This is a genomic window from Streptomyces sp. 2A115 (assembly GCF_052245575.1).
Lineage (GTDB): Bacteria > Actinomycetota > Actinomycetes > Streptomycetales > Streptomycetaceae > Streptomyces.
Map to the genome: position 1 here is coordinate 55,768 of NZ_JBQQCG010000012.1, position 57,671 is coordinate 113,438.

Annotated in this window: 43 protein-coding genes and 1 pseudogene (2 of these 44 only partly in view); 21 read left to right on the plus strand and 23 right to left on the minus strand. The window is 69.8% G+C overall.

Features of this window, described 5'->3' with window-relative positions:
- From ACTWQR_RS13365 to serA, 5 genes are all read left to right on the plus strand, one after another.
- Nucleotides 1–2,987, plus strand: the 3' portion of a protein-coding gene (locus tag ACTWQR_RS13365) for a putative bifunctional diguanylate cyclase/phosphodiesterase (RefSeq protein WP_443227238.1). It extends 145 nt beyond the left edge of the window; the window shows 2,987 of its 3,132 coding nt (coding positions 146–3,132); the start codon falls outside the window, past its left edge; its stop codon occupies nucleotides 2,985–2,987.
- Between the two features lie 228 nt (nucleotides 2,988–3,215).
- Nucleotides 3,216–5,072, plus strand: a complete 1,857-nt coding sequence (locus ACTWQR_RS13370; RefSeq protein WP_443227239.1) for an acetolactate synthase large subunit — start codon at nucleotides 3,216–3,218, stop codon at nucleotides 5,070–5,072.
- 26 nt (nucleotides 5,073–5,098) lie between these two features.
- On the plus strand, nucleotides 5,099–5,626 hold the full coding sequence (ilvN, locus tag ACTWQR_RS13375) for an acetolactate synthase small subunit (protein WP_443227240.1): 528 nt from the start codon (nucleotides 5,099–5,101) through the stop codon (nucleotides 5,624–5,626).
- A 150-nt stretch (nucleotides 5,627–5,776) separates the two neighbouring features.
- Nucleotides 5,777–6,778, plus strand: coding sequence for a ketol-acid reductoisomerase (gene ilvC / locus ACTWQR_RS13380; protein WP_443227241.1), 1,002 nt, complete (start codon nucleotides 5,777–5,779; stop codon nucleotides 6,776–6,778).
- 254 nt (nucleotides 6,779–7,032) lie between these two features.
- The gene (gene serA / locus ACTWQR_RS13385) at nucleotides 7,033–8,622 is read left to right on the plus strand and encodes a phosphoglycerate dehydrogenase (protein ID WP_443227242.1); all 1,590 of its coding nucleotides are present in this window, start codon (nucleotides 7,033–7,035) and stop codon (nucleotides 8,620–8,622) included.
- A gap of 136 nt (nucleotides 8,623–8,758) precedes the next feature.
- On the opposite strand, the gene ACTWQR_RS13390 is transcribed toward serA, so the two are convergent.
- The gene (locus ACTWQR_RS13390; RefSeq protein ID WP_443227243.1) at nucleotides 8,759–10,318 is read right to left on the minus strand and encodes an MFS transporter; all 1,560 of its coding nucleotides are present in this window, start codon (nucleotides 10,316–10,318) and stop codon (nucleotides 8,759–8,761) included.
- A gap of 97 nt (nucleotides 10,319–10,415) precedes the next feature.
- On the opposite strand from ACTWQR_RS13390, the gene ACTWQR_RS13395 reads away from it, so the two are divergent.
- Entirely contained in the window at nucleotides 10,416–11,009 is a 594-nt protein-coding gene (locus ACTWQR_RS13395; RefSeq protein ID WP_443227244.1) for a TetR/AcrR family transcriptional regulator, read from the plus strand.
- Here the strand turns inward: ACTWQR_RS13395 and ACTWQR_RS13400 are convergent.
- The 6 genes from ACTWQR_RS13400 to ACTWQR_RS13425 all read right to left on the minus strand — a co-directional run bounded on the left by ACTWQR_RS13400 (nucleotide 10,975) and on the right by ACTWQR_RS13425 (nucleotide 18,314).
- Nucleotides 10,975–11,772, minus strand: coding sequence for an ABC transporter ATP-binding protein (locus tag ACTWQR_RS13400; protein ID WP_443227245.1), 798 nt, complete (start codon nucleotides 11,770–11,772; stop codon nucleotides 10,975–10,977). The genes ACTWQR_RS13395 and ACTWQR_RS13400 overlap by 35 nt on opposite strands.
- Nucleotides 11,769–12,863, minus strand: a complete 1,095-nt coding sequence (locus ACTWQR_RS13405; RefSeq protein ID WP_443227246.1) for an ABC transporter ATP-binding protein — start codon at nucleotides 12,861–12,863, stop codon at nucleotides 11,769–11,771. Before ACTWQR_RS13405 ends, ACTWQR_RS13400 begins: the two co-directional genes overlap by 4 nt.
- Complete coding sequence (locus ACTWQR_RS13410) at nucleotides 12,860–14,656, minus strand: ABC transporter permease subunit (RefSeq protein ID WP_443227247.1); 1,797 nt, start codon at nucleotides 14,654–14,656, stop codon at nucleotides 12,860–12,862. Before ACTWQR_RS13410 ends, ACTWQR_RS13405 begins: the two co-directional genes overlap by 4 nt.
- Nucleotides 14,653–16,155, minus strand: a complete 1,503-nt coding sequence (locus ACTWQR_RS13415) for an ABC transporter substrate-binding protein (protein ID WP_443227248.1) — start codon at nucleotides 16,153–16,155, stop codon at nucleotides 14,653–14,655. Before ACTWQR_RS13415 ends, ACTWQR_RS13410 begins: the two co-directional genes overlap by 4 nt.
- 347 nt (nucleotides 16,156–16,502) lie before the next feature.
- Nucleotides 16,503–16,892: a hypothetical protein gene (locus ACTWQR_RS13420; protein WP_443227249.1), complete on the minus strand. Its 390-nt coding sequence runs from the start codon at nucleotides 16,890–16,892 to the stop codon at nucleotides 16,503–16,505.
- A gap of 111 nt (nucleotides 16,893–17,003) precedes the next feature.
- Nucleotides 17,004–18,314, minus strand: a complete 1,311-nt coding sequence (locus ACTWQR_RS13425) for a PucR family transcriptional regulator (RefSeq protein ID WP_443227329.1) — start codon at nucleotides 18,312–18,314, stop codon at nucleotides 17,004–17,006.
- A gap of 183 nt (nucleotides 18,315–18,497) precedes the next feature.
- Here ACTWQR_RS13425 and ACTWQR_RS13430 point away from each other — a divergent pair, with 183 nt between their 5' ends.
- On the plus strand, nucleotides 18,498–19,481 hold the full coding sequence (locus tag ACTWQR_RS13430; RefSeq protein ID WP_443227250.1) for a proline dehydrogenase family protein: 984 nt from the start codon (nucleotides 18,498–18,500) through the stop codon (nucleotides 19,479–19,481).
- A gap of 52 nt (nucleotides 19,482–19,533) precedes the next feature.
- Nucleotides 19,534–21,165, plus strand: coding sequence for an L-glutamate gamma-semialdehyde dehydrogenase (gene pruA / locus ACTWQR_RS13435; RefSeq protein WP_443227251.1), 1,632 nt, complete (start codon nucleotides 19,534–19,536; stop codon nucleotides 21,163–21,165).
- Nucleotides 21,166–21,263: 98 nt separating this feature from the next.
- Here pruA and ACTWQR_RS13440 read toward each other — a convergent pair whose 3' ends face one another.
- Both ACTWQR_RS13440 and ACTWQR_RS13445 read right to left on the minus strand, forming a co-directional pair.
- Nucleotides 21,264–23,177, minus strand: a complete 1,914-nt coding sequence (locus tag ACTWQR_RS13440) for a glycoside hydrolase family 97 catalytic domain-containing protein (RefSeq protein WP_443227252.1) — start codon at nucleotides 23,175–23,177, stop codon at nucleotides 21,264–21,266.
- A gap of 157 nt (nucleotides 23,178–23,334) precedes the next feature.
- Entirely contained in the window at nucleotides 23,335–24,282 is a 948-nt protein-coding gene (locus tag ACTWQR_RS13445; RefSeq protein ID WP_443227253.1) for an NADP-dependent oxidoreductase, read from the minus strand.
- A 435-nt stretch (nucleotides 24,283–24,717) separates the two neighbouring features.
- Here ACTWQR_RS13445 and ACTWQR_RS13450 point away from each other — a divergent pair, with 435 nt between their 5' ends.
- A complete protein-coding gene (locus ACTWQR_RS13450) occupies nucleotides 24,718–24,846 on the plus strand; it encodes a hypothetical protein (RefSeq protein ID WP_121406138.1) in 129 nt (42 codons plus the stop codon).
- A gap of 82 nt (nucleotides 24,847–24,928) precedes the next feature.
- On the opposite strand, the gene ACTWQR_RS13455 is transcribed toward ACTWQR_RS13450, so the two are convergent.
- Complete coding sequence (locus tag ACTWQR_RS13455) at nucleotides 24,929–26,512, minus strand: purple acid phosphatase family protein (protein WP_443227254.1); 1,584 nt, start codon at nucleotides 26,510–26,512, stop codon at nucleotides 24,929–24,931.
- 129 nt (nucleotides 26,513–26,641) lie between these two features.
- On the opposite strand from ACTWQR_RS13455, the gene ACTWQR_RS13460 reads away from it, so the two are divergent.
- From ACTWQR_RS13460 to ACTWQR_RS13490, 7 genes are all read left to right on the plus strand, one after another.
- On the plus strand, nucleotides 26,642–27,682 hold the full coding sequence (locus ACTWQR_RS13460) for a 3-isopropylmalate dehydrogenase (protein ID WP_443227255.1): 1,041 nt from the start codon (nucleotides 26,642–26,644) through the stop codon (nucleotides 27,680–27,682).
- Between the two features lie 242 nt (nucleotides 27,683–27,924).
- Nucleotides 27,925–29,013 (plus strand): branched-chain amino acid aminotransferase, encoded by a 1,089-nt coding sequence (locus ACTWQR_RS13465; protein ID WP_443227256.1) that lies wholly within the window; start codon nucleotides 27,925–27,927, stop codon nucleotides 29,011–29,013.
- Between the two features lie 151 nt (nucleotides 29,014–29,164).
- Entirely contained in the window at nucleotides 29,165–29,665 is a 501-nt protein-coding gene (locus ACTWQR_RS13470; protein ID WP_443227257.1) for a hypothetical protein, read from the plus strand.
- 124 nt (nucleotides 29,666–29,789) lie between these two features.
- A complete protein-coding gene (locus ACTWQR_RS13475; RefSeq protein ID WP_443227258.1) occupies nucleotides 29,790–31,049 on the plus strand; it encodes a TolB family protein in 1,260 nt (419 codons plus the stop codon).
- 301 nt (nucleotides 31,050–31,350) lie between these two features.
- Nucleotides 31,351–32,991 carry a citramalate synthase gene (gene cimA / locus ACTWQR_RS13480; RefSeq protein ID WP_443227259.1) on the plus strand — a complete coding sequence of 547 codons (1,641 nt, stop codon included), beginning with the start codon at nucleotides 31,351–31,353 and terminating at the stop codon, nucleotides 32,989–32,991.
- Nucleotides 32,992–33,413: 422 nt separating this feature from the next.
- Complete coding sequence (locus tag ACTWQR_RS13485; RefSeq protein WP_443227260.1) at nucleotides 33,414–35,948, plus strand: glycoside hydrolase family 3 N-terminal domain-containing protein; 2,535 nt, start codon at nucleotides 33,414–33,416, stop codon at nucleotides 35,946–35,948.
- A 140-nt stretch (nucleotides 35,949–36,088) separates the two neighbouring features.
- On the plus strand, nucleotides 36,089–37,429 hold the full coding sequence (locus ACTWQR_RS13490) for a hypothetical protein (protein WP_443227261.1): 1,341 nt from the start codon (nucleotides 36,089–36,091) through the stop codon (nucleotides 37,427–37,429).
- A 100-nt stretch (nucleotides 37,430–37,529) separates the two neighbouring features.
- Here ACTWQR_RS13490 and ACTWQR_RS13495 read toward each other — a convergent pair whose 3' ends face one another.
- From ACTWQR_RS13495 to ACTWQR_RS13505, 3 genes and pseudogenes are all read right to left on the minus strand, one after another.
- Nucleotides 37,530–38,312: a serine protease gene (locus ACTWQR_RS13495; protein WP_443227262.1), complete on the minus strand. Its 783-nt coding sequence runs from the start codon at nucleotides 38,310–38,312 to the stop codon at nucleotides 37,530–37,532.
- Between the two features lie 186 nt (nucleotides 38,313–38,498).
- A pseudogene (locus ACTWQR_RS13500) lies at nucleotides 38,499–38,678 on the minus strand (N-acetyltransferase); the annotation flags it as partial.
- Between the two features lie 416 nt (nucleotides 38,679–39,094).
- Complete coding sequence (locus ACTWQR_RS13505) at nucleotides 39,095–40,252, minus strand: Cmx/CmrA family chloramphenicol efflux MFS transporter (protein WP_443227263.1); 1,158 nt, start codon at nucleotides 40,250–40,252, stop codon at nucleotides 39,095–39,097.
- Between the two features lie 383 nt (nucleotides 40,253–40,635).
- Between ACTWQR_RS13505 and ACTWQR_RS13510 the strand changes: the two genes are divergently transcribed.
- Nucleotides 40,636–42,120, plus strand: coding sequence for an AAA family ATPase (locus ACTWQR_RS13510; protein ID WP_443227264.1), 1,485 nt, complete (start codon nucleotides 40,636–40,638; stop codon nucleotides 42,118–42,120).
- 15 nt (nucleotides 42,121–42,135) lie between these two features.
- On the opposite strand, the gene ACTWQR_RS13515 is transcribed toward ACTWQR_RS13510, so the two are convergent.
- The gene (locus ACTWQR_RS13515) at nucleotides 42,136–42,675 is read right to left on the minus strand and encodes a hypothetical protein (RefSeq protein ID WP_443227265.1); all 540 of its coding nucleotides are present in this window, start codon (nucleotides 42,673–42,675) and stop codon (nucleotides 42,136–42,138) included.
- 91 nt (nucleotides 42,676–42,766) lie between these two features.
- Here ACTWQR_RS13515 and ACTWQR_RS13520 point away from each other — a divergent pair, with 91 nt between their 5' ends.
- On the plus strand, nucleotides 42,767–43,348 hold the full coding sequence (locus ACTWQR_RS13520; RefSeq protein ID WP_443227266.1) for a YdeI/OmpD-associated family protein: 582 nt from the start codon (nucleotides 42,767–42,769) through the stop codon (nucleotides 43,346–43,348).
- 189 nt (nucleotides 43,349–43,537) lie between these two features.
- Here ACTWQR_RS13520 and ACTWQR_RS13525 read toward each other — a convergent pair whose 3' ends face one another.
- Nucleotides 43,538–44,155 (minus strand): YceI family protein, encoded by a 618-nt coding sequence (locus ACTWQR_RS13525; protein ID WP_443227267.1) that lies wholly within the window; start codon nucleotides 44,153–44,155, stop codon nucleotides 43,538–43,540.
- Between the two features lie 226 nt (nucleotides 44,156–44,381).
- On the opposite strand from ACTWQR_RS13525, the gene ACTWQR_RS13530 reads away from it, so the two are divergent.
- The 3 genes from ACTWQR_RS13530 (at nucleotide 44,382) to ACTWQR_RS13540 (ending at nucleotide 48,739) form a co-directional block, all read left to right on the plus strand.
- A complete protein-coding gene (locus tag ACTWQR_RS13530) occupies nucleotides 44,382–46,712 on the plus strand; it encodes a polysaccharide lyase 8 family protein (RefSeq protein WP_443227268.1) in 2,331 nt (776 codons plus the stop codon).
- Between the two features lie 154 nt (nucleotides 46,713–46,866).
- The gene (locus tag ACTWQR_RS13535; protein ID WP_443227269.1) at nucleotides 46,867–48,474 is read left to right on the plus strand and encodes an acyl-CoA carboxylase subunit beta; all 1,608 of its coding nucleotides are present in this window, start codon (nucleotides 46,867–46,869) and stop codon (nucleotides 48,472–48,474) included.
- A gap of 70 nt (nucleotides 48,475–48,544) precedes the next feature.
- Nucleotides 48,545–48,739, plus strand: coding sequence for an acyl-CoA carboxylase subunit epsilon (locus ACTWQR_RS13540; protein ID WP_443227270.1), 195 nt, complete (start codon nucleotides 48,545–48,547; stop codon nucleotides 48,737–48,739).
- A gap of 321 nt (nucleotides 48,740–49,060) precedes the next feature.
- On the opposite strand, the gene ACTWQR_RS13545 is transcribed toward ACTWQR_RS13540, so the two are convergent.
- From ACTWQR_RS13545 to ACTWQR_RS13580, 8 genes are all read right to left on the minus strand, one after another.
- Nucleotides 49,061–49,642, minus strand: a complete 582-nt coding sequence (locus ACTWQR_RS13545) for a GTP-binding protein (protein ID WP_026248371.1) — start codon at nucleotides 49,640–49,642, stop codon at nucleotides 49,061–49,063.
- Nucleotides 49,623–50,213 carry a DUF742 domain-containing protein gene (locus ACTWQR_RS13550; RefSeq protein ID WP_443227271.1) on the minus strand — a complete coding sequence of 197 codons (591 nt, stop codon included), beginning with the start codon at nucleotides 50,211–50,213 and terminating at the stop codon, nucleotides 49,623–49,625. Before ACTWQR_RS13550 ends, ACTWQR_RS13545 begins: the two co-directional genes overlap by 20 nt.
- A 92-nt stretch (nucleotides 50,214–50,305) precedes the next feature.
- A complete protein-coding gene (locus tag ACTWQR_RS13555; RefSeq protein ID WP_033321188.1) occupies nucleotides 50,306–50,719 on the minus strand; it encodes a roadblock/LC7 domain-containing protein in 414 nt (137 codons plus the stop codon).
- 10 nt (nucleotides 50,720–50,729) lie between these two features.
- Nucleotides 50,730–53,957: a nitrate- and nitrite sensing domain-containing protein gene (locus tag ACTWQR_RS13560; RefSeq protein WP_443227272.1), complete on the minus strand. Its 3,228-nt coding sequence runs from the start codon at nucleotides 53,955–53,957 to the stop codon at nucleotides 50,730–50,732.
- 373 nt (nucleotides 53,958–54,330) lie between these two features.
- Nucleotides 54,331–54,906, minus strand: coding sequence for a GTP-binding protein (locus ACTWQR_RS13565; RefSeq protein WP_055614002.1), 576 nt, complete (start codon nucleotides 54,904–54,906; stop codon nucleotides 54,331–54,333).
- A complete protein-coding gene (locus ACTWQR_RS13570; protein ID WP_266495367.1) occupies nucleotides 54,887–55,285 on the minus strand; it encodes a DUF742 domain-containing protein in 399 nt (132 codons plus the stop codon). The genes ACTWQR_RS13565 and ACTWQR_RS13570 overlap by 20 nt, the downstream gene beginning before the upstream one ends.
- 102 nt (nucleotides 55,286–55,387) lie before the next feature.
- The gene (locus ACTWQR_RS13575) at nucleotides 55,388–55,801 is read right to left on the minus strand and encodes a roadblock/LC7 domain-containing protein (protein WP_044471908.1); all 414 of its coding nucleotides are present in this window, start codon (nucleotides 55,799–55,801) and stop codon (nucleotides 55,388–55,390) included.
- A 9-nt stretch (nucleotides 55,802–55,810) separates the two neighbouring features.
- A protein-coding gene (locus tag ACTWQR_RS13580) for a nitrate- and nitrite sensing domain-containing protein (protein WP_443227273.1) crosses the window boundary here: on the minus strand, nucleotides 55,811–57,671 show its 3' portion. It continues 1,946 nt past the right edge of the window; the window shows 1,861 of its 3,807 coding nt (coding positions 1,947–3,807); its start codon lies beyond the right edge, outside the window — the gene reads right to left on this strand; it ends in the stop codon at nucleotides 55,811–55,813.

Sequence of the window (57,671 nt, forward strand, 5' to 3'; positions counted from 1 at the left end):
TCGGGGGCGGCACGGACCGGAGAGACACAGTGAGCTCCCCGGGGGTGTTGCTGGCCCGTCATCCGGTCTCCGGCGGCGGGGTGAGCGTGGTTCCGCAGCTCGTGCTGGCTCTGGTGTGCGCGGGATACGCCGTCGGTTCCGCGCTCGGCTGGGGCTCGTCGAGACTCGCGCTGATCATGGGCGACTTCGGGCTGAGCGCGGCGGCGGCCACCGCGGCCGTCTCCTGCTTCTGCTGCGCCCGCACCCGCCGCAGCCGCTTTCGACCCGCATGGCTGCTGTTCTCGCTGTCGTCCGCGATGGCGGCGGTGGGCAACTTCATCTGGGGTTGGTACGAGGTCGTCCTTGACGCCTCGGTGCCCAGCCCGAGCTATGCCGACCTGTTCTTCCTGTGCTTCGCGCCGCCGGCCATCGTGGGACTGCTCGTCCTCGCCAAACGGCCGGTGAGCAAGGCCGGTTGGGTCTGTCTGGCGCTGGACGCCTGGCTGATCGGCGGCTCGCTGCTCACGCTCTCCTGGAGCCTCGCGCTCGCCCAGGCGGCGAAGGCGGAGGGCCCGACCGTCGCGCACACCGCGCTGTCGCTCGCATACCCGCTGCTGGACATCGCCCTGGTGAGCATGGTGCTCGCCCTGCACTTCAGGCGCTCGGCGGTGAACCGCTCCGCGGTGAACACCGCGATCGCCGCGCTGGCCCTGACGGTGATGTGTGACGCCCTGTTCACCTCGCCACTGCTGCACAACGACTACCGCTCCGGACAGTTGCTCGACGCCGGCTGGTTCGCCGGCTCGCTGCTGCTCGCCTACGCCCCCTGGGTGGGGTCACGACACGGACACACGGAAGAAGAGGGGCACACGCGCGTGGTGTACGGCTACGTGCCTGGGCCCCGAGAGGGACAACCGGCACACGTGCCCCTCCAGGACGGAGGTCACAGTCGGTATCCGGCCGGCCGGCCCATCACCAGTTCGCTGGCGGCACTCACTCCCTACCTGGCCGCCGCCGTCTGCACGCTGGGGATCCTCTACAACGTGCTCAACGGCCGCAGCGTCGACCGCGTGGTGCTCATGACCGGCGGCACGGTCGTGCTCGCCCTCGTCGTCCGCCAGGGCATCATGCTGATCGACAACATCACCCTCACCCAGGAACTGGCCCAGACGGAGAACCACTTCCGCTCCCTGGTGCAGGGCTCCAGCGACGTCATCATGATCGCCGCACCGAACGGCATCCTCCAATACGTCAGCCCGGCCGCGTCCGGCGTCTACGGACGGCCCGCCGAGGAGCTCAAGGGTTCCGAACTCGCCTCGCTGATCCACCCGGAGGACCTGGGCTGCGTGGTGCACGAGGTGCGCCGCTTCCTCGCCGCCAACCCGGCCGAGGAACCCACCACCCGCATAGAGTGCCGCTTCAAGTCCGGCGACGGCGGCTGGCTCAACGTCGAGTCGACCGTGAACCGTCACCACGGCGGACTCATCTTCAACAGCCGCGACGTGACCGAACGGGTCCGCCTCCAGGCGCAGTTGCAGCACAACGCCGAGCACGACCCGCTCACCGACCTGCCCAACCGGGCCCTCTTCACCAAGCGCGTCGGACAGGCGCTGTCCGGCCGCCGCTCCTCCGACCGCGGCACCGCCGTCCTCTTCATCGACCTCGACGGCTTCAAGGCCGTCAACGACACCATCGGGCACCAGGCCGGCGACGAGCTGCTCGTCCAGGCCGCCCGCAGACTCCAGGACGCGGTCCGGCAGGGAGACACCGCCTCCCGGCTCGGCGGCGACGAGTTCGCGGCCCTGATCGTCGGCGACGGCACCCGCGACCGCACCGCGCGCGAACGCCACATCTTCGAACTCGCCGACCGGCTCCGCGTCACCCTCTCGCAGCCGTACACCATCGACGGCAACGATGTCCGGGTCGCCGCGTCCATCGGCGTCGCCTTCTCCGAACCGGGCCTGGGCGCGGGCGAGTTGCTGCGCAACGCCGACCTGGCGATGTACCGCGCCAAGGCCGCGGGCAAGGGCCGCGTCGAGCTGTACGCGCCACAGATGCAGCAGGACGTAGTACGGAAGGCCGAGCTGGCCACCCGGCTGCGGGCAGCTCTGCACGACGGCGAGTTCGCACTGCTGCACCAGCCCGTGGTCTGCCTCGACACCGGCCGGATCACGGCGGTCGAAGCCCAGGCACGCTGGCGCTCGGCCCAGGGCGTGCTGTTCACGCCTGCCGAGTTCCTGCGCGTCGCCGAGGACAGCGACCGCACAGCGGAGCTGAGCCGGTGGATGCTGGAGGAGGCAGTCGAGCAGGCCGCCGAGCGCGGCGCCACCGGGCATGCCGTGCCCGTCGCCGTCCGGATGAGCGCCCGTCGGCTCCTCGACCGGTCCATGCCCCTCAGCTCCGTCGAAGCCCTGCTGACCCGCCATGGCCTGCCCTCCGGCGCACTGGTCGTCGGACTGGCCGAAACCGATCCCAAAATCTCCCTGGACGAGCTGGAGCGCCGCTTGAACGCGCTCAGGCGCCTCGGCGTCAGGATCGCCCTGGACGGCTTCGGCAGCGGCGGCGCGACGATCACCGCACTGCGCCGCCTCCCCATCGACGTACTGAAACTGGACCGCGGTCTCGTCGAGGGCGTGGTCGAGTCGGCCCGTCTCCACAAGATCACCAGAGGGCTGCTGCGTATCGCGGGCGATCTGGGCCTGCAGACCGTGGCCGAGGGGGTGGATCTGCCCGAGCAGGTCATCGCCCTGCGCTCGATGGGCTGCACGCACGGACAGGGCATGGCATTCTCCGCGCCCCTGGACGAGTACCGACTGCGCCGCGCCCTGGCCTCCGGGCACTGCCCCGTGCCCCACGGCCCCGTCGAGCCGATCTTCGTGGGAGGCGGAGGAAGTGGTGTTTACGCAGGCGGGAGTGGCAGCGCGTACGCGGCTGGGGCATCCTCGGGGGCGTACGGCACCGGTACCGCGCTCCGCTCACATGATGAGACTCCCGTCCCACCCACTTGACACGCACTGTGTGCCGGGGGGAGGGTCTGTGCCATGCGCACCCGAATTCTCGTACTTGGAAAGCGCGTCGGCTGAGCTGGGACGCACCGGATCGATGACCCGGAACTCCCAGCGACCGCACCCGACGCGCTCCCCTCGCTTGCCTCACGGCACGAGGGGTTTTTTGTTGCACAGGCACCAGTCGTACATCGCACAAACTTCGCAAAAACCCTCAGCATCGAGAAGAGAATGCCGATGACCGAGCAGGCCACCGGGGCCCACCATCCGCAGCCGCGGCCCCGTTCCGGAGGACAGCAGTCCGCCCCCGAGCAGGTGACGGGAGCGCAGTCCCTCATCCGTTCTCTCGAGGAGGTCGGGGCCGAGACGGTATTCGGCATCCCGGGTGGCGCGATCCTCCCGGCCTACGACCCGCTGATGGACTCCCAGCGGGTGCGGCACGTGCTCGTCCGGCACGAGCAGGGTGCCGGCCACGCGGCCACCGGCTACGCGCAGGCCACCGGCAAGGTCGGCGTCTGCATGGCGACGTCGGGCCCCGGCGCCACCAACCTGGTCACGCCGATCGCCGACGCGCACATGGACTCCGTGCCGCTCGTCGCGATCACCGGCCAGGTCGCGTCCAAGGCGATCGGCACGGATGCCTTCCAGGAGGCGGACATCGTCGGCATCAGCATGCCGATCACCAAGCACAACTTCCTCGTCACCAACGCCGACGACATCCCGCGGACCATCGCGGAGGCCTTCCACATCGCCTCCACGGGGCGCCCGGGCCCGGTCCTGGTCGACATCGCCAAGGACGCCCTGCAGAACCGGACGACCTTCAGCTGGCCGCCGGCCCACGACCTGCCCGGCTACCGCCCGGTGACCAAGCCGCACGCCAAGCAGATCCGCGAGGCCGCCCGGCTGATCACCCAGGCCAAGAAGCCCGTCCTCTATGTCGGCGGCGGCGTCCTCAAGGCCAACGCCACCGCCGAGCTGAAGGTCCTCGCCGAACTCACCGGAGCGCCCGTCACCACCACCCTGATGGCGCTCGGCGCATTCCCCGACAGCCACCCGCTGCACGTGGGAATGCCGGGCATGCACGGTGCGGTCACCGCCGTCACCGCGCTGCAGAAGGCCGACCTGATCGTCGCCCTCGGAGCCCGCTTCGACGACCGTGTCACCGGCAAGCTGGAGAGCTTCGCCCCGCACGCGAAGATCGTCCACGCCGATATCGACCCGGCCGAGATCGGCAAGAACCGTGCCGCCGACGTGCCGATCGTCGGTGACGCCCGCGAGGTCCTCGCCGACCTGGTCCAAGCCGTGCAGAAGGAGCACAGCGAGGGCAATGCCGGCGACTACACCGCCTGGTGGAAGGACCTCAACCGCTGGCGCGAGACCTACCCGCTCGGCTACGACCAGCCCGACAACGGCTCGCTCTCCCCGCAGCAGGTCATCGAGCGCATCGGACAGCTCGCGCCGGAGGGCACGATCTTCGCGGCGGGCGTCGGCCAGCACCAGATGTGGGCCGCGCACTACATCCAGTACGAGAAGCCCGCGACGTGGCTCAACTCCGGCGGCGCCGGGACGATGGGCTACGCGGTCCCGGCCGCGATGGGCGCCAAGGCCGGCCGGCCGGAGCGTACGGTCTGGGCGATCGACGGCGACGGCTGCTTCCAGATGACCAATCAGGAGCTCACCACCTGCTCCCTGAACAACATCCCGATCAAGGTCGCCATCATCAACAACGGCGCCCTCGGGATGGTCCGCCAGTGGCAGACCCTCTTCTACAACCAGCGCTACTCCAACACCGTGCTGCACTCCGGCCCCGAGGCCGACGGTAAGCAGCCGAGCGCCGGCACCCGCGTCCCCGACTTCGTGAAGCTGTCGGAGGCCATGGGCTGCTACGCGATCCGCTGTGACTCGCCGGACGACCTCGACAAGGTCATCGAAGAGGCGAACTCGATCAACGACCGCCCCGTCGTGATCGACTTCATCGTCCACGAGGACGCGATGGTGTGGCCGATGGTCGCCGCCGGCACGTCCAACGACACGATCATGGCCGCGCGGGACGTCCGCCCCGACTTCGGCGACAACGAAGACGACTGAGAGCCGTAGGTAAAGGAAACAGACCCATGTCCAAGCACACGCTCTCCGTCCTGGTCGAGAACAAGCCGGGTGTCCTCGCCCGGATCACCGCACTGTTCTCGCGCCGCGGCTTCAACATCGACTCGCTGGCCGTCGGCGTGACCGAGCATCCCGAGATCTCCCGTATCACCATCGTGGTGAACGTGATCGAGGATCTGCCGCTCGAACAGGTCACCAAGCAGCTCAACAAGCTCGTCAACGTCCTGAAGATCGTCGAGCTTGAGCCCGGTTCCGCCGTTCAGCGGGAACTCGTTCTGGTGAAGGTGCGCGCCGACAACGAGACGCGCTCCCAGATCGTCGAGATCGTCCAGTTGTTCCGCGCCAAGACCGTGGACGTCTCCCCGGAGGCCGTCACCATCGAGGCCACCGGCGGCAGCGACAAGCTGGAGGCCATGCTCAAGATGCTGGAGCCGTTCGGCATCAAGGAGCTCGTCCAGTCAGGCACGATCGCCGTGGGCCGCGGCGCGCGTTCGATCACGGACCGCTCGCTGCGCGCGCTCGACCGGTCGGCATAGGGCTCGCAAGGCTCGTAGAAGATTCACGTACGACCGGATACGGGCGGTGGGAGAGCCGCCGGCCGCCCGTATTCCGAGACCCCGGAACGCCCCTTCACCCTCCCGCCGTACGGTGGGACGTAACACCCAGCACACATAGGAGAGAACCCAGTGGCCGAGCTGTTCTACGACGACGACGCCGACCTGTCCATCATCCAGGGCCGCAAGGTCGCGGTCATCGGATACGGCAGCCAGGGCCACGCCCACGCGCTGTCGCTCCGTGACTCGGGTGTCGACGTCCGGGTCGGTCTGCACGAGGGCTCCAAGTCCAAGGCGAAGGCCGAGGAGCAGGGCCTGCGCGTGGTGACCCCGGCGGCGGCCGCCGCCGAGGCCGACGTCATCATGATCCTCGTCCCGGACCCGATCCAGGCCCAGGTGTACGAGGAGTCCATCAAGGACAACCTGAAGGACGGCGACGCGCTGTTCTTCGGCCATGGCCTGAACATCCGCTTCGGCTTCATCAAGCCCCCGGCCGGCATCGACGTCTGCATGGTCGCGCCGAAGGGTCCGGGCCACCTGGTCCGTCGTCAGTACGAGGAGGGCCGCGGCGTTCCGTGTATCGCGGCCGTCGAGCAGGACGCGACCGGCAACGGCTTCGCGCTGGCGCTGTCGTACGCCAAGGGCATCGGCGGTACCCGCGCCGGCGTCATCAAGACGACCTTCACCGAGGAGACCGAGACCGACCTGTTCGGTGAGCAGGCCGTTCTCTGCGGTGGTACGGCCGCGCTGGTCAAGGCGGGTTTCGAGACGCTGACCGAGGCCGGCTACCAGCCGGAGATCGCGTACTTCGAGTGCCTGCACGAGCTGAAGCTCATCGTCGACCTGATGTACGAGGGCGGCCTGGAGAAGATGCGCTGGTCGATTTCCGAGACCGCCGAGTGGGGCGACTACGTCACCGGCCCGCGGATCATCACGGACGCCACCAAGGCCGAGATGAAGAAGGTCCTCGCCGAGATCCAGGACGGCACCTTCGCCCAGGCCTGGATGGACGAGTACCACGGCGGTCTGAAGAAGTACAACGAGTACAAGACCCAGGACGAGAACTCGCTCCTGGAGACCACCGGCAAGGAGCTCCGCAAGCTCATGTCGTGGGTCAATGACGACGAGGCGTAAGCCGTAGGGGCGGGGCCGCGGCGATGTGCCGCGGCCCCGTTGCCGAACCCCGGGTAACCGCTTGTCCGTGGCGGCCTGCCACGGACGGGTGATCCTTCCGTGGAGGCGCAAGATGACCTCCGCAGCGGCACTAGACTGCTGCACTACACATACGCGTCAGGCCCACAGCGTCGTGCGTCTTCCACGCGGCTAGCAACCCTCCACCGCATGCGGCCGTCGGGACGGCCGTCCGCATTGGACATGTGAGGACTCACGTGAGCTCGAAACCTGTCGTACTCATCGCTGAAGAGCTGTCGCCCGCCACCGTCGACGCCCTGGGCCCGGACTTCGAGATCCGGCACGTCAATGGCGCGGACCGGGCCGAGCTGCTGCCCGCCATCGCCGACGTCGACGCGATCCTGATCCGTTCCGCCACCAAGGTCGACGCGGAGGCCATCGCCGCCGCCGGCAAACTGAAGGTCGTCGCACGAGCCGGCGTCGGCCTGGACAACGTCGACGTGTCCTCGGCCACCAAGGCCGGGGTGATGGTCGTCAACGCCCCCACCTCGAACATCGTGACCGCGGCCGAGCTGGCCTGCGGTCTGCTCCTGGCCACCGCGCGCCACATTCCGCAGGCCAACACGGCGCTCAAGAACGGCGAGTGGAAGCGGAGCAAGTACACGGGTGTCGAGCTCGCCGAGAAGACCCTCGGCGTGGTCGGGCTCGGCCGCATCGGCGCGCTTGTCGCCCAGCGCATGTCGGCGTTCGGCATGAAGGTCGTCGCCTACGACCCGTACGTGCAGCCCGCGCGGGCCGCTCAGATGGGTGTCAAGGTCCTGTCGCTGGACGAGCTGCTCGAGGTCTCCGACTTCATCACCGTCCACCTGCCCAAGACGCCCGAGACGGTCGGTCTCATCGGCGACGACGCGCTGCACAAGGTCAAGCCGTCGGTGCGGGTCGTCAACGCCGCGCGCGGCGGGATCGTCGACGAGGTCGCGCTGTACTCCGCCCTCAAGGAGGGCCGGGTCGCCGGCGCCGGCCTCGACGTGTACGCGAAGGAGCCCTGCACGGACTCCCCGCTCTTCGAGCTCGACCAGGTCGTCTGCACCCCGCACCTCGGCGCCTCCACGGACGAGGCGCAGGAGAAGGCGGGCATCGCGGTCGCCAGGTCCGTCCGTCTCGCCCTCGCCGGTGAGCTGGTCCCGGACGCGGTGAACGTCCAGGGCGGCGTCATCGCCGAGGACGTCAAGCCGGGCCTGCCGCTCGCCGAGAAGCTCGGCCGGATCTTCACCGCGCTCGCGGGCGAGGTCGCGGTCCGGCTCGACGTCGAGGTGTACGGCGAGATCACCCAGCACGACGTCAAGGTGCTCGAACTCAGCGCCCTGAAGGGCGTGTTCGAGGACGTCGTCGACGAGACGGTGTCGTACGTCAACGCCCCGCTGTTCGCCCAGGAGCGCGGCGTGGAGGTGCGGCTGACCACGAGCTCGGAGTCCCCGGACCACCGCAACGTCGTCACCGTGCGCGGCACCCTCAGCGACGGCCAGGAGGTCTCGGTCTCCGGCACGCTCGCCGGGCCCAAGCACCACCAGAAGATCGTCGCCGTCGGCGAGTACGACGTGGATCTGGCGCTCGCCGACCACATGGTCGTCCTCAACTACGCCGACCGTCCCGGTGTCGTCGGCACGCTGGGTCGCATCCTCGGCGAGGCCGGCATCAACATCGCCGGTATGCAGGTGTCCCGCACCGACCTGGGTGGCGAGGCGCTGGCGGTGCTGACGGTGGACGACACGGTTCCGCCGAACGTGCTCACCGAGCTGGCCGAGGAGATCGGGGCGACGTCCGCTCGGTCGGTCAACCTCGTGTGAGGTGCCCGCCACTGGGGGCTGCCGCCCCAAGGCCCCCGCTTGTGACCGAAACGGCCTCGTCCTAAAACGCCAGACGGTTTGTGAGGGGCCGGGCGGGCCGGAATCTCCGGCCCGCCCGGCACTTTTGTCTGGGCCGTCAGACGCCGACCTTTTCCGGTTCCTCGGTCTTCACCTCGCGTACCCGCACCTCGCGCAGGGTCGCCGCCGCCAGGACCGCCGCGGCCAGCAGGAGTACCGCTCCGGCGACCCCGGCCGCCTGCATCCCGCTGGTGAAGGCCTCACGGGCCGCGGTCACGAGGGCGTCGCCCGAGCGGCCCGGTAGTCGCTCGGCCACGGCGAGGGCGCCGCCGAGGGTCTCATGAGCGGCGGCCGGGGCGGCACCGGGGATCTCGTCGCGGTACACCGCGGCGCCGATGGAGCCGAGGAGCGCCATGCCCAGCGCGCCGCCGAACTCCGCGCCGGTCTCCAGTACCGAGGAAGCCGCGCCCGCCTTCTCGACCGGTACGGTGCCCAGCGCCAGGTCCATCATCTGGGACATCACGATGACGAGCCCGGAGGCGATGACCGCGGCACCGCCGAGCACCAGCCACATCGAGTCCGTACCGGCGACGGTCAGCAGCCCGTAACCGCAGGCGGCGATCACGAAGCCCGCGGAGACCACGTACGCCCGGTTCACCCCCCGCTGCACCAGCGCCGCGGCGGTCGGCGCGGCGACCCCGACCAGCGCGCTGGGCAGCAGGCCCCACAGCGCGGCCTCCATGGAGCTCTTGCCGAGCACCGACTGGAGGTACTGAGTGGTGAAGTAGGCCGAGCCCATCACCGCGAACATGGAGAGCAGGTTCAGTGACACGGCGGGGGCGAAGCCGCGGCCGCGGAAGAGCTCGGGCGAGATCATCGGGGAGGCGATGGTGCGCTGGCGGTGCACGAGCAGCGTGGCGAAGAGCAGGCCGACGGTCACCGAGATGACGTAGCGGACGTTCCAGCCCTCCGAGGGGATCTCTTTGAGGCCGTAGATCACCGGCAGTACGGCTGCCATGGACAGCGGGACGCTCAGCAGGTCGAAGCGGCCCGGCTTCGGGTTCCTGGACTCGGGGAGCAGGATCGGGCCGAGGACCAGCAGGAGCGCCATCGCGGGCAGGTTCACCAGGAAGACCGAGCCCCACCAGAAGTGCTCGACGAGGAAGCCGCTCATCACCGAGCCGAGGGCGATGCCCGCCGTCATCACACCCGACCACATCGCGATCGCCTTCGTGCGCTGGGCCGGGTCCGTGAACATCGTGCGGATGATCGCCATCGTCGACGGCATCAGCGTCGCGCCGCCGATGCCGAGCACCGCGCGGGCCGCGATCAGCGTCTCGGCGCTGTTCGCGTACGCCGCCACCAGCGAGGCCGCGCCGAAGGCGGCGGCGCCGATCAGCAGCAGCCTGCGGCGGCCGACGTGGTCGCCCAGCGAGCCCATCGTCATCAGCAGTCCGGCGAGGACGAAGGCGTACATGTCGAAGATCCACAGCTGCTGGGTGCCGGACGGTCGCAGGTCCGCGCTGATTTGAGGAACCGCGAAATAGAGGACCGAGACATCCATCGAGACCAGGAGCAGCGGGAGCATCAGGACGCCCAGCGCGGTCCACTCGCGGCGGCCGGCACGGGGTGCGGGGTCGTTGGTAGTGCTTGGGCTGTCGCTCGTCGGATTCGTCATGGCGAGGACTGTACGAACGTATAAAACACTTGTCTAGTACGAGCGTATAAAACGATCGTCTGGGACGGTTGTATGTCACGGGGGTACGCTGGCCGGCATGGGACACCGTGAGGATCTGCTCGAAGGCGCCAAGCGCTGCCTGCTGGAGAAGGGCTTCGTGCGTACGACAGCGCGCGACATCGTCAGGGCGTCGGGGACGAACCTGGCGTCGATCGGCTACCACTACGGGTCGAAGGACGCGTTGCTCGCGGAGGCGTACGTCGCCATCGTCGAAGGGCTCTCCGACGACTTCTACGCGGGCGAGCGGGCCATCGACGACACCGAACCGGGCTCCCTGGAGCGGTTCCATGTGGTCTGGTCGAACATCATCGGCACCATGGGGAAGCCCGGCTCGCCGTGGCACCTCAGCATGGAGATCACGGTCATGGGCGACAAGCTGCCCGGGGTACGCGATCACCTGGCCAAGGCGCAGCGCGAAGCGGCGCGCGGCATCATCCCGATGCTCATGGGCGGCCGGGAGGAGGAAGTCCAGGAGGAGGACGTCGACACGCTGGGCAAGCTCTATCTGACCCTGATGAACGGGCTCATCGCTCAGTGGACCTTCGACCCGGAGACCGCGACCAGCGCCGACGAACTCACCGAGGGCCTGCGGCGGGTCATCGCGGCGGGGACGTCACCGAAGGCCCCGTAGGAACAGAAGAACCCCTGGGAACGGAAGAACCCCTGGGAACGGAAGAACCCCTGGGAACGGAAGAACCCCTGGAAAGCGTGGCCGTGCCGACGATCCGGCCGTCGCGCATCTCCACGACGCGGTCGCAGAAATGGCGCACGAGCGCCATGTCGTGGCAGATGAACAGGCAGCCCAGGCCGAGGCGTTCCTGGAGCTCGGCCAGCAGGTTGAGTATCCCGGCGCGCAGGGACGGGTCGAGCGCGGAGACCGGCTCGTCGAGGATCAGGAGCTTCGGCTCGCAGGCCAACGCGCGGGCGATACCGGCGCGTTGACACTGACCGCCCGAGAGTTCGTGCGGGCGGCGGTCGCCGTGGGACGGGTCGAGGCCGACTCGTTCCAGCAGTTCGGCCACGCGCTCGGGTCCGGTCGTACGGTCCCAATTCCCCTGCACGCGCAGGGATTCCGCGATCGCGTCGCGGATGCGGTGGCGGGGGCTGAGCGATCCGTACGGGTCCTGGAAGACGGGTTGCATGGCGGACCTGAGCGGTCGCAGCCGTCGTTCGTCCAGAGAAGTCAACTCCTGCCCCTCGAACCACACTTCACCGCTTTCTGGGCGGCGCAGTTGCAGCACCGCCATGGCCGTGGAGGACTTGCCGCAGCCCGAGTGGCCGATGAGGCCGAGCGTCTCGCCGGGGGCTATGTCGAAGGAGACGTGGTCCACGGTGGTGCGGGGGCCGTGGCGGACGACGAGGTCGCGTACGTCCAGAAGAGGGCTGGGGCTCACGCGGACTCCAGGAACAACTCGGCGGGGTGGTCGGGGAGTTCGCGCCAGCGGTGGCACGCGACGGTGCGGCCGTCGTGGGTCTGCGGCTCGGGCCGCTCCGTGCGGCAGCGGGTCGCGTCCGCGAGGGGGCAGCGGGGGGCGAAGGCGCAGCCTGGTGGGAGGTCGGTGGGCGCGGGTGGTGCGCCGGCGATGGCTGGAAGCCGCCTGCGCTCCGCGGGGTTGGCAGTGGATACGCCGCGGGTTCGTTGTGGCTGGTCGCGCAGTTCCCCGCGCCCCTTGCGGGGCGTTCCTACCGGTACCGATGCCAGCAAGCCCGCCGTATACGGAGCCCTGGGCCGCGCGAACACCTCGGCCACCGGTCCTGCTTCCGCCAACCGGCCCGCGTACAACACCAGCATCCGGTCGGCGTGTTCGCGTACCGCCGCGAGATCGTGCGTGACCAGGACCAGGGCGGCGCCCGCGGCTCCGGTCCGGCGGGCCAGCAGATCGAGCACCTGCCTCTGCGTCTCCGGATCCTGCGCGGTGGTCGGCTCGTCGGCGATCACGAGGTCGGGGGAGTGGAGCAACGCCATGGCGATGACGGCCCGTTGGCGCATGCCGCCGGAGAACTCGTGCGGGTAGGCACGGGTCTGGCCCGGTGCGATGCCGACCTCCTCCAGCGCGGCCTCCGCCCTCGCCCGCGCCTCCTTGCGGGAGACACGGTCCACGGACCGTACGGCGGCGGCGAGTTGATCGGCGACGGGGTGCACCGGGGAGAGCGCCGAGAGGGCGTCCTGGGGGACGAGGGCGATGCGGCGGCCCCAGAGTGCGGAGCGTACGGAGCGGGGGGCGCCGACCGTTTCGTACGAGCCCATCCGGACGGTGCCCGTCACCGTCGCCTCCCTTGGCGGCATGCCCAGCAGCGCGCGGGCCGTCAGTGACTTGCCTGCGCCCGACTCGCCCACCACAGCGAGGACTTCACCCTCGTGCACGTCGAAGGAGAGGCCCCGTACGGCTTCGACGGCACCGAAAGCGATGTGCAAGTCCCGGACGGAGAGGAGGACTTCACGGTCTCCGCGGCCTTCGGGAACTTCGGCGACTTCGGAGTTCAACGGGGTGACTCCCTACGTGGGCGGAGGGAGGCGAGGGCGGAGGCGACACGTGCTCGGGTCGTTGAGGCCGAGCGGGCGCCGCCGGTCTCCGCGTACGCCGCGGACGAAACGGCGAGACCTGCCAGCAGGGCCAGCGCCACCGCCGGGGCGAGGGCCGCCCAAGGGGCGCGTTCCACATAGGCGCGGGACTCGTCCAGGAGCAGCCCCCACTCCGGTGCGGGCGGCTGTGCGCCGAGGCCGAGGAAGCCGAGGGAGGCGAGGGCCAGGGCGATGCCGGGGAGGCGCAGGAGCGCGTGGCGGGTGACCGGGGCCGCCACGGAGGGCAGGACGTGGCGGGTGAGGATCCAGAACGGGCTTGCGCCGATGGCCCGTTGGGACAGCAGGAACGTCGAGGCCCGGACCTCTTGCACCAGCGCCGCCGCGTGCGCCGCCAGCGGAGGCCAGGAGATCAGGGCCACGGCCAGCGCCGCCCCTCCGGTGCCGGGACCCGCGGCCGCCGCGACCAGGATGCCGACGATCACCGGCGGCAGTGCGTTCGCGATGTCCGAGGCGCCGGCCGCCAGGCTCGGCAGGAAGCCGAGGGCCAGCGCGAGCAGCAGGCTGACCAGGCAGACCGCGGCCGCCGTGCCGACCGTCGACGCGGCGCCGTGCCCGAGCCGGGCCAGCACGTCACGGCCGAGCCCGTCCGTGCCGAGGGGGAACGCCCAGGACGGCGCTTCGAGGCGGGCGGTGGTGTCCACGGTGTACGGGTCGCGCAGCAGACCCCAGCCGATGCAGGTCAGAAGCGCGATTCCGAGTACCGCGGGAATGGCCGGGTGGGCGCGGACCGGACGGGCCGCGGGGAGCGTCAGTCCCGCGTCCCGCAGGGCGGGGCCCAGTAGTCGGTGTCGTACGACGGCCGCCAGCGCGCCTGTGACGAGGCCCAGCGCGAGCAGTGCGAGGACGGCGCCCTGGAGCAGCGGCAGGTCCTGCGACTTGGCCGCCCCCAGCGCCGTACGCCCGATGCCCGGCACCGCGAACACCGTCTCCACTGCGACCGCCCCGCCCGTCAGCCCGACGGCCACCATCCCGAACTGCGGTACCAGCGGCGGGAGTACGCGCCGCAGGGCCGCCGCCGAGATCCGTACGCCGTTGACTCCCGCGCCGCGCCACAGCTCCACCCACCGCTCCTCGAGGACGGCGGGCAGCGCGTCGGCGACCAGGCGGCCGAGTAGCCCGCCCGCGGGTATGCCGAGCGCGAGAGCCGGCAGCACCATGTACTGCGGTCCCTGCCAGCCCGAGGTCGGCAGCCAGCCCAGCCACACCCCGCAGACCAGCAACGCCACGGTGGCGAGCAGGAATTCGGGCAGTGCGGCGAGCATGGCGGCGAACGCGCCGGCCGACCCCCGGCCGCGTACGAGAACGGGCGCGACCACGGCGCAGGTCACCAGGAACGCGATGCCGAGGGCCGCGCCCATCAGGGCCAGGGAGACCTGGAGCCCGGAGACGACCGACGGCAGGACGTCGGTGCCCGACACCCAGGACGTGCCGAAGTCGCCGTGCGCAAGGCCGGAGGCCCAATCACCCAGCAGGGAAAGGGGACCCTCGTCCAGTCCGAGGTCGGCGCGGATCGCGGCCAGGGCCTCCGGCGTCCCCTCCTGTTCGGCCGAGCGGGCGCGCAGGACGGTGAGCGCGGGGTCGCGGCCGGAGAGCCAGGGGAGCAGTCCGACGGTGGCGAGGACGGCGGCGAGGCAGCCGAGCCGGGTGAGAGCGGTTCGGCTGCCGGGAGTGAACAGGCTTGCTGCGGACGTCACTTGACGTAGGTGGCCGTGGTGATCAGCGTGCGCTCGCGCGGGTCGTGCACGACGTCCACGACACCGGCCGCGTCGCCCTGGATCACGCGCTCGTGGAGCATCGGCACCGCGGCGTCGGTGGCCAGGACCGCGGCCTCCGCCTCGATGACGGCCTTGCGGCGCGCGTCGCCGGCCTTCGTCTCGGAGGCCTTCAGCAGGGCGGCGTCGACCTTCTTGTCGTTCAGCTGGGCGATGTTGAAGGAGCCCTTGGAGCCGAAGTCGCTGTAGAGGTACGCGGCCGGGTCACCGGAGTCGAGGATCGTGGCCCGGGACAGGATGAACGCGTCGAACTCGCCCGCCAGCGCGTCGGATTCGATGTTCGCGTACTCGCGGACGTCCAGCTTCACCTTGAAGCCGGCCTTCTGGAGCTGCTGTTGCAGCGTCTGGGCCACCTCGGGAAGTTCGGCGCGGTCGGTGAACGTACCGATGGTGATGCTCCTGTCGTCCGGGACACCGGCCCTGACGCCGCGCTTGACCGGCGTCCGCAGGTCGGCGGCCCACGGGAGGGCGGGTCCGAGCAGTCCCTTGGCGAGGTCGGCGCGGCCCTCGTACACGCCCTTGACGATCGACTCGGCGTCGATGGCTTCCCGGGCGGCGGCCCTGAGGGAGGCGTCCTTGAAGGGACCGTTCTCGGTGTTCAGGTAGAGGGTGTTGGTGCGCGGCATCGGCACCTCGGTGACCAGGTCCTCGTCGAGCAGTGCGGCCTGCGACACCGGCACCGCCTCGACGACGTCGGCCTCTCCGCTGCGCAGGGCGGCCGCGCGGGCGGTGCCGTCCGGTACGAACTTCGCGTCGATACCGGGGGACTTGGCCTTGCCGCCCCAGTAGCCGTCGTAACGGTCGAGGGTCGCGGACGACGTGCCGTTCACCTTCGTCAGCTCGAAGGGGCCGGTGCCGGCGCCGACCGGACTGACGGTCTTCCCCTCGTACGCCCTCGCCGCGAGGATCGACAGCTGCGGCGAGCTCAGCCGCTGCGGGACCAGCGGGTCCTCGGTGGCGGTGGTGACGACGACCGAGTCGCCGCCCTGGGCCTTCACCGTCAGTTCGACGCCGTCGAGAATGCGCGGCTTGGGTGAGGCGGAGGCGGCCGTGCTGAGCGACCGGACGACGGCCTCGGCGGTGAGCTTCGTACCGTCGTGGAAGGTGACGCCGTCCCGTATCTCGAAGGTCCACGTTCTGCCGTTCTGCTGCCACCTGGTGGCGAGGGCGGGTTCGGCGTCGCCGTCCTCGTCGAGCGTCACCAGCGTCTCGGCGGTCGACCAGCGCGACAGCTTGAACGCGTCGTCGGACAGCGGCGAGAGGCCGGAGCGCGGCGGGAGCATCATCGCGACGCGTACGCGCTTGCCGTCGCCGTCGGCCGCGGAGTCGTCCGAGGCGGATTCCGAGAAGCAGCCGGTGAGCAGCAGGGTGGAGGCCGCGGTGACCGCGGAGAGGGGGAGAAGGCGGGCGGGCAGGCGCACGGAGCACTCCGGGTAAAGGGGTGGTCAATGGGATGTGCGCCGACCGTAGCATGATGACAATCGTTTTCAGTAGTGGCGTCCGGATTTCGACCTCGACGGTCCCGATGGCGACGCCGACGACGCAGAGGTGGTCGGCGGGACAGGGGCGAACTCGGGTGTTCCGTCGAGAGCGAAGGCTGCTGTCTGTGTGTCAGCCTCGGGCGTAAGGGGACCGATTGCTGGGCGGAGGCGGCATGGGCGTGGTGATCGTGCACGAGACGCACTCGATCACGACGGACAACGAGTCGGGGCATGCGACGGGTTGGTTGCCGGGGGTCCACGAGATCGTTGGGGCGGCCCTTCTTCGTCTATCCCCAGATGTGCGCGTACATCGCTTCGTACCGCGTGTACATCAGACCCAGTTCTCGCGGCTTGTTCCGTACGTCCAGGAACTCGAGGACGAGGGAGAACAAGTGTTCCACGACCTGTTGGTGCTGCTCCGGGAACAGGTGGGCCGGGTCCTTCCAGCCGTTGAGGTGCATGTCGGGGAACAGGTCCAGGAGGACGAGCTTGTGCCAGTAGAAGCTGCTGCACTCGCCCCTGCGGACGACCAGCCACTCCGTGAAGCCGCGCAGCAGCCCGCCCGACCTGCCGACGTCGATCCCCGTGAGGAACATGGCCGTCGGATAGTAGGTGCCGTTCAGGCCATATCCCTCGGGATGTTCACCAATCTTCTCGATAAGTTGCTTGTCGTTCACTCGTCCCCCCAGAACCCGAAGTCGATGATGTTGTGCCTGGTCCACTGGGCCTTGTACTCGGCGATGGTGTCGCCGGCCCGTCCGGTCCAGGCGTCGCGGGACCCAGACCCCTCACAGCCGATGCGCCTTCAGCGTCATGTGCAGGAGCAGCCGGTCCTCGCCGTCGTCCAGGTCCAGGCCGGTGAGTTGTTCGACGCGGGACAGGCGGTAGTAGAGGGTCTGGCGGTGGATGCCCAGTTCTGCCGCCGTGCGGCCCGCCTGGCCCGCGCAGTCGAGGAAGACCTCGGCGGTGCGGGCCAGTTCGCGGTGGGCGGAGGACAGGAGGGGGCGGACGGCGGGGTCGTGGGCGGCGTCCGGTGGGAGTGTCGTCAGGAGGCGGAACGGGCCGATGGACGCCCAGTGGGCTACCGGGCCCAGGCGCGGTTCCGCCAGCGCGGCGCGTGCGGCGGCCGAGGCCTCCTGCCAGGCGGTGCCCAGGTCGGCGAGGCCGGTGCGAGGGCCGGCGACTCCGGCGGCGGGGGAAGGGGAGGGGGTGGCGGAACGGGCGAGGGAAGGGGAAGCGGAAGGGGGCGAGGCTGGTCCTTGCATTCCATGAACGCTCTCCACTCCCTCTACTCCCGCTACTCCCTGAACGCCCTCCGCTTCCTTCAGGAGGCGCGACGCCCCCGTTGTCGCGGGTGTCAGGACCTCCGGTGAGCGCAGGCGGACCAGCAGCGCCAGGCTCTGGCCCGTGGTGCCCCACGGGACCGTGCACAGTGCGGTCGCGCCCGGGATCGTGCGGACCGAAGGGGCGTCGTCGGGGTCGGCGGAAGGCCACGGGGCGACGCAGACCAGCGTGTGCGGACCGTCCCCGCGTACGCCGAGGGCCGTGCGGAGTTCCGCCACCGCCATGTCCCGCTGCCAGCCGCGCTCGGCGGTCAGGACGGCGCGCAGTTCGCGGGTGAGGTCGGCGCCCGCCTGGGCCTCGTCCGCGAGGAGGGCGCCGATGCGCGTGGTCACCGCCATGGCCGCGGCCAGCTGCCGCTCGGTGGGACCGGGGGTGTAGTCGAGCAGCCATACATAACCGAGGACGACACCCCGATGGCGTACCGGCAGGCACACCCGGCCCCGATGGACACCGGCCTCCGGCGTCGGCGGGATACGGACCGGGCCCGTGGCGCGGGCGATGCCGAAGCCCTCGAACCAGGTGCGGACCGCGGCGGTGGAGCGGCGCGTGAGGATCGAGCGGGTCCGGACCGGGTCGAGGGCGGACTCGTCGATCTCGCTGTCGCTGTCGTACGCGCCGAAGGCGATCAGCTCGAAGTCGCGGTTCTCCAGCGTCGCGGGGGCGCCGAGGAGTTCCGAGATCTCGTCGACCAGTTCCTGGTAGTCGCGTCCCTGGTAGTCGCTTTTCGCCTGCGTCACGCGGCTATTCTCCCGTATTTTTCCCGTCCTTCATACAGATGTCTGAGATCCAGGGCACGGATGCGTGACAGCTGTCGATGGCAGACGATCAGAGGGATCCTTAGGTTTCACGGTGGTACTCCGTGCCGTACCCGAATGGTTCGAGCTGTTCACGCTGTTCGGTTACGGCCCTCACCCTGGTCCTTGTTCTGGAGGTGCCCCGTGCTGGGTCCCGTGATTCTCGCCGCGTCGCGCAGCGACAGGATGCGCCGCCTGGTCTCGGCGGCTCCGGTGACCAAGCCGGTCGTCGACCGCTTCATCCCCGGAGAGACGGTCGACGAGGTCGTACCGATCATCAAGGACCTCACCGGCCAGGGCCTCGAGGTGACCCTGGACGTGGTCGGCGAGGACATCACCACACCCGAGCAGGCCGCCGCCGGTCGTGACGCGTACCTGGAGCTGATCGACCGCCTGGAGGGCCTCGGCCTGGGCGAGCGGGCCGAGATGTCGGTCAAGCTGTCGATGTTCGGTCAATCCCTCCCGTCGCCCACCACCATCCTCGACCGAGGGCCCTCCGGGCCCACCCCCTCTGGTTCTTGCGGCGGGCACGAACTCGCCCTCGCCAACGTCCGCCAGGTCGTCGAGGCCGCCGCCCGCATCGGCACCACGGTCACCCTGGACGCCGAGGACCACACCACCCTCGACTCGATGTTCGCCATCCACGAGGAGCTGCGGAAGGACTTCCCGCAGACGGGCTGTGTGATCCAGGCCTACCTGTTCCGCACCGAGAAGGACGCCCGCCGCCTCGCCGCCGCCGGCAGCCGCGTACGTATCGTGAAAGGGGCGTACAAGGAGCCCGCGTCGGTCGCCTACCAGGACAAGGCCGAGACCGACAAGGCGTACGTCCGCATCCTGAAGATCCTGATGGAGGGCGAGGGCTATCCGATGATCGGGTCCCACGACCCGCGGATCATCGCCATCACCCAGGAGCTCGCCCGCCGGGCCGGTCGCAAACTGAACGAGTACGAGTTCCAGATGCTGTACGGCATCCGCGGCGACGAACACCTCCGGCTCGCCGCCGAGGGCCACCGCATGCGCGTCTATACCGCGTACGGCACGGACTGGTACGGCTATTTCATGCGCCGCCTCGCGGAGAAGCCGGCCAACCTCCTCTTCTTCGCCCGCTCGATCCTCACCAAGGGCTGAGACCAAGGGCTTGAGCCCCGAACCACCCGCTCATAAAGGAGTTACGGAAAACATGGACGCTGTAACCCAGGTCCCCACCCCCGTCAACGAGCCGGTGCACGGCTACGCCCCCGGCTCTCCCGAGCGCGCCCGCCTCGAAGCCGAGCTCAGTGAGCTGGCCGAGAACCCCATCGACCTGCCGTGCACCATCGGCGGCGAGAAGCGGATGGGCGGCGGCGACCGCTTCGACGTCGTGCAGCCGCACAACCACAAGGCCCGCCTCGGCACGTACGCGAACGCCACGCAGCAGGACGCCCAGGACGCGATCGACGCGGCCATCGCCGCCGCGCCCGCCTGGCGTGCGATGTCGTTCGACGACCGTGCCGCGATCATCCTGCGCGCCGCCGAGCTGCTGTCCGGTCCGTGGCGCGAGACCCTCGCCGCCTCGACCATGCTCGGCCAGTCGAAGACCGCCCAGCAGGCCGAGATCGACTGTCCCTGCGAGCTGATCGACTTCTGGCGCTTCAACGTCAAGTACGCCCGTGACCTGCTCGCCGAGCAGCCGCCGGCCAACTCGCCGGGCGTCTGGAACCGCCTCGACCACCGCCCGCTGGAGGGCTTCGTCTACGCGATCACGCCGTTCAACTTCTCGGCGATCGCCGGCAACCTGCCGACCGCGCCCGCGCTGATGGGCAACGTCGTCGTCTGGAAGCCGTCGCCGACGCAGACCCACGCCGCCGTGCTGCTGATGCGGCTGCTGGAGGAGGCCGGTCTCCCGAAGGGCGTCATCAACCTCCTCACCGGTGACGGCATCGAGGTGTCCAAGGTCGCCCTGGAGCACCGCGATCTCGCGGGCATCCACTTCACCGGCTCGACGAAGACCTTCCAGTACCTGTGGAAGGCGGTCGGCAACAACATCGAGAAGTACCGCTCGTACCCGCGCATCGTCGGCGAGACCGGCGGCAAGGACTTCGTCGTCGCGCACCCGAGCGCCGACCGCGCGGTCCTGAAGACGGCCCTCACCCGCGGTTCCTTCGAGTACCAGGGCCAGAAGTGCTCGGCCACCTCGCGTGCGTACATCCCGGCCTCCATCTGGAACTCCGGTTTCAAGGAGGAGTTCGCGGCCGAGGTCGACGGCATCACGATGGGCGACGTCACCGACCTGTCGAACTTCATCGGCGCCGTCATCGACGAGCGGGCCTTCGCCAAGAACAAGGCGGCGATCGACCGCGCCAAGTCCGACCCGTCCTGCACGATCGTCGCGGGCGGCTCGTACGACGACTCGGTCGGCTACTTCGTCCGTCCGACCGTCGTCGAGTGCTCCGACCCGGTCAACGAGGTGTTCACCACCGAGTACTTCGGCCCGTTCCTCGCCGTGCACGTCTACGACGACGAGAAGTACGACGACATGCTGACCCAGATGGAGTCGGCCACCGACTACGCCCTCACCGGCTCGGTCATCTCGGCCGACCGCGCCGCCGCCGCTCACACGATGGAGAAGCTCCGCTACGCCGCGGGCAACTTCTACATCAACGACAAGTCCACCGGCGCCGTCGTCGGCCAGCAGCCCTTCGGCGGCGGCCGCGCGTCGGGCACGAACGACAAGGCGGGCGCCCCCCAGAACCTCCAGCGCTGGACCCTGACCCGCGCCATCAAGGAGACCCTGGTCGCGCCGACCGACTACACGTACCCGCACATGGGCTGACATTCGACGGTCGATAGCCAACAGCCGCCCCCGCTCCGGGACTTCGGAGCGGAGGCGGCCCCTTTCTCAAGGCCTTCAGCCGCGAGGCGCCAGGAGGCTCAGCGGTCGCAGCTCGTGCGGCCCTCGTGCCAGCGGCAGGCGAGTGCCGCGAAGCCGCCGTCCGCCACGACCGGGACGGTGAGCGCCTCGCCGCCGCGGACGACGTGCGGCTCGCGGACCAGCCCCGACGGGCCGTCGGTCACGGTCTCCACGAGCCACTTGCCCGCACCGAGGCGTATGGGTACGTCCACGGCTTGGGCCGCGCCCGCGAACGTACCGCCGATGAACCAGCGGCCGTCGGGCGCCTGGCGGGCCAGCACCGCGGAGCGGCCCGGGTCGCCGGTGAGCAGGCGGGTCTCCTCCCAGCCGGTCGGCAGTTGCTCCAGGAAGCGGCGGGCCTCCGGGCGGGCGTCGTACGACTCCGGAGTGCCGGCCAGGTTCTGGATGCCGGACTCGTAAAGGACGGCAAGGCCCAACTCACCCGCGTCGGAGCCGACGTTGGGCCGGAACGGGCGGTGGAAGGCGCCCGGCGTGAAGTCCATGGAGCCGATGACGTTTCGGGTGAAGGGGATCGCGGCCAGCTGCTCGGGGGTGTTGTTGCGCTTCTCCTCGCCGCCGACGCCCTCCAGCGTCATGACCTGGGGCCAGGTGCGCTGGATGCCCTTGGGGATCGTGGAGCCGTGGAAGTTGACCATCAGGTGGTGCTTGGCGGTGGACTCCAGGACGTCGTCGTACCAGCGCATCCGCTCCTGGGACTCCGAGTCCATGAAGTCGATCTTCACGCCCTTGACGCCCCAGCGCTCCAGCGTGGACAGCCACTTCTCCCGTTCGACGGGGTCGGTGAGGAGGGTGTAGTGGAGCCAGACGTGGATGCCAACGCCGCGCTCCTTGCCGTAGCGCACCAGCTCCGGCATCCAGCTGTTCGTCTGCCAGTCGGGGTCGATGACCTCCCACTCGCCGGGCTTGAAGTACCAGCCGGCGTCGACGACTTCGTAAGGCCAGTCCCGCTCGGCCGCGTAGTCGACGTACTTCTTCTGTGCCTCCAGGCTCTGCCCGGCCTCCTTGCCGCCCGCGAGCCAGGTCCACAGGGCCGCGCCCGGCTTGATCCAAGAGGTGTCGCGGACGCGGGACTTGGGAGCGAGGTCGTCGGTGAACGTCGACTCGGTGACGGTCGCCAGATCGCCGGTGATCACCGCGCGCCAGGGGGTGGTGAGCGGGCCGTCCGTCTGGACCGGCTCGTCGTTCCACAGACTCACGCCGTACGTCGAGGAGTTGGCGGTGTGGGTGAGGTGGGCCCCGGAGTAGCCGCCGTTCAGGTCCGACTCGGCGATCAGGGCGTAGCCGCCGTCGGTCTTGAAGAGGGACTGCATCATGTACGCGCCCGCCGGGGCCGCGGCCGCCGACTGGTAGCGGGTGAAGGGGAGCTCGTTGTCCGCGCGGTAGCGGCCGAGCACGGCCTCGGCGGTGGTCGGGAGCGTGAAGGCGGAGGCTTCTCGCAGGACGTCACCGTGGTCTTCGGGCAGGACGTAGCGGTAGGCGACGCCGTCCGGGGCGACTCGGGTCAGCAGGTCCAGGCGGTCGCCGTCCGCCGTGCGGAAGCGGAAGCGGGACTCGGTCATCCGGACAACTCGCTTGTGGGACTTGCCGGTTGGGACTGTGTACTGCTCCGTGATCACGCGGTCGGAGCGGCCGGTCAGGGTCAAGTCCTTGGAGAAATCGGCCTGTTCGGTGACAAGGCCGAGGGGGGACGGCTCCATGACCGTGCGGCCGTCGCGTCTCACGGCGAGGGCGGGGTGGCCGTCGGCCGGGTCGAGGCTCACCACGGCCGTCGGGGAGCCGTGCGGACCGCGTACCTCCCAGGAGGCCGGGCCCGCGCCGGGCTCGGCGCGGGCCGGGAGGGCTGCCACGGCTGTGGCGAGGAGTGCGGAGCAGAGCGTCAACGCGGTGGTTCTGGCCCGGAGTTGGACCGCCATGTAGAACCCCTCCTAGTCGCATTCATCCGATGACTGTGAGCGTGGAGGGGCTATTGAGGCCTGTCAAGGAATCTGACAGCATCAGACATCGGATTGCTGATGAGTCGTTCAGTAGGCTGCACGCGAGGCGGGAGCCGTCAGGGGAGAGCGGGGTGGTTCACTCCGGGAGCGTGAGGACGATCTTGCCCTTGGTGTGCCCGGCCTCCCCGAGCTCATGGGCCTTGGCCGCCTCCGTGAGCGGCAGCACCGCGTCCACATGGATGCGTACCCGGTCGTTCGCCAGGAGGGAGGCGATCTTCTCCAGGCGGGCGCCGGACGGTTCCGCCCGCACGACCGCGAAGCGCATCCCGCGGGCCTCGACGTCCTCCGGGGAGAGGCCGAGGTCGCCGGGTATCGCGGCGATCAACAGGCCTCCGGGGCGCAGGGTGTTGAGGGTACGCGGGCCGTAGTCGCCGCCGATGAGGTCGAGGGCGACGTCCATGTCGCGTACGGCCGCGGCGAAGTCCGTGACCGTGTAGTCGACGGCCTCGTCCGCACCGAGGTTGTAGAGGAAGCCGTGCTTGTCGGCGCGGGCCGTGCCGATGACGTACGCGCCCTCCGCCTTGGCGATCTGCACCGCCGCGTGACCGACGCCGCCCGCCGCCGCGTGCACCAGGACGCGTTTGCCCGGGGCGACTTGGGCGATGTCGATGAGGGCCTGCCAGGCGGTGAGGGTGGCCGTGGGCGCGGCGGCCGCGTGGACGTGGTCCAGGGTCGTGGGCTTGGCCGCGAAGTGGTCGGCTGGGGCCGTGACGTGCTCGGCGTAGCCGCCGGCGGGAATCTTGCCGAAGACCTCGTCGCCGGGGCGGAACGGGGTGACGCCCTCGCCGGTCGCCTCGATAACGCCGGAGACGTCGCGGCCCAGCGTGAACGGCGGGTCTCCGTATATCGGCGCCGTACCCGAACGCACCAGCCAGTCAACCGGGTTGACGCCCACCGCGCGCACCCGCAGCAGGATCTCGCCCGGAGCGGGAACGGGCCGCTCCCGCTCCTCGATCACGAGGACGTCAGGTCCGCCGAAACGATGCTGGGTCATCACACGCGTACGAGGGTGTGCGGTGGTCATCGGGTCTCCCTCCCGAGGCCGGAATCGCGGACCGCTGCGTCCCCCATCGTGCTCCCGCGACCGGGTTTGCGCACCGGGCCGCACCGCGAACAATCGGGCGACGACCGCCCCGGCCGGGGCTGCGGACCGCGGCGAGGTCCTGTGGTGATCTCCGCGCGTTGATCAGGAACCAAGACCAACCAGGATCGGTGTATTCGCAGGTCAGAGTGGTGTGACCCAATCCACCGTCTCAAATAGTAGGAAGTCCGAGTAATTGTGGAGACAGATGCTCGGTCCTCGCCTAGTTTTGTAAGAGCCGAACGTCTCGCTCGATCAAGCGAATGGCGGTCGTGAGCCGGAGCCCTCGGCAGGCAACCCCTGCGGCACCGCTCCCCGCCCCACCCGGCGTCTCGCAACCCGTCCGCACTCCCTGATGTCATAAGGAGTCGATTCCCCATGGCCGAGACGACCGTCCGCCGAGTCCGTCACGTCTCCCGTACGAGCGAGTCCGACCGCAAGAACGCCGCCGCAGCGCTCCAGCGCGCCCTGGACCGCAGGGACAACGGCGGCGCGACGGGCCACTGAGGCCCGCCCGCAGCACAGCTCAGCCACACCTCAGCTCAACCACAAGCCGGGAGCCGCGCCCGCACGGGGTGCGGTGCGGGGTTCACGCCCCGCGCCGCACCTCGAAGTGGTCGATGCGCTCTCCGCTCTCCGCGAGCGCCGACACCTTGAGCCGGGGAGCCGTACCCGCCTCCGCCTCCACTGAGAGGAAGGAGAAGCCGGTGTACCGCACGCGCGACCATTCCACGGTGTCCGGGTTCTGCTCCCTCGATTCCGTCCAGTGCGAGGTCTCAACGGACTCGCGGTCGGCGACGTGCCCCTCGTAGCTGTCCTTCACGTCCGTCGGAAAGCCGTACAGATCCTTGCCGCCCCCGCCCGCCGTGACGTACACGATCCCGTCCCGCGTCGGGTCCGTCGAGCCGCCGACCGGCAGCCGCCGGCCCACCGCTCCGTTCCTGATGGCGTCGGTCCGCTCGTACACGTGGTTGTGCCCGTTGATCACCAGATCGACCTGGTGCTTGGCGAACAGCGGCACCCACGCGGCGCGCACCCCGCCGTCCGAGGCGTGGCGGGACGTCGAGTACGCGCAGTGGTGGAAGAAGACCACGACGAAGTCCACGGACTTCGACGACCGCAGCTCGGCCAGCTTCCGGTCCAGCCATGTCGTCTGCTTACCGTCCGTGTAGCCGAGGTTCGCGGGGATCTCGTACGACACGTCGTTCGCGTCCAGCGCCACGACGCCGACGTTGCCGTACGTGAAGGAGTAGACGCCCGGCGCGGTCCGCGGGTCGAAGCCGTTGTCCGGGAGGGACCAGCGGGCCAGTTGGCCGCCGTAGCCGTCGGGCGAGTACCAGGCCTCCATGTCGTGGTTCCCGGTAGTCACCATCCACGGCACGGACTTCGCCACCGACTCGTTCTGCGCGAGGAAGAGGTCCCAGTACCCGGGGTCGTACGCGTCCGACTTCGTGCCGTGGCCGGTCGAGTCCGCGTAGCAGATGTCGCCCGCGTGGAGGTGGAAGGCGGGGTCCTGGCGGAGCAGCGCGTGGTCGTTGGTGAGCGCGGCCTTGCTGACGCCCTGGTCGCCGAACGCGGTGAACACGAACTTCTCCGGGCTCGCCGGTGCCGTGCGGAGGGAACCGATGGTGGACCTGTGCCGCGGCGAGGCCGGGTCGAAGCCGTCGTGGCCCACGCCGTAGTAGTACGTCGTGCCGGGCCGCAGGCCGTCCAGGGCGGCGTGCAGGTAGTACTGCTCGAACGCCGGCCGCACGCCTTGGAGCCCCGGCGTGTGCAGGGCGCGGACCTCGGCCTCGATCTTCCGGTTCAGGTCGTCGGGCCGCTGCCCCACCCGCACGTACGGCTTCTTGACGGCGAACGGCACCTGCCACGAGATCCGCATCTGCGTCTTCGGGTCCGCACCGAAGGCGAGGTGACGGCCGAAGGGGGCGGCGGCGGAGCCGGGCACCTGCCCGCTGGCTGTGGCGGACTTGGGCGCGGCCGACCGGCTGGGGCTCGCCGTGCCCGTGCCCGTACCCGAGCCGGAGCATCCGGTCAGCAGCCCGCCGGCCACCGCGCCCGCCGTCATCAGCGTGCGGCGGCGGGTGAGCTTCGTCCGCAGATACTCGTGCTGCTCCGCCATGCTCATACGGCGAGCGATCTGCGGCGGGATGCCGACGTCGGGAGTGTCCATGCTCGAGAACTTCCCAGCGTGCCCCAACAACCGCCATACATAAGGGTGAACGGAAGCCGACAGGTTGGTGCCTCGTCCGTATCCCGGACACCGCATGTCATCCCGTGGGACGAGAGGTAGGGTGCCGGTATGTCTCGCAGCCTCAATCTCGCAGTGATCCCCGGTGACGGTATCGGCCAGGAGGTCGTGGCCCAGGGTCTGAAGGTCCTCTCCGCCGTCCTTCCGCAGGATGTGAAGCTGGAGACCAAGGAGTTCGACTTCGGTGCCAAGCGTTACCACGCGACCGGTGAGACCCTCACCGAAGCCGACCTGGACGCGCTGAAGAAGCACGACGCCATCCTGCTCGGCGCGATCGGCGACCCCTCGGTCCCGTCCGGCGTCCTGGAGCGCGGCTTCCTGCTGAAGCTCCGCTTCGCCTTCGACCACCACGTCAACCTGCGTCCGTCGAAGCTTCTCCCCGGCGTCGCCACCCCGCTCGCGGGCCAGCCGGAGATCGACTTCGTCGTGGTCCGCGAAGGCACCGAGGGCCCGTACACCGGCAACGGCGGCACGATCCGCAAGGGCACCCCGCACGAGGTCGCCACCGAGGTCTCCGTGAACACGGCCTTCGGTGTCGAGCGCGTCGTCCGGGACGCCTTCGCCCGCGCCCAGGCCCGCCCCCGCAAGAAGCTCACGCTGGTCCACAAGAACAACGTGCTGACCTTCGCGGGCCACCTGTGGACGAACATCTTCAACAAGGTGGCCGAGGAGTTCCCCGAGGTCACCACGGACTACATCCACGTGGACGCCGCGACGATCTACCTCGTCACGGACCCCGCCCGCTTCGACGTGATCGTCACCGACAACCTCTTCGGCGACATCATCACCGACCTCGCCGCGGCCGTCTCCGGCGGCATCGGCGTCGCCGCCTCCGGCAACATCAACCCGAGTGGCGAGTTCCCGTCGATGTTCGAGCCCGTGCACGGCTCGGCGCCCGACATCGCGGGCCAGGGCAAGGCCGACCCCAGCGCCACCGTCCTGTCCGTCGCCCTCCTGCTGCGTCACCTCGGCTACGAGGCCGAGGCCGCCCGCATCGAGGACGCCGTCTCCGTCGACCTCGCGGAGCGCGGCACCACGACCCGTACGACCACCGAGATCGGCGACGCGCTCGCCGTACGAGTAGCCGGCTGACCCGCCGCGCTCTCACAAGCCGCCGGGTCGCATCCGCACCCGGCGGCTTTTCCTATGCCTTGCCGGGTGTCACCATCATCCTCTGGGCCGCATTCACGCCATTTTCCAGCCATGGCTCCGCGCTTGCGATAATCGAACGTGGAGCCGCGGATTGAGGGAATGCTCGGACGTCCTAACACTGGCCACTGGCAGTACGGGCGTGAGCGCGGCCCGTCACACACAACCGGTGAAGGACACCACTCATGACGACGCCCACGATCGAGCTCAAGCCCTCGTCCGCCCCGCTGTCCGATGCGGAGCGCGAGGCGATCCTGGCCAATCCCGGATTCGGCCGACACTTCACCGACCACATGGTGACGATCAAGTGGACCGAGGGCCGCGGCTGGCACGACGGCCAGCTCGTCCCGTACGGTCCGCTCTCCCTCGACCCGGCGACCAGCGTCCTGCACTACGCGCAGGAGATCTTCGAGGGCCTGAAGGCCTACCGCCAGCCCGACGGCTCGGTCGCCACGTTCCGGCCCGACGCCAACGCCCGCCGCTTCCAGTCCTCCTCGCGTCGGCTGGCCATGCCGGAGCTGCCCGTCGAGACGTTCCTGGAGGCGTGCGACGCGCTGGTCGAGCAGGACAAGGCGTGGGTGCCGGCGCACGGCGGCGAGGAGTCGCTCTACCTGCGTCCGTTCATGTTCGCGACCGAGGTCGGGCTCGGCGTGCGGCCCGCGAACGAGTACCTCTTCCTGGTCATCGCCTCTCCCGCCGGCGCCTACTTCCCGGGCGGCGTGAAGCCCGTCTCGATCTGGCTCTCCGAGGACCGCGTGCGCGCAGTCCCCGGCGGCATGGGCGACGCCAAGACCGGCGGCAACTACGCCGCGTCCCTGCTCGCCCAGGCCGAGGCCGCCGCGAAGGGCTGCGACCAGGTCTGCTACCTCGACGCCGTCGAGCACAAGTGGGTCGAGGAACTGGGCGGCATGAACCTGTACTTCGTGTACGGGGACAAGATCGTCACCCCCGTCCTCACCGGCTCCATCCTGGAGGGCGTCACCCGCGACTCGCTCCTCTCGGTCGCCCGTGACCTCGGCTACCAGGCCGAGGAAGCCCGCGTCTCCATCGACCAGTGGCAGCGCGACGCCGACAACGGCACCCTGACGGAGGTCTTCGCCTGCGGCACGGCGGCGGTCATCACGCCCGTCGGCACGGTCAAGCGCGCCGCCGCCGAGTGGAAGCAGTCGGGCGGCGAGCCCGGCGAGGTCACGGTGAAGCTGCGTCAGGCGCTGCTCGACATCCAGCGCGGGGTGAGCAAGGACCAGCACGGCTGGATGCACAACCTGGGCTGAACCGGGGTGCGTCCGCCCGGCCGGCGGAGGGATTCGCCAGGCTGAGTCCCTCCTTGTTGATGAAGAAGCCCGCCCCGGGACCGGGGCGGGCTTCGCCGTGGCATGGCCGGACTCCGATCGGCGGGGGCGTGAGAGGCGCCAGGAACTGCCGATGACCGCCACCGCCCAACCTCCCCACCCCGCCGACCTGTTCGTCGACGAGAACACCCCGCCTGGCCACGAGACGCCGCTCGCGGACGCCCTCACCTCGATGGGCTTCACGGTCCGGGCCAGAGCCGTGCCGACCCGGCGTCCCATCGAGCAGCTGGCCTGGATCATGCTGATCGCCCTCCCGCTGCAGGCCTTTGCCGGCGCGCTCGGGAGCAAGGCGGCGGAGGACACCCATCGGCTTCTGCGCAACGCGGTCGCCAAGGTGGCTCGGCGCGATTCCGGAACACCCGGTCCGTCGGCCGACCGCGTCGGGACCGTGGTCCTCCAGGACCCCGCCACCGGGCTTCAGGTCATCCTCGGCCCCCACCTCGACGAGGCGGCGTACCGCAGGCTCCGTGCCCTCGACCTCTCGCAGTACACCGACGGCCCCGTCCGGTACGACCCTGCCGAGGGCCGCCGGCTTTCCGACGTCGACGAGGCACTGGCACGCCCTGACGCCTGAACACCCGTCCAGGTTGTACGCAATGCGGCTGATTGACCCCCTTCCTCTGGTGCGTTTGCATTCTCCTGAGCCCTCGGCGCGGGGCCGGGGGAGCAGCGTCCTACAGGGGAAAACGGGGGAGTACATGACCAGAGCCAAGCGTGCGACGTCCGTCGCCGCGCTCGTCATCAGCACGCTCGCACTGACGGCGACCGCCACGGCGACGGCGGCACCGGCACCGCTCGTCGAGCGAGTCACCGTGTCGGCCACCGGTGAGCAGGGGACGAGCAACTCGTCCGCGCCGTATCTGAGTGCCAACGGCCGCTACGCCGCGTTCGGATCCGATGCGCCGAACCTGGTGCCGGGCGACACGAACGACGCCGAGGACGCGTTCGTGCGCGACCTGCGCACCGGTCGGCTGGAACGCGTCAGCGTCGCGACGGACGGCACCCAGGCCGACCGGGGGACCAAGCCCGCGGCGATCAGTGCCAACGGCCGGTACGTGGTCCTCGTCTCGACGTCCACGAACCTCGCCGACTGGACCGAGCCGTCGGTGTCCTGGGCCCAGGACGTGTACGTCCACGACCGCACCACGGGCCGTACGGAACTCGTCAGCAGGACGCCCAACGGCGTGTCCTCCTACGCGCACGGAGCCGCGGCGATCTCCGACGACGGACGCCATGTGGCCTTCACCGCCCGGCCCAGCCAGATGGAGACCGGCGACCCGCTCATCCATCCCGCCGTCTATGTCACCGACCGCCGCACCGGCACGACCGAGCGGATCACCAACCGGGCTCACCCGGGCCGGGGTTCGTACCACCTCGACATGAGCGCCGACGGCCGCTACGTCGCGTACACCCAGAACGACGTGCGGGGCGGGGCGGGTCTGCTGATGGTGCACGACCGCCGCACCGGCACCGAGGAGCAGGCCAACGTCACCCCGGACGGTTCCCCGGCCGCGCGGCTCGCCCTCGACCCGTCGCTCTCGGCGGACGGCCGGACCATCGCCTTCGACTACACGGGTGACGACCTGGTGGCCGACGGCGCCGCGAACACGCACGCCTACGTGCGCGACCTGAGGACGGGCACGACCCGGGGTGTCGTCCATGACGGCGCCGGCGGCCCGGGGCTCTTCGGGTCCCGGCTCAGCGACGACGGCCGGTACGTCGCCTACACGTTCGTGGCACCGCTGGGAGAGGAGAACGCGTACGTACGGGATCTGCGCACCGGCACGTCCCGGCTCGCCAGCGAGTCCGTCACGGGTGGCCCCGTCACGGACGGCAGCGTCTACGTCACGTCGTTCGGCGGCGGTGGCCGGCTCCTCGGCCTCGGGAGCGGCTCCGCGCAACTGGTCCCGGGCGACACGAACGGGGTAACCGACGGCTTCGTGCGCCGACTGCGCTGAGTGATCCACCGTTCGCATACTGAGACGAACGTGAGCACGGGGCCAGTGCTGTGCCAGACTTCCCCCGTGCTCTCGTTCGCCATGATTATTGGCAGCAGGCGCGCCGGTCCGCAGTGACCGTTCCGTACGACCACGTACAGAGCGGCCACCCTCGCCCTGACCCGCGCGCAGACCTCTCGCACCCGCGAGAGGTTTTTCTGTTTCCTGGCCCACCTTCAGCCAGGACCGGAGCGCGAGGGACCATGAGGGCGGTGGAACCGGTCATTCCGGTAGACCGAACCCGAAACAGGAGCCACAAGAGATGACAGACGTAACCGACGAGCAGCGCGACTCCTCCCGTCGCGGCCCTTCCCGAGTCGACGACGACTTCCACGTCTTCGACACGACGCTGCGCGACGGTGCGCAGCGTGAGGGCATCAACCTCACCGTCGCGGACAAGCTGACCATCGCACGGCACCTGGACGACTTCGGCGTGGGCTTCATCGAGGGCGGTTGGCCGGGGGCCAACCCGCGCGACACCGAGTTCTTCGCCCGCGCCCGGCAGGAGATCGACTTCAAGCACGCCGAACTCGTCGCCTTCGGGGCCACGCGCAGGGCGGGCGGGAAGGCGAGCGAGGACCCGCAGGTGAAGGCGCTCGTCGACTCCGGCGCTCCCGTGGTCACCCTCGTCGCCAAGTCCCACGACCGCCATGTCGAACTGGCACTGCGGACGACCCTCGACGAGAACCTGGAGATGGTCCGCGACACCGTCTCCCACCTCCGCGCCCAGGGCCGCCGCGTCTTCGTCGACTGCGAGCACTTCTTCGACGGCTACCGTGCGAACCCCGAGTACGCGAAGGCGGTCGTCCGGGCCGCCTCGGAGGCCGGCGCCGACGTGGTCGTCCTCTGCGACACCAACGGCGGCATGCTGCCCGCCCAGGTCCAGGCCGTCGTCGCCACCGTCCTCGCCGACACCGGCGCGCGCCTCGGCATCCACGCCCAGGACGACACGGGCTGCGCCGTCGCCAACACCCTCGCCGCCGTGGACGCGGGCGCGACCCACGTCCAGTGCACGGCGAACGGGTACGGCGAGCGCGTCGGCAACTCCAACCTGTTCCCGGTCGTCGCCGCCCTGGAGCTCAAGTACGGCAAGAAGGTCCTCCCCGAGGGCGCGCTGTCCGAGATGACCCGCATCTCGCACGCGATCGCCGAGGTCGTCAACCTGACCCCGTCCACGCATCAGCCGTACGTGGGTGTCTCGGCCTTCGCCCACAAGGCGGGCCTGCACGCCTCGGCCATCAAGGTCGACCCGGACCTGTACCAGCACATCGACCCCGAGCTCGTCGGGAACACCATGCGCATGCTCGTCTCCGACATGGCGGGCCGCGCCTCCATCGAGCTCAAGGGCAAGGAGCTCGGTGTCGACATCAGCGGCGACCGCGAGCTGGTCGGCCGGGTCGTCGGCCGGGTCAAGGAGCGCGAGCTCCAGGGCTACACGTACGAGGCGGCCGACGCGTCCTTCGAGCTGCTCCTGCGGGAGGAGGCCGAGGGCAAGGCCCGCAGGTACTTCCAGGTCGAGTCCTGGCGGGCGATCGTGGAGGACCGTCCGGACGGCACGCACGCCAACGAAGCGACCGTGAAGCTCTTCGCCAAGGGCGAGCGCATCGTCGCCACGGCGGAGGGCAACGGGCCGGTCAACGCGCTCGACCGGGCGCTCCGTGTCGCTCTGGAGAAGATCTACCCCCAGCTCGCCGCGCTGGAGCTGGTGGACTACAAGGTCCGCATCCTGGAGGGCAAGCACGGCACGCAGTCAACGACGCGCGTCCTGATCTCGACGTCCGACGGTGCGGGTGAGTGGTCCACGGTGGGCGTCGCCGAGAACGTGATCGCGGCGTCGTGGCAGGCGCTGGAGGACGCGTACACGTACGGGCTGCTGCGGGCCGGGGTGGAGCCGGCGGAGTAGAGACTCGGCGCCGCCTCCCTGGGGGCCGCCGCCCCCAGGCCCCCGCTTTCGGCCTGGACGGCCTCGTCCTCAAACGCCGGACGGGCTGAAGACGGCCGGACTGGGCCGCAAGGTTAGCGAAATGCGGCCAGCGGAAATTCAGCGCAGGCCAGCAGAAATTCAGCCCCTCCGGCGTTTGAGGAGCGGGGGTCCAGGGGGCTGGCCCCCTGGCGGGGTCTGGGGCGGAGCCCCAGTGATGATGGGGGTCCCCCCGCTCGAGCGAAGCCGAGAGCGGGGGAGGGTAGGGGCGGCGGGGGCGAAAACACCCACATGCCCCCTTGACGGTCCCGTGGGGCCCCAGTTGACTCGCGTTCCGATCCAAATGTCCGGCGCACTACGAGAGTTGACAGCCCCGCGTCCTCAGTCCGGCCGAAGGGAAAGTCATGCGGAAAGCCCCACGCAGAACCGCCCTGCTCGTCTCCGTGTCGCTCTTATCAGCCCTGCCGACCCTCGCCACGTCGCCCGCCACCGCCGACGAGGCGAAAGCGAAGGCCCAGCTCACCACCGGCGCCGCCGTGTACCCCGTGGAGGAGGGCACGGCGGCGCACGTGCCCCTCTCCGTCACCACCGGCGGCGCCCCGCTCGCCGAGCCCGTGACCGTCGCGTACACGGCCACCGGTGAGGACGTCGGCCCGGTGAAGGGCGAGGTCACCTTCCCCGCGGGCACGACGTCCGGCGCGACCCGGACGGTCACCGTTCCGACGCTTCGGGACGACGCCGCCGAGATGGCGGACGCGGTTCCTCTGAAGCTCACCGTCAAGGGAGCCGAGGCGCCCGCCGCGAACCCCCGGATCGTGGTCAACGCCCACGGACTTCCCTACCTCGACCCGAAGTTGCCCATCAAGAAGCGCGTCGCCGACCTCCTCTCCCGCATGACCCTGGAGGAGAAGGCCGGCCAGATGACCCAGGCCGAACGCGGCGCCCTCGCCTCCCAGGACGACATCACGACGTACGCCCTCGGCTCCGTACTCTCCGGCGGCGGCTCCACGCCCACGCCGAACACCCCCGAGGCCTGGGCCGACATGATCGACGGCTACCAGAAGGCCGCCCTGGCCACGAGGCTGCAGATCCCGCTCATCTACGGCGTGGACGCGGTGCACGGCCACAACAACCTCGTCGGCGCCACGATCATGCCGCACAACATCGGCCTCGGCGCGTCGAGAGATCCCCAACTCGCCCAGAAGACCGGCGCGGTGACCGCCGCGGAGACCCGGGCCACCGGTGTGCCCTGGGACTTCGCCCCCTGCGTGTGCGTGACGCGCGACGACCGCTGGGGAAGGGCGTACGAGTCGTTCGGCGAGGACCCGGCCCTGGTGAAGTCCATGGAGACGATCATCCAGGGACTCCAAGGCGCCCGCAGTGGCAAGGACTTGAAGCGGGGCGACAAGGTCCTCGCCACCGCCAAGCACTTCGTCGGCGACGGCGGCACGGCGTACGGCTCGTCGACGACCGGCACGTACACCATCGACCAGGGTGTGACGACCGTGACCCGCAAGGAACTCGAGGCCGTCCACCTCTCCCCGTACCAGGAGGCCGTCGACCGGGGCGTCGGCTCGGTCATGCCGTCCTTCTCCTCCCTGGACATCGTCGGCGACGGCAAGGGCGCGGTGAAGATGCACGCCCGCGCCGACATGATCAACGGCGTCCTCAAGGACCGTATGGACTTCGACGGCTTCGTCATCAGCGACTGGGAGGCCATCGACCAGATCCCCGGCGACTACGCGAGCGACGTCCGTACGTCGATCAACGCGGGCCTCGACATGATCATGGTCCCGTACGCCTACACCGACTTCCGCTCGACCCTGATCGCCGAGGCCGAGGCGGGCCGCGTCAGCGAGGCGCGCATCGACGACGCCGTGTCCCGCGTCCTCACGCAGAAGTTCCGGCTGGGACTGTTCGAGAACCCGTACGCGGACCGCTCCGGCATCGACGAGATCGGCTCGGCCGCGCACCGGGCCGTGGCCCGCGAGGCCGCCGCCCAGTCCCAGGTCCTGCTGAAGAACGCGGGCGGAGTGCTGCCGCTGAAGAAGTCGCAGAAGGTGTACGTCGCCGGGTCCAACGCCGACGACATCGGCAACCAGGCCGGCGGCTGGACCATCACCTGGCAGGGCTCGTCCGGGGAGATCACCGACGGGACGACGATTCTCGAGGGCATGCGCGGTACGGGCGCCTCGGTGGCGTACTCGAAGGATGCCTCCGCCCCGACCGACGGCTACGACGTGGGCGTGGTCGTCGTCGGCGAGACCCCGTACGCCGAGGGTGTCGGCGATGTCGGCAACGGTCACGACCTGGTGCTCTCCGCCGCCGACCGGGCCGCCGTGGACAAGGTGTGCGGCGCCATGAAATGCGCGGTGCTGATCGTCTCCGGGCGCCCGCAGCTCATCGGCGACCAACTCGGCGACATCGACGCGCTGGTCGCCTCCTGGCTGCCGGGCACCGAGGGCGACGGAGTCGCGGACGTGCTTTACGGGAAGCGCGCCTTCACCGGCCGGCTCCCTGTCACGTGGCCGAAGTCGGAGGCCCAGCTGCCGATCAACGTGGGAGACGCGTCGTACGAGCCGCAGTTCCCGTACGGGTGGGGGCTGACCACACTCACCAAGGTCCCGGAGGGCGGCCAGGCGACACTCAAGGCCCTCACCGCCGCTGCCGCAGTGGCTGAGAAGGCCGGGTCCGAGGAGGCCGGGCGCGCGATCGTCACCAAGGCGCGACTGCTCGTCCAGCAGAAGATCGACCAGAAGGCCGCTCAGGGGATCGGCCAGCAGATGGGCCGGCAAACGGGCCAGCAGGCCGACCAGCAGGCCGGCCAGGGGATCACTGCCGCGGTCGCGAAGCCCTTCGCCGACGCCGATCATCTGCTGCTGACCGGACGGTACGCAGAGGCCGTGGCCAAGCTGACGGCGGCCTACCGGGCGGCCTGAGGGGGCCGATGGGGGCCGGTGGGGCGCCAGTGGTGCCTGTGGGGCGGTGAGGGCGTGTGTGCCGTGGTGCACTGCACGATGCCCACCGCCCCACCAGGCTGACCGTCCGTTTTCGCCGCTGTTCAGGTAACTTCGAAGGTATGAACGGCGTGCGGACCCATGGACTCTTCGGATTCCTGATCGCGCTGGTGGTGGCCGCACTCGCGGTCCTCTCGGTCGGCGTGCCACAGGCGCACGCCGCCACGGATGTCTCGACCGTCGCGGACGCCCTGCGCGAGGACCCCGTGTACGTGGATCCGGCGATGTCCGGGCAGCTGTCGGCGTCCGACGCCGACGCCCTGGCCGAGAAGATCGAGAAGGCGGACAAACCAGTCTTCGTCGCGGTGCTCCCCGCTGACTTCCCGCAGGAGAACCTCTTCCGGAACCTGCGCGCCGCGACCGGCATCACCGGCCTGTACGCGATACGGCTCGGCGACCAGTTCGACGCGAGGGCCGACGCCGCGGTCCTGTCGGAGAACGGCGTGAAGAACCTCGTGACCAGCGTCCGGGGCGAGGGCACCAAGACCCAGCTGAACGACTTCACCGACCGGGCCCTCGTCAACCTCGGCGGCTCCGCGCCCAACAGTTGGAGCGAGGGCGGCGACGACGGCGGGACGGGCGTGCTGATCGGAGTCGGCGCGGTGCTGGCCGCCGGCGGCGCGGGCGCCTACACGCTCGTGCGCCGCAACCGCCGCCAGAAGGAGGCGGAGCGGCAGGCCGCGCTCGACAAGCTCCGCGTCGTCGTGGACGAGGACATCACCGCCTTCGGCGAGGAGCTCGAACGGCTCGACTTCCACCCCGCGGAGGCCGGCGCGGACGACGCGATGCGCGCCGACTACGAACGTGCCCTCGACTCGTACGACAAGGCGAAGTCCTTCATGGCCTCGGCCACCCGGCCCGAGGAGGTACGTGCCGTCACCCAGTCCCTGGAGGACGGGCGCTTCTCGCTCGCCGTCCTCGCCGCGCGCCGCGAGGGCCGCCCCCTTCCCGACCGCCGGGCTCCCTGCTTCTTCGACCCGCGCCACGGCCCGTCGGTCGCCGACGCCACCTGGACCCCGGCGGGTGGGGTGACCCGCGAAGTCCCGGTCTGCGCCGCCGACAAGGCCCGACTGGCCGACGGCCTCGACCCCGCCGTCCGCGAGGTCGACACCGACTCCGGCCGCCGCCCCTACTGGGAGGCGGGCCCGGCGTACGGCCCCTGGGCCGGCGGCTACTTCGGCGGCGGCATCCTCCCCGGCCTCCTCATCGGCACGATGCTCGGCTCCATGATGGCCAGCCCGTCGTACGCGGCCACCTACGGCTCCGGATACGGGGACTTCGGCGCCGGCGGCGGGTACGAGGGCGGAGACATGTCCGGTGCCGACTTCGACTCCGGCGACTTCGGCGGCGGCTTCGGAGGCGGGGACTTCGGAGGCGGCGGGGACTTCGGCGGAGGGTTCTGACCGAGCGGGTGTGAGCACGGGCCCGGCGCTGTGCTGCGCCGGGCCCGTGAGGTCGTACGGGTCGTACGGGGCTAACGGTCGTACGAAGGGTGTGCGTGCGTCACAGAGTCGCCGCCGCCGAGGCGATCGCCGAGGCGAAGGTGGAGACCTCGGTGTAGACGCCGGGGGCGTTGGGCTGGGCGCAGCCGATGCCCCAGCTGACTATGCCGACCTGGATCCAGGCACCGGCGTTGTCCTTGCGGAACATCGGACCGCCGGAGTCGCCCTGGCAGGTGTCGACACCGCCCGCCGCGAAGCCGGCGCAGATCTCCTCGTTGGAGACGAGGCCCTCGTACTGGTCGTAGGACCGGCAGGTGGCGTCACTGACGAACGGGACCGTGGCCTTGAGCATGTAGCGCTGCTGGGCGCCGCCCTCGCGGGCCGCTCCCCAGCCGGCGACGGTGAAGTCGCCGGTGTTGTACGCCGCGGTGGTGGCGATCTTCAGCGTCGGCAGGTTGATGGGCTGGGCGAGCTTGATGAGCGCCCAGTCCTTGCCGGTGCCGTTGTAGCCGGGAGCCTGGAGGACCCGGGTGGAGCGGACCTGGACCCGGCCGGTGGTCGACTGCAGGTCGACGACACCGGCGGTGGCGGTGATGCTGGTGTTGGCGCCGGAACCGTTCACACAGTGCGCGGCGGTGAGCACGATCTGCTGCGTGTAGAGCGCGCCGCCACAGCCCATCGAGAGCCGGACCATGAACGGGAACTCACCCTGCGCGGCACGGGTTCCGCCGACGACGGGCGCCGGGGCGGCCGTCGCGGGGGACACGGGCTGCAGGCTGACGACGGCGAGGGCGGCGGCGCCGGCGACCGCGCATCTCTTGAGAGCCTTGAGGAGGTTCTTCAACGTGATGCCTTCCGTGGGGGGTGGAAGTGAATGGGAATGACATGCACATGCCAAGTCTGAACAAAAAGGCCGAAACGAAAAGAAGTGGCGTGTTCTATGGCATGAGCCGGTCAATTTCCGTTGAAGAATTATGAGAACGCCGGGAGCGCCCCCACAAGGGGCGAAAACCGGCCACGCTGTTTCGGGTCAGTCCGCGTCCGGCAGCGCCAGCCACTCCTTCCACGACAGATCGCGCCCGATGAACCGCGGCCGCTCGAAGGGCCACGCCTCGGCGATCCACCGCGGTACGAGCGCGTCCAGATCCCGCTCCAGCTCGGTGCCCACCCGCTCGTCCACCACCCACCAGCAGATCTCGGCGTCGGCGCCGGTGATCGGGCGCAGATGGTGCCCGCCGGGCACCTCGACGCGCAGCGGGTGGACGAATTCGGCGGGCAGTCAGGTCATGCCCGGAGGCTCGCCAGTCGGATTAGCCAACCGTAGTGATCCCGTGGCAGGGTGTGACGCGCACGCCCGGCGCCCAGGCGACGTCGGGCACCCTCCCCGGTCAGGATCTGTGTGCCTGATCGGCCAGCGTCCGGAGGGACGTGCCACGCGGGCCGGCGGACTCGTCCATCGGCACCAGGGCACGAAGGCGATTGGCTTACATCTCTGAGCAACACTGGGGATCACTAAGCCATTCAGAGACGCTAGCGGCCCACCGGTCGGGATATTCCCGCCGTTCCCCGGTGCGGGCCGGGCCCTGTTGTCCGTTTGTCCGTCGAGTCGTCTGTCCGTCGCGTCGTCTACGGCGCCACCGCGGCGGCCTGCCTCCGCCGGGTCAGGCCGCCCACGGCCAAGGCGAGTCCCACGAGTACGAGACTCATCCACAACGGTGACCGATACCCCAGCCCCGCACCGATCACGACCCCGCCGAGCCAGGGCCCCACCACTGCACCGACGTTGAACGCGGCGGTGGCGATGCCGCCCGCCAGGGTCGGCGCGCCGGTCGCCGCGTACAGCACCCGCGAGATCAGCGTGGACCCGACACCGAACGACAACGCGCCCTGGACGAAGGCGAGCAGGACCGCCGCCACCGGGTTCCCGGCGGTCAGCGCGAAGACACCCCACCCGGCTGCCAACGCCACCCCGCCCACCAGCAGGACCGCGCCGGGCCGGGTGTCGGCGACCCGCCCCGCGACGGCGACCCCGGCGAACGACCCGAGCCCGAAGAGCGCCAGCACGAGGGGTACCCAGGCCTCGTCGAGTCCGGCGACGCCGGTGATGAGCGGCGCGAGATAGGTGAAGGCGCAGAAGGTGCCCCCGTTCACCAACGCGCCGAGCACCAGGGCCACTTGAAGCCGGGGCTCACGCAGCACCCGCATCTCGCTCCGCACACTCGCACGAGCGCCCGGGGGAACCCCGCCGGGCACGGACCGTGCGATCGCGAACAGGGCCGGCAGGGACAGGACGACCACGGCCCAGAACGCCGACCGCCATCCCCACAGCTGCCCCAGCAGCGCACCACCGGGAACCCCCACGACACAGGCGACGGTCACTCCACTGAGCAGAACGGACGTGGCCCGCCCCTTGGCGCCGTCCTCGACCATCCCGACAGCCGTCATCACGGCGACGGCCAGGAACCCCGCGTTGGCGAGCGCACCCACAACCCGGCTGACCAGCAGCACGGCAAAGCTGTCGGTGACCGCACCGACGACATGAACGAGCAGAAAGGCGCCCAGAAACCCCAGCAGCGCCCACCGCCGCGACCACCGTCGGCTCACGACGGCCATCAACGGCGCCCCCACGACCATCCCCACGGCAAACGCCGAGGTCAGTGCCCCGGTGGCCGGAACGGACACATGGAAATCCCTCGCGATGTCCGGCACAAGACCGGACAACATGAACTCCGAAGTCCCCTGTGCGAAGACAGCGAGACCCAACAGATACAGACCGAACGGCATGACAGAACTCCGCACACCCGAAACATTCGAAAACGGACACAATGCGCTGTGCGGCGTTCCGGTGGCGGCGGCGCAGACGTGCCTGAGCGCGCTCGAACACGATCAGGCAAGGAGCTTCAGCCCGACATCCCGCAGAGCCACCGGAGAGCCGGTGGCCGGAGTCTTGACGCCTCGGGGCTGGACATGGCGGCAGGCTAGCCGGAGCCGGCCTGCCCGATCCACTCAATTACCGGCGGGCGCACCGCTCACGAACACGGCGCACGAGGCGGCGAGACAGTGAGGGCGGGACTGGTCGCCCGCCGCCGTGACTGACGCCGGTCCGAGTCGTTAAGGGAAACGTACTTCCGGGAAACGTACTTCCGTAATCTCGACCGAAGGCAGCCATGAGCCGACTCACCCGCGACCTGCCCAGACCCTCGGACATGTTCGCCCGCGACTGGGAGTGGAGCGAACTCACCGCGTTCGCCGCCGATGAAGGTCCGGAGGCCACCATGGCTGTGGTGTCCGGAAGGCGCAGACAGGGCAAGTCCTTCCTGCTCGACTCGCTTGCCCGGGCCGCCGGTGGGTTCTACTTCTGCGCGTACGAGGCGACCGAGGCCGAGTCTCTTCGTCGTTTCGGCGAAGAACTGGGGCTGTACAGCGGCACTGTCGCCCCCATGAGGTTCGACCGCTGGGAGCAGGCCATCGACGCACTGCTCGCGCTGGGCAGGGAACGGCCTCTCCCCGTCGTCATCGACGAGTTCCCGTACCTGGCCAGGGCCACTCCCTCCCTGCCCTCCATCGTGCAGGTCGCCTACGGACCTCGACGCCCGGAACGGCTTGAGTCCCGTACCCGGCTCCTGCTCTGTGGCAGTTCCCTCTCCTTCATGGGGAAGCTGCTCAGCGGCACGTCACCACTGCGCGGCAGAGCCGGGCTCGAACTCATCGTGCAGCCACTCGACTTCCGGCAGGCTGCTGCTTTCTGGGGCATCGCGGATCCGAGACTTGCGCTGCTCGTGCACAGCGTCGTGGGCGGAACGCCTGCCTACCGGCGTGAGTTCGTACGCGACGACGTCCCCTCCGGCCTTGCGGACTTCGACGCCTGGGTCTGCCGCACGGCCCTGTCCCCGCGCTCCCCGCTGTACCGCGAAGCCCGCTATCTCCTCGCGGACGAGTCGGACTTGCGGGACCGAGCCCTCTACCACTCCGTACTGGCGGCACTGGCGTCAGGAAATGCCACGTCAGGGCGGATCGCCGGCTGCCTGGAGCGCCCGACCAGCGACATCACCCATCCGCTGACCGTCCTGCAGGACTGTGGACTCGTACGAAGGGAGGTGGACGCATTCCGGAAGAACCGGAGCGTCTACAGGGTGGGCGAGCCGTTGATCGCCTTCGACCATGCCATCTCCCGGCCGAAGCTCGCCCTGTTGGACCGAGGCCTGGCGGATCAGGTCTGGAAGACCTCCCGCGCCCGCTTTCTGTCCGCCGTTGTCGGGCCCCACTTCGAGCAGATCTGCCGCGAATGGGTGGCTCACTTCGCCGCGCCGGACACCTTCGGCGGCATGCCGATCGATGTCTCGTACGGGACAGTCCCCGACCAGGAGGCATGCACGAGCTACGAAATCGACGTGGTCGTGCGCGGTGCCGTGGGCCAGGACAACGGCGTGTTGCTCTCCCTGGGCGAGGCCAAGTGGGACCAGGTCATGGATATGGGCCATCTAGACCGTCTGCGCCATGCCGAGTCCCTGCTCGCGTCCCGTGGCATCGACACCTCGGCCGTGCGGCTCGCCTGTTACAGCGGTGCGGGGTTCACGGACGACCTACGGGCCGCAGGGGCCCGGGGCGAGGCGATTCTGGTGGATCTGGAGCGTCTTTACAGCGGCGAGTAGCCGTACGAGAACGCTTCACGCCTCCTGAGCCGACCGGTCGAGGATCCACCGCCCCGAATGCCCCGGCGGGAGCGCCAGGTCGCTGCGCACCGCCGAGTAATACCGCTCCCGGGCCGCGCGCTGGCGGGCCAGCAGCGCCGACCAGGCGTCGGGGTCCAGCGTCTGTTCTCCCAGGAACCGTTCCATCTCGATGACCGCGACGACCCACTCGCGGGCCCGATCGACCACTTCCGGGGCGCCGAGCATCAGCAACTCCTCGCCGACCGGATCGCGGGCGTCGAGGGCCTCTGCCATCTGAGGCGCCGCATCCTCGGGTGCCAAGGGATGCGGATGCGGGTCATTGCCGCGGTGGGCCGCGACCCGGTAGGCCAGGGTGACGGTCCTCTTCAGCACGCGTGCGTAGTCGGAGTACACGGCCAGGCGCCGCTCCTCCCAACGTGCCGTCTGCTCACGCCGGAACCGGGCCCGGTCCCCGCGCACCATGGCGAGATACGAGCCGAGGGCGCCGACGATCACGCCTATCAGGGCGGGGAGTTGCTGAATGAACGCGGACATCGGCGTACGGTAGCGCCCCCTGCGAGGCTCCCCTCAACGCGACCGCTCAACTAGGTCAGAGACTGTCCTATTCGCTCCCTACCGTGTCCCCATGGACAACACTCTCGACGGCGTGGAAAACAAGGCCTTCGAAGATGCCGAGCAACTGGAAGCCTGGTTGGGCGAGAACGCGGGGCAGCACGGAGGCATCTGGTTGAAGATCGCCAAGAAGGGCTCCGGCCGGACGTCAGTCACTGTCCCGGAGGCCCTCGACGTGGCCCTCTGCCACGGCTGGATCGACGGCCGGCGCCGGAGACTCGACGAGTCGTACTTCTTGCAGAAGTACACTCCGCGCAGGCCGGGCAGTCTCTGGTCGATGGTGAACGTACGCAAGGTCGAGGCCCTCACAGCGGCCGGCCGGATGAGGCCCTCGGGGCTCGCGGAGGTCGCGGCCGCCAAGGCGGACGGCCGGTGGGAGACGGCGTACGAGTCCCAGAAGAACGCCACGGTCCCGGACGACCTGGCCGCCGCCCTGGAGCGGAACCCCCGCGCCAAGGCCTTCTTCGAGGGGCTCGGCAGGACGGACCAATACCTCGTCATCCTGGGCCTGTTGAAGGCGAGGACCCCGGAGGTCAGGACGGCCCGGCTGGAGAAGGCGATCGCCGGGCTGGAGTCGGGGCAGCGGGTGAAGTGACCGACACGGAGCCGTAGTGGCAGAGCAGGCCGCAGAGGCGTGATGGCCCGTCAATCATGCTGCATTTCAGGGTTATTGGTCATGGCACCGAATGGATGACGCAGTTCCGTACGGGCATGCCGAGCGCCCGCCCTCCGGATACAGCGGAGGAGGGCGGGCGCGCTCAGTGTTCCGGCGAAAGTCTCAGCCTCAGCCGACGTTCTTGATCGCCGAAATGTCGAAGCTCAGCTTGATCTTGTCGGAGACGAGAACGCCCCCGGTCTCCAGCGCCGCGTTCCAGGACAGGCCCCACTCGGAGCGCAGGAGCTCCGCCTTGCCCTCGAAGCCGACGCGCTCGTTGCCGAACGGGTCCTTCGCGGAGCCGTTGAACTCCAGGTCGATGGAGAACTGCTTGGTGGTGCCGAGGATCGACAGGTCACCGGTGATGCGGTAGTCGTCGCCGCCCAGGGCCTCCGCCTTGGTGGAGCGGAACGTCATGGTCGGGAACTCCTCCGTCTTGAAGAAGTCCGCGCTCTTCAGGTGACCGTCACGGTCGGCGGAACCGGTGTCGATGCTGTCCATCTTGACGTCGATGAACGCGGTCGACTGCGAGGGGTCCGTGCCGTCCAGGTGGAGGCTGCCGGAGAAGTCGAGGAAGCCGCCCTTGACGTTGGTGACCATGGCGTGGCGGGCCACGAAACCGATCGCCGAGTGGGAGGGGTCGATCGCGTAATCGCCGGTGACGGCGGCCAGCTCGGGGTTCACCGCGGCGGCAGGCGCAGCGGTGGCGGTGGCGGTGGTGGAGTCCTTGCGGCCGAAGAGACCCATGACTAGCTCCTTGGGGGACGAGCCCCGGCCTTGCGCCGAAGCTGGCTGTTCAATCTGTGGAACCTGTTGAACCTTCAACGACAGCGACCATAGACCTATTCCGTACGGGTTTCAACTTAAAGCGTGGCGCATTGTGCCGATTACGCAGGGTTGCCAATGGTCTACGCCTAAGGCCACCCGTTGCCCCTCTGGTGAACAGCGGACACTTCGGGCACCATCGCCTGCCATGACCCCCACCCGCCGTACGTTCCTGCTGGCAGCGGCGCTCACGGCTGGCGCCTGCTCGACGCTCGCGCTCACTCCCGCCGCGTACGCGGCGGCCGACGATGAAGACGAATACGACACCCTCCGTCACCGCTGGCTCGAGATCGCCCTGGGTGCCGGTTACGACCCGACCGCCGAGCCGTACGCCGCCCGCCTCGCCGAGACCGGCGAACTCGCCCGCGGTTTCCGCGGGTCCATGGCCCCGACGCCCACGTCCCTTTGGCCGGGCCACCCCTTCGACCCGCCCTCCGGTATCACCCAGAGCTACAACAGGCTGTGGACGATGACGCAGGCGTACCTCCAGGAGGGCACCGGCTCGACCGGCGACGCGACCCTCCGGGCGGGCATCCTCCGCGGCCTCGACCACCTCTCGACCACCATCTACAACCCCTCCACCACCCGCTACGGCAACTGGTGGGAGTGGCAGATCGGCAGCCCCCGTCTCCTCATGGACATCGCGGCCGCCCTCCACGACGAGCTGACGGAGGCCCGAGTCGCCGCCGCCTGCGCCGCCGTCGACCACTTCATCCCCGACGCCATGCTCCGCGACTACTCCGGCACCTCGACCGGCGCCAACCGCGTCGACCTCTGCCGCTCGGTCGCCCTCCGCGGCATCCTCGGCCGCGCCCCGGAGAAGCTCGCGCTCGCCCGGGACGCGCTCTCGCCGGTCTTCCCGTACGTCACGCAGGGGGACGGGCTGTACGCCGACGGGTCGTTCGTCCAGCACACCTGGGTCGCGTACTCGGGGACGTACGGACAGGTCCTGCTCGACGGACTCGGCCGCCTCTTCGCGCTGCTGGACGGCTCGACCTGGGAGGTGACCGATCCCGGCAAGCGGATCATTCTCGACAGCGTGGAGCATGCGTACGCGCCCCTGATCCACGACGGGTTGATGATGGACAGCGTCAACGGGCGGGCCATCAGCCGGGGTTACCTCAAGAGCGACGACCGCCAGGTCATGCGCGGCGACCACTTCCACGGACAGGCACTGATCGCCGCGCTCGCGCTCCTCGCCCAGGGCGCCGACGCGGCGGAGCGCGAGCGCTGGCACGGACGGATCAAGGGATGGATCGAACGGGACACGGTCACGCCGATCTTGACGGCACGTCAGTTCGGGGTCGCCGATCTGGCGCGGCTGCACGCCGTCGCCGACTCGGCGGCCGCGCCCGCACCCGAGCCGGTCGGCCACCGCCTCTTCGCCGCCATGGACCGGGCCGTCCACCGTCGCCCTTCCTTCACCGCGAACATCGCCATGGCGAGCGACCGGATCGCTTACTACGAGTGCGGCAACGGAGAGAACCCGCGCGGCTGGCACACGGGTGCCGGGATGCTCTATTGGTGGGCCGAGGGCAGAAGCGACCAGTACACGGACTGGTTCTGGCCGACCGTCGACTGGTACCGGCTGCCCGGAACGACCGTGTCCACCAAGCGACTTGCCGACAAGGCGGGTGGCGAGTGGGGCGAGCCCAAGCCGGCGGTGCGGTGGGTCGGCGGCACGACGGACGGGGAGTTCGCGGCGGTCGGGCAGCACCTGAAGGGGCTCGGGTCGACCCTGGAGGCCCGCAAGTCGTGGTTCTGCCTCGCGGACGAGATCGTCTGCCTCGGCTCGGGGATCACCGCCACGGACGGCGTCCCGGTCGAGACGGTCGTCGACAACCGGAACCTGGGGGAGGGCGGCACCCAGACCTTCGTACGAGGGCCTCGCTGGGCCCACCTGGAGGGCCACGGCGGCTGGATTCTCCATGGTGAGGCCACCCTGCGCACTCTCCGCGAGGACCGCACCGGAGCCTGGTCCGACATCAACACAGCCGGCACCACCGAGCGCCGTACCCGCCGCTGGGAGACCCTCTGGCTCGACCACGGCACGGACCCGGTGGACGCGACGTACGCGTACGTGGCCCTCCCCGGCGCCTCCCGCCGCACGGTCGCCGCCCGCGCCGCCGACCGCCGTCGCCTGTCGGTCCTCGCCAATGACTCCGGCCGCCAGGCCGTCTCCGTGGCGCACCTGGGCCTGATCGCCGCCAACTTCTGGCAGGCGGGCACGGCCGGCCCGCTCACCGCCTCGGCCGCCGCGAGCATGCTCGTGCGCCGCCGGGGCCGCACCGCTACCCTCTGCGTGAGCGAACCTCCGCGGACCGGAGAGGCCCTGGAGGTCGTCTGGGACCACCCTGTACGCCGGGTCGTGCGCGCCGATCCGACGGTCGAGGTGCTCGACACCGGGCGTCGGCTGAGGCTGCGCGTCACCCCGGGGAAGGCATGCGCCACGCACGAATGTGAGGTGGCTCTCAGCTGATCGCTTTGTGTGACCTCTACAAGCCGAATGCCCCCTGAGCAGTCAGATCGCCTGCATGCGGTCGGGGTTCTGTTCAGGGCTACCAGTAAAACGGGCCGGAGACTGTACGGAGTCGATGGCCCCCTTTCCTTGGTGGGCTTCGTAAGGTCGCTACATGACCGTTTTGGACGAGACCGCATCCTCGGAGACCGCACCCTCGGCCGACGAACCCACGGACGCCCGCGGGCGCGTTGCCGAGCTGCACGCGATCCGTGCGGAGGCTCTGCGCGGCCCCAGCGACAAGGCGACCGCGGCCCAGCACGCCAAGGGCAAGCTGACCTCCCGGGAGCGGATCGAGCTCCTGCTGGACGCCGGTTCGTTCCAGGAGGTCGAGCAGTTGCGTCGGCACCGGGCGACCGGGTTCGGCCTGGAGTCCAAGAAGCCGTACACGGACGGTGTGATCACCGGTTGGGGGACGGTCGAGGGGCGCACGGTCTTCGTGTATGCGCACGACTTCCGTATCTTCGGCGGCGCGCTGGGCGAGGCCCACGCCACGAAGATCCACAAGATCATGGACATGGCCATCGCGGCCGGGGCGCCCCTGGTGTCGCTCAACGACGGCGCCGGCGCCCGTATCCAGGAAGGTGTGTCGGCCCTCGCCGGGTACGGCGGCATCTTCCAGCGCAACACCCGTGCCTCCGGGGTCATCCCGCAGATCTCGGTGATGCTCGGCCCGTGCGCGGGCGGCGCGGCCTACAGCCCCGCCCTGACGGACTTCGTGTTCATGGTCCGCGAGACCTCGCAGATGTTCATCACCGGCCCGGACGTCGTCAAGGCGGTCACCGGCGAGGAGATCACCCAGAACGGGCTCGGTGGCGCGGACGTCCACGCGGAGACGAGCGGTGTCGCGCACTTCGCGTACGACGACGAGGAGACCTGCATCGCGGAGGTCCGCTACCTCCTGTCGATGCTGCCGCAGAACAACCGCGAGAACCCGCCCCACACGGCCTGCGAGGACCCGGCGGACCGCCGCTCGGACGTGCTCCTCGACCTGGTCCCCGCGGACGGCAACCGCCCGTACGACATGACCAAGGTCATCGAGGAACTCGTCGACGACGGCGACTACTTGGAGATCCACGAGCGCTGGGCCCGCAACATCATCTGCGCCCTCGCCCGGCTCGACGGACAGGTGGTCGGCATCGTCGCCAACCAACCGCAGTCCCTCGCGGGCGTCCTGGACATCGAGGCATCGGAAAAAGCTGCGCGTTTTGTCCAGATGTGCGACGCTTTCAACATCCCGATCATCACGCTGCTGGATGTCCCCGGGTTCCTCCCGGGTGTCGACCAGGAGCACGGAGGCATCATCCGCCACGGCGCGAAACTGCTGTACGCGTACTGCAACGCGACCGTGCCGCGGATCTCACTGATCCTGCGCAAGGCTTACGGAGGTGCCTACATCGTCATGGACTCCCAGTCCATCGGTGCGGACCTCACGTACGCGTGGCCGACCAACGAGATCGCCGTGATGGGCGCGGAGGGGGCGGCGAACGTCATCTTCCGCCGCCAGATCGCGGAGGCGGAGGACCCCGAGGCGATGCGCGTGCGCATGGTCAAGGAGTACAAGGCCGAGCTGATGCACCCTTACTACGCGGCCGAGCGCGGCCTGGTCGACGACGTCATCGACCCCGCCGAAACCCGTGAAGTCCTCATCCGCTCCCTCGCGATGCTCCGCAACAAGCACGCCGACCTGCCCTCCCGCAAACACGGCAACCCGCCTCAGTAACTCCCCTCAGTAACTTCGCGGACCCGTCGCGGCAACCCCGCGGACCTCTCTCTCACGGAGACTGACACCTATGGACATGCCTGATATTCGCGTCGAGAAGGGCCACGCCGAGCCCGAGGAAGTCGCCGCCCTCACAGCGATCCTCCTGGCCCGTGCCGCCTCCGCTCCCGCTGACGCCCCTGCCCACCGCGGCCGCGCCAAGGCCGGCTGGCGCCGGCTGGAGCGGGAGCCCGGGTTCCGGGCGCCGCACAGCTGGCACGGGTAGGCTGCGCCGCTGAGCCGTACTTGATGAAGGGCCCCTCCCGGCGGAGGGGCCCTTCATCGTGCGCCCTGGCGAGCGCCGTTGGGGTGTGGGGCGTTTGTAGGCTGCGGTTGTCCGTGGTTGCTCGCTCCCCCACTCTCGACTTCGCTCGAGCGCGGGGACCCCCATCGCGGCGGAGCCGTATATCGACACAGCCCCGCGCCCCGGAAAAGCAGTCTCCCGCGCCGCCCTTCGGACTCTGTTCCCCGGGCCCCTCGGAAGCGAAAAGCTGGGGGCGCCCTCCGACTCGGAGGGCGCCCCCAGCTTTTCGTACCAAGCGGAGCGCTAGCGCAGGCGCGCCATCAGGGCGTGCTCGACGAGCGTGATGAGCGCGCTCTTGGCGTCCGCGCGGTGACGGGCGTCCGTCGTGATGATCGGGGTGTCAGGGCCGATCTGGAGCGCTTCCCGGACCTCGTCCGGGTTGTACGGCTGGTTGCCGTCGAAGCCGTTCAGCGCGATGACGAACGGCAGGCCGCTGTTCTCGAAGTAGTCGACCGCGGGGAAGCAGTCGGCGAGACGGCGGGTGTCGACCAGGACGATCGCGCCGATGGCGCCGCGTACCAGGTCGTCCCACATGAACCAGAAGCGGTCCTGGCCGGGCGTACCGAACAGGTACAGGATCAGGTCCTGGTCCAGGGTGATACGGCCGAAGTCCATGGCGACGGTGGTCGTCGTCTTGTCCCCGGTGTGGGTCAGGTCGTCGATGCCCGCCGACGCGGACGTCATCACGGCCTCGGTACGCAGCGGGTTGATCTCCGAGACGGCCCCGACGAACGTGGTCTTGCCCACGCCGAAGCCGCCCGCCACCACGATCTTCGCGGACGTGGTGGAGCGGGAAGGCCCTCCGCTAGAGCTTGCGAAGTCCACTGAGCACCCTTTCGAGCAAAGTCACGTCTGGCTGACCGCCGGCGTTTTCATCGCCGCCGGGCTGATGGATGGCGACCAGGCCCGCCTCCGCCAAGTCGGCGACGAGAATCCTGGCCACGCCGAGAGGGATCGTCAGGAGGGCCGAGACTTCGGCCACCGACTTGATCTCCCGGCAGAGGTTGCAGATCCGCTGATGCTCGGGCAACTGGCCCTGCATCTGGTGCGGCTGTGCGGTGGTGTGCACCAGTGCCTCGATGGCGAGCTGGTATCGCGGCCTGGTGCGGCCGCCGGTCATCGCGTACGGGCGCACCAGGGGATTGCTGGCGCCTCCCGCGGGCGACGGTTCGGGGGAGCGTCGGTGCGGCTGCACGGGCTGGATGCGCGGCGCCGGCGGCTGGTCGTACGGCGAGGGACCGGGACCCTGGGGGCCCTGGGGTGCGTACGGCTGCTGCCGCCGCGGCGTCGGTGCGGAGGGGAAGTTGTACCGATTCGGCGAGTCGTTGCCGCTCTGACCCTGGCCAGGGCCATACGACCAGTTGCCCGAAGACGAACCGCCTGGGGGTGTTGCCACTTTCTCCTCCTCCGACTGTGCCGGGCCCATCACTGTGGAGCCGCGTCCCGAAACCTTACGGCCACGGGACGCCAAAACGCATCGCTTGTCTGCTAGTTGAGAAGGCTCCCCTGGAGCTCGGCACGCAGATCCGGCGTCAGGACCGTACCGGCACGGTCCACCAGAAGGGCCATCTCGTACCCGACGAGACCGATGTCCGCTTCCGGATGTGCGAGTACTGCGAGAGACGAACCATCGGAAATGGACATGATGAAGAGGAATCCTCGCTCCATCTCCACAACTGTCTGGTTCACGCTCCCGCCCTCGAAGATCCGGGACGCGCCCGCGGTCAGTGAGGTAAGGCCCGACGCGACGGCCGCCAGCTGGTCGGCACGGTCGCGCGGGAACCCTTCGGACATCGCCAGAAGGAGTCCGTCGGCGGAGACCACCACCGTGTGGGACACCCCGGGGGTGTTGTCCACGAAGTTGGTGATCAACCAGTTCAGGTTCTGTGCCGCCTGGCTCATCGGGCTCACACTAACGCTCCTGGTTGTAGGTGCTGTCAGGGCCGAAGCCCTGGCCGTTCGTGTCACTACCTGCGTTGCGTCCCCGCTGCACGCCCCGGCGCAGGTTGCTCAGCCTGCCCCGGACGTCCTCGGGAGCGCGGGAGACCTGAGGGCCTCCCTGCGGGGTCGATTCCGCGGTGCCCTCGACCAGATTGGCCTTGGGTACCCGCCGCGGCAGACCGGAGGAGGTGACTCCGCCCGCCTTGGGCTTCTTCAGCTGCTCGGCGCGCTGCCACATCTGGTCGTTGGACGACCGCCAGTCGGGGTTGCCGGAACCGTTGCCGCCACTGCCGTTGCTGCCATTTTTGTCCGGGGACGCGGGCGCCTCCTGGCTCACGGCCTGCTGGCCGTTGCCGCTCGCGGTGGATCCGCGGCGGGGAAGCCCGGCGTCGGTGGATCCGCGGCGCGGAAGCCCGGCGTCGGTCAGCGCGTGGGCGGCGGAGGCAGCCGGTCCCGGACGATCGAAGCCTACGCGGTCCTGCTCGGCCACGTCAGCGGCCTGCGCGGGTTCCGCTTCCGGAGCGTACTCGGACCGGTAGTCGCTCTGGTACGTCTCCTGCTGCGGCCAGTCGTCCTGGTAGGACTGGTCTTCGAAGCCCGCGAACGTGTCCCGCGGCGAGCCGTGAGCCGCCTGGTGCTCCTCCTGGACCGGCTCCGCATAACCCGGTTCCGGGTAACCGCCGTTCGGCGGGAAGTACGTCTCGTCGTACGACGTCTGCTGCTGCTCCCCATACGGCGTCTGCTGGTCGTACGCGGGAGATTCGGTGTACGCGGCCGGCGGTGCGCCGTCGTACCCGGGCTGCCCGTTGTCGTAGCCGGCCTGCGCGGCGAACTCGTCAGGGAAGGACGGGGCCCCGCCCTCCGGTTCGGTTGCCTGGGCCTCCAGCTGCGCGCGGCGCTCCTCGCGCATCAGCGAGCGGCCCACCGGGTCCAGCTCGCGTATGTCGTCCGGGACCTCGGTGTAACGGCTGTCGTCGAAACCGAGCTCGGCGGCCGTGCGCATCGGCAGCTGGCCCTGGAACTGCTCGCCCTGGAAGGCCTGCTGCTCCGGGATGATCTGCGAGACCGTGAAGTCGTCGCGCTGCGACTGCTGCTCGCCGCCGCCACCGTGGGTGATCGCGTCGGGGAGCATGACGAGGGACGTCGTACCGGCCTGCTCGCCCGAGGGGCGCAGCTGGACGCGGATGCCGTGCCGGTCGGACAGCCGGCCGACCACGAACAGGCCCATGCGCTGCGAGATCGCGACGTCCACGGTCGGCGGGTTGGCCAGCTTGTGGTTGATGTCCGCGAAGTCCTCGGCGGTGAGGCCGATGCCCTTGTCGTGGATCTCGACCATGATGCGGCCGTCGGGCAGCCGGGTGGCGGTGACGCGGACCTTGGTCTGCGGGGAGGAGAACGTGGTGGCGTTCTCCAGGAGCTCGGCGAGCAGGTGCACGAGGTCGGTCACCGCACGGCCGTGGATCTCGGCCTCCGGGACGCCGGACAGCTCGATGCGCTCGTACTGCTCCACCTCGGAGGAGGCGGCGCGCAGCACGTCGACCAGCGGGACCGGCTGGTCCCAGCGGCGGCCCGGCTCCTCGCCGGCGAGGACCAGGAGGTTCTCGCCGTTGCGGCGCATACGGGTCGCGAGGTGGTCCAGGCGGAAGAGGTTCTCCAGCTGGTCCGGGTCGGCCTCGTTGTTCTCCAGGTCGGTGATCAGGGTCAGCTGGCCCTCGATCAGCGACTGGTTGCGGCGCGACAGGTTGGTGAAGATCGCGTTGATGTTGCCACGGAGCAGAGCTTGCTCGGCGGCGAGCCGGACGGCCTCGCGGTGGACCTGGTCGAAGGCGCGGGCGACCTCGCCGATCTCGTCCGTGGTGTTGATCGGGATGGGCGTGACACGGGTGTCGACGCGGCCCGGGTCGGTACGCGAGAGCTGGTCGACCAGCATCGGCAGACGCTGCTCGGCGACGCCGAAGGCCGCGTTGCGCAGCTGGCGCATCGAGCGGCTCATCTGGCGCGCCACCATACTGGCCAGGATGAACGCGGCGAGCAGGGCGACCACGACGGCGGAACCGGTGATGATGGCGTCGCGCTTGGCGTTGTCGGAGATGGTCGAGGCCTCGGCCACGGCCCTGTTGGAGAAGTCCGACTCGATCGTGCGGTAAGCGTTGAACTTCGCGGTGTTGACCGCCCACCAGTTCGCGGCGGTGATGCCCTTCGTGCCGAGGCCTTCCCGGATGCTCTGGTCCGTGGACGTGATCGTGCCCATGCCCCGGATCATGTCCACGGTGGACGGCGGCGGGACATAGTCCGGGTTCTTGGCGGCGGCCTCCTGGGCCTGCTTCTTGCCGTCCGCCTCAAGCTGCTTCTGGGTCTGCTCGAGCTTGGCGGCGTCCGCCTCGGTGCCACCGCCGACGTACTCCTGGATGGCGATGGGTTCCAGGTACGCGTACGAGGTGAGGGCGACGCGCTGCTGGGCGAGGCTCGTGTCGGAGGGGCCCGGCTTGACCATCAGGTGCATACCGATGGAGCGCTGCAGGGACAGAGCGCCCTTCGCCAGCGTGATGGCGTAGACCGTGCGGCCGTAGCTGGTGATGTTTCCGGTGCCGAGGCCGAGCTCGTTGGCGAACTCCGTCAGCGGGTGCTGGATCTCGACGTAGCCCTCTTCGGTCTCCACACCCTTGAGGTTGTTCGTGTACGCGGCGGCACGGAGATCCTTCAGACCGGTCTCGCCCTTGCGGAACAGGGCGAGACGGCGCTCCAGGCCCGCCTTGGCCGGCGCGCCCTCGGCGGCCTCGTCGAAGCCGACCTTGGCCTTGTCGGTGGCGGCGCGGGCGTTGACCACGGCCGGGTCGTTCTTCTTGCCCTGCAGCAGCGGCGCTGCTGTGATGTCGCGCTCGTCGATGAGGGCGTTCGCGTACGTCAGCGAGGCCCGCACCAGACGCGCGGTGCTCTCGGCGTCCTCGGCTTCCTGCCAGGTGTCGATCGAGCTCCTCACCTGGAAGCCGCCCATGACGAGGCCGACCACCACGGGTATGAGCAGGATCGCGTTCAGCCTGGTCGGCACGCGCCAGTTGCGCGGAGAGAAACGGCCGCCGCTCGGAGCGGGTGGGGCCGTCGGCTCCGAGCCGGGCATGTGTGCGGGAGCCGCTCCGCGCGGCGGCGGGGTGAAGTTGCCCCGTGCCGACGGCTCGGGACCGTTCTTGCTTCGCCTCACTCGACCAACAACCTCTCGGCTCGGCACCTGTCGTCGTGCCGCATGTGTCTTCCGGCCCTTACTACTGGGCAGTTCTCGCATTCCAGCACGTCAGGGTGTGCTCTTCCAAACACTCGGAACCGAAGATTCCGAGTGACGTACGCCCCAGATAAAACGGTCATAAAGAGCGAGCCCCGCCAAAAGGCGGGGCCTTTGTGAGCACAGCGGCATCAGACGGCAACGACGCGTGTCGATACCACTCAATATCTCTGTCGAAACGTTATGAACACCAAGGCCGACCGTGTCAAACGACACAGTCGGCTCCAGTGTGTCTACGACAACTGCCGTACGGCATTGCCGACTTGAGTGCCAACCCATGGTCCTCCGGACGGCCCTAGCGCAGACGCGCCATCAGAGCGTGCTCGACCAGGGTAATCAACGCGCTCTTGGCGTCCGCGCGGTGGCGGGCGTCCGTCGTGATGATCGGGGCGTCCGGACCGATCTGCAGGGCCTCGCGGACCTCGTCGGGCGTATACGGCTGGTGCCCGTCGAAGCCGTTGAGGGCGATCACGAAGGGCAGGCCGCTGTTCTCGAAGTAGTCGACCGCGGGGAAACAGTCGGCGAGACGGCGGGTGTCCACCAGCACGACCGCGCCGATGGCGCCGCGTACCAGGTCGTCCCACATGAACCAGAAACGGTCCTGACCCGGCGTACCGAACAGGTACAGGATCAGGTCCTGGTCCAGGGTGATACGGCCGAAGTCCATGGCCACCGTCGTGGTGGTCTTGTCCCCGGTGTGGGTGAGGTCGTCGATCCCGGCGCTCGCGGACGTCATGACGGCCTCGGTGCGCAGCGGGTTGATCTCGGAGACGGCACCCACGAACGTGGTCTTGCCGACGCCGAAGCCACCTGCCACCACGATCTTCGCGGAGGTGGTCGCCCGCCCTCCGTCAGAGCTTGCGAAGTCCACTGAGCACCCTTTCGAGCAGTGTCACGTCCGGGGCGCCGCCGTTGCTCTCGTCGCCACCCGGCTGGTGGATCGCGACGAGTCCGGCCTCCGCGAGGTCCGCGACGAGAATCCGTGCCACACCCAGCGGCATGGACAGGAGGGCCGAGACTTCGGCCACCGACTTCACTTCACGGCACAGGTGGCAGATCCGCTGGTGCTCAGGGAGCAGTCCCATCAGCTCGGCCGGGTCGGCCGCGGTGCTGATCAGTGCCTCGATGGCGAGCTGGTACCGCGGCCTGGTCCGGCCGCCGGTCATCGCGTACGGACGTACCAGCGGCTGGTCGCCCTCGTCCTCGTACGGCTGGGCGTACGGATCGTGAGAGGCGGTGGGCGGGGTCATGTGGGTCCTCCGGGCGGGACAGCAAGTCGGTCAGTCGTGCCGTCTGACGGGGCCGGTGGGGGGAGGGCGGCCGGACGGTTTTGTTCGTACGGTGAAACCTTGCTAGTGGAGCAGGCTGCCCTGGAGCTCGGCACGTAGATCCGGTGTGAGTACGGCGCCCGCACGGTCGACGAGCAGCGCCATCTCGTATCCGACGAGGCCGATGTCGCAGTCCGGGTGGGAGAGAACCGCGAGGGACGATCCGTCCGAGACGGACATCAGGAAGAGGAAGCCGCGTTCCATCTCGACGACTGTCTGGGCGACCGTGCCGCCCTCGAAGATCCGGGAGGCGCCGGCCGTGAGTGAGGTGAGTCCGGAGGCCACGGCCGCGAGCTGGTCTGCGCGGTCGCGCGGGAAGCCTTCGGACATTGCCAGAAGGAGACCGTCGGCGGAGACGACGACGGTGTGGGACACCCCGGGGGTGTTGTCAACGAAGTTGGTGATCAACCAGTTGAGGTTCTGTGCCGCCTGGCTCATCTGGCTCAACTAACGCTCCTGCTGGTGAGTGGGGCTGGGGAAGCTGCCGGTCTGGCCGGTTCCGGCCTGCCGGCCCTGCTGAATGCCCCTACGAAGATTGGTCAGCCGACCGCGTACGTCATCAGGCGCACGCGAGACCTGCGGACCGCTTTGGTGCTGTTGCTGCTGAGCCGTCCCCGCGACGAGGTTCGCGCGGGGGACCCGGCGCGGCAGACCCGAGACGGTCACGCCACCCGCGGAGGGCTGGCGTACCCGCTCGGCCTGGCGGCCGAGTTCATCATTGGGGGTGGTCCGCCAGGAGGCGGACGCGGGTGCGGCGGACGCCGGGCGCTGCGGTGCCGCGGGAGCCTGTGCGGGCTGCTGCGGAGCCGACTCGCTCTGGGCACCGTTGCCGCCGCCCTGGGGCTGGTTGAACCAGTTGGTCTCCAGGGTGTCGTACAGCGGCGTGCGCCCGTCGCCGGGGCTCGTCGCCGGCGGCAGTGCCTCGGGCTCCTGGGGGAGCGCGGGGCGCCGACGCTGCGGACGCTGGAGGTGCTGGCGGGGCTGCGGCTGCGGGGGCCGGGCGCCGTTGGTCCCCGGCCGCTCGAACTGGCCGGTACCGCCGCCCTGCCGCTCGCCCTGGCCCGGCATCGGGAACTGGCCGGTGTCCTGCGACACGTCCCGGCCCGGTGCCGCGTACTGGCCATTGGCCTGGCCGTTGGCGTACTGGCCGTTGGCGCCGCTGTCGTAGCCGGGCATCGCGTACTGGCCGGTCGAGGACGGGTCCTGGCGGTCGAACCGACCGCCGACGGAACCGTTCTGCACACCGTTCTGCCCTGTGGCGGAAGGATTCGGCGCACCGAACACGTCCGGACGGACGAACGGACCGCTGCCCTGCCCGCCGCCCTGCTGCGCTCCCGCGCCGGGGCGCTGAGCGTCGAAGTCCGGCCGCGGGTACTCGCCCGTGGAACCGGGACCCTGACGGTCGTCGATCCGCGGCATCTGCGAGGTGGCGTCCGGCTCCTCGTGGCCACGCGGGGTGTCCAGCGAGGAACGCGGCACCGAAGGCTGCGCGTTGTCGTCACTCCAGCTCGGCACCCGCGGCTGCGGGTTTCCGCCGGGCAGCTCGGCGCGCGGACCACCGCGCGGCGGCAGCTGCGGCTGCTGGGGACGGCCCTGCTCGGCGTTGTTCGCACGCTGCGGGGGCTGCGGGGGCGGCGGGGGGACGGGGCCGCGGTTGCCGCCGCCCATGGTGTCCTGGCGTCCGCCGCCGAAGGCGTCCTGTCGGCCACTGTCGTTGAAGTCGAAGCCCTGCGGCGCACCCGTACCCGTGGCCTGGAGGCCCTGCGGGGCACCGGCCGGAGCCGGCCTGCCCTGCGGGGGCTGGGGAGGCTGCTGGGGGCCGCGCGCTCCGCCCGGCCCACCCGGGCGACCGCCCGCGTCGGGCCTGGGCAGCGCGGCCCGCGGTCCGGCGCCGGCACCGACCTGGCCGCGCTGCTGCCCGGCGTTGAGCCGACCGCCGGCGGCGGGAGCGCCCGCGCCGAGGGCGGGACCGCTTCCGGCGCCGCCCCGACGGGCGGCCGCGACACCGGCCGCGGCCTGCGCGGCGGCCGGGCCGCCGCCCGTGGGAGCGCCCTGGCCCTGCTTGCCCGGAGCCTTCTTGCCGCCCTGGGCGACATCGACGGGCAGCATGACCAGCGCGGTCGTACCACCGGAGTCGGACGGACGCAGCTGGATGCGGATGCCGTGCCGCTGCGACAGCCGGCCGACCACGAACAGGCCCATGCGGCGGGAGACCGAGACGTCGACGGTGGGCGGCGAGGCGAGTCGCTCGTTGATCGCCGCGAGGTCCTCGGGCGAGAGGCCGATGCCGGTGTCGTGGATCTCGATA

Bases quoted from the DNA above. Each gene is read 5' to 3' on its own strand.
- ACTWQR_RS13370 (WP_443227239.1), top strand. From the start codon at position 3,216: ATGCCGATGACCGAGCAGGCCACCGGGGCCCACCATCCGCAGCCGCGG.
- ilvN (WP_443227240.1), top strand. From the start codon at position 5,099: ATGTCCAAGCACACGCTCTCCGTCCTGGTCGAGAACAAGCCGGGTGTC.
- ACTWQR_RS13390 (WP_443227243.1), bottom strand. From the start codon at position 10,318: ATGACGAATCCGACGAGCGACAGCCCAAGCACTACCAACGACCCCGCA.
- ACTWQR_RS13395 (WP_443227244.1), top strand. From the start codon at position 10,416: ATGGGACACCGTGAGGATCTGCTCGAAGGCGCCAAGCGCTGCCTGCTG.
- pruA (WP_443227251.1), top strand. From the start codon at position 19,534: ATGGACGCTGTAACCCAGGTCCCCACCCCCGTCAACGAGCCGGTGCAC.
- ACTWQR_RS13440 (WP_443227252.1), bottom strand. From the start codon at position 23,177: ATGGCGGTCCAACTCCGGGCCAGAACCACCGCGTTGACGCTCTGCTCC.
- ACTWQR_RS13445 (WP_443227253.1), bottom strand. From the start codon at position 24,282: ATGACCACCGCACACCCTCGTACGCGTGTGATGACCCAGCATCGTTTC.
- ACTWQR_RS13450 (WP_121406138.1), top strand. From the start codon at position 24,718: ATGGCCGAGACGACCGTCCGCCGAGTCCGTCACGTCTCCCGTACGAGC.
- ACTWQR_RS13455 (WP_443227254.1), bottom strand. From the start codon at position 26,512: ATGGACACTCCCGACGTCGGCATCCCGCCGCAGATCGCTCGCCGTATG.
- ACTWQR_RS13460 (WP_443227255.1), top strand. From the start codon at position 26,642: ATGTCTCGCAGCCTCAATCTCGCAGTGATCCCCGGTGACGGTATCGGC.
- ACTWQR_RS13465 (WP_443227256.1), top strand. From the start codon at position 27,925: ATGACGACGCCCACGATCGAGCTCAAGCCCTCGTCCGCCCCGCTGTCC.
- ACTWQR_RS13470 (WP_443227257.1), top strand. From the start codon at position 29,165: ATGACCGCCACCGCCCAACCTCCCCACCCCGCCGACCTGTTCGTCGAC.
- ACTWQR_RS13475 (WP_443227258.1), top strand. From the start codon at position 29,790: ATGACCAGAGCCAAGCGTGCGACGTCCGTCGCCGCGCTCGTCATCAGC.
- cimA (WP_443227259.1), top strand. From the start codon at position 31,351: ATGACAGACGTAACCGACGAGCAGCGCGACTCCTCCCGTCGCGGCCCT.
- ACTWQR_RS13485 (WP_443227260.1), top strand. From the start codon at position 33,414: ATGCGGAAAGCCCCACGCAGAACCGCCCTGCTCGTCTCCGTGTCGCTC.
- ACTWQR_RS13490 (WP_443227261.1), top strand. From the start codon at position 36,089: ATGAACGGCGTGCGGACCCATGGACTCTTCGGATTCCTGATCGCGCTG.
- ACTWQR_RS13505 (WP_443227263.1), bottom strand. From the start codon at position 40,252: ATGCCGTTCGGTCTGTATCTGTTGGGTCTCGCTGTCTTCGCACAGGGG.
- ACTWQR_RS13510 (WP_443227264.1), top strand. From the start codon at position 40,636: ATGAGCCGACTCACCCGCGACCTGCCCAGACCCTCGGACATGTTCGCC.
- ACTWQR_RS13515 (WP_443227265.1), bottom strand. From the start codon at position 42,675: ATGTCCGCGTTCATTCAGCAACTCCCCGCCCTGATAGGCGTGATCGTC.
- ACTWQR_RS13520 (WP_443227266.1), top strand. From the start codon at position 42,767: ATGGACAACACTCTCGACGGCGTGGAAAACAAGGCCTTCGAAGATGCC.
- ACTWQR_RS13525 (WP_443227267.1), bottom strand. From the start codon at position 44,155: ATGGGTCTCTTCGGCCGCAAGGACTCCACCACCGCCACCGCCACCGCT.
- ACTWQR_RS13530 (WP_443227268.1), top strand. From the start codon at position 44,382: ATGACCCCCACCCGCCGTACGTTCCTGCTGGCAGCGGCGCTCACGGCT.
- ACTWQR_RS13535 (WP_443227269.1), top strand. From the start codon at position 46,867: ATGACCGTTTTGGACGAGACCGCATCCTCGGAGACCGCACCCTCGGCC.
- ACTWQR_RS13540 (WP_443227270.1), top strand. From the start codon at position 48,545: ATGGACATGCCTGATATTCGCGTCGAGAAGGGCCACGCCGAGCCCGAG.
- ACTWQR_RS13555 (WP_033321188.1), bottom strand. From the start codon at position 50,719: ATGAGCCAGGCGGCACAGAACCTGAACTGGTTGATCACCAACTTCGTG.
- ACTWQR_RS13570 (WP_266495367.1), bottom strand. From the start codon at position 55,285: ATGACCCCGCCCACCGCCTCTCACGATCCGTACGCCCAGCCGTACGAG.
- ACTWQR_RS13575 (WP_044471908.1), bottom strand. From the start codon at position 55,801: ATGAGCCAGGCGGCACAGAACCTCAACTGGTTGATCACCAACTTCGTT.